Raw genomic sequence first — 55,457 nt, 5'->3', positions numbered from 1 at the left:
CCGGCCATTACTCGGACAATTGTAGGATCACACCAAAGCCGGTAATCCTCAGCATGATTCACCTGGACTATCACATAAAACGCAGTGCTGGTGACATTTCTGGAGTTAGATATGTCATTGCGACCTGAACCGGACGTCGGCGCATGGCATTTCGATGTAGCCCCCCGGTTGTTCCGGCCGTATTTCCGCTTGTCCAGGAGACACGCCATGCACATGCGATTTTCGCGCTCCGCTCGTTTATCCGATCCCGCCGCACCGCCGCATCCGGTCGATGAAGTCCCGCGGCCCCCACGACTGGTACTGCTCGGCCTGCAGCACCTGGCGATCATGTATGCGGGCGCGGTCGCGGTGCCGCTGCTCGTCGGCGGCGCACTGAAACTGCCCGCACACACCATCGGCGTCCTGATCAATGCCGACTTGCTGGTGTCAGGCATTGTCACGATCATTCAAGCCGTGGGTATCGGCCGCATTCTCGGTGTGCGACTGCCGGTGGTCGCCGGCGCCACCTTCACCGTGGTCTCCCCCATGATTCTGATCGCCGAGCAATTCGGCGGCGGCGAGGCCGGATTGCCGACGGTCTACGGTGCGATTCTGGTGTCCGGGGTATTCGGCTTGGCCATCGCCCGGTTCTTTGCCAAGGTGGTCCGGTTCTTCCCACCGCTGGTGTCCGGCTGCGTGATCTGTGTGATCGGACTGTCGCTCATCGGGGCCGATGCCGGGCTCATCGCCGGTAATGATCCGAAAGCGGCGGACTACGGCCAGATGTCACACATTGCGCTGGCCGGGCTGGTGATCGCCCTCATCGTGCTGATCCACAAGTTCGGGCGCGGGCTGCTGAGTCAGCTCGCGGTGCTGATCAGCGTCGCGCTCGGCACACTGGTCGCGGTGCCGATGGGCCTGGTCGATCTGTCGGGCGTCGGGCACGCGGGCTGGTTCGGCGTCTCGCAGCCGTTCACCTTCGGCGCACCGCAATTCCATGTCGCCGCGATCATTTCGATGTGCGTGGTCATGCTGGTGACCTTCACCGAATCGACCGCGGACATGGTCGCCGTGGCGGAGATGGTCGACAAGCCGCTGGAACCGGGAGATCTGGCGCGCGGCCTGGCCGCCGACGGGCTCTCCGCGGTACTGGCCGGGGTCATGAACTCGTTCCCCGACACCGCCTTCGCCGAAAATGTCGGCCTGGTCGGCCTGACCGGCGTCCGCAGCCGCTGGGTGGTGGCGGCCTGCGGCGGCATGCTGGTGGCGCTGGGCCTGATTCCGAAGGTCGGCAGTGTTGTTGCCGCACTGCCCGGTCCGGTGGTGGGCGGCGCGGCGACGGTCATGTTCGCCATGGTGACCGCGGTCGGGCTCCGAGTTCTGCACAAGGTTCAGTTCGAGGGCACCAACAATATGTTGATCATCGCGGTGACGCTGTCCGTCGCGCTGCTGCCGGCAGTCGCCCCGTCGATCTACACCCAGTTCCCGGTCAATTTCCAGATGATCGCCAGCAGCCCGATCACCTCCGCGGTCATCGTGGTGTTCCTGCTGAACCTGATGTTCAACCACTGGAATCCGCGCAAGCCCGCGCCGGAGAGCGTGAACCTGTCGAAGGCCGTGGACGCGCCGGAGAGCGAGGACAGCGCGGCGACAGCGGAGTGAAACACCGGAAGGCGGCACGATGCCCGCCTGCGCCAGCGCATTGACACATTGAACACATTGTCATAATTTGTTCAATACGTACTTCTGCGCACAGCGATCGATCCGGAAAGCACACAGGTGAATAGCGATGCCTCCCACAGTGACCGAATGCGAAGTAGCCGTCATCGGAGCCGGACCGGGAGGGATCGCCACCGCGCACTACCTGCTCGAGGCCGGGATCGACAATTTCGTGATCTTGGATCGCGCCGACGACTTCGGCGGATCATGGCGGGACAACACGTATCCCGGCCTCGAGGTGGATATCCCGTCACTGTGCTATCAGTTCACCTTCGCCAGAACCGGACGGTGGAGCAGGGTGTTCGCCGAGGGATCGGAGATCCATCGATACAATCTGGGCGTCGTGGACGACCTCGGTCTGCGCCCGTACTTCCGGGGAAACAGCGAGGTCGTCGCCGAGCGCTGGGATGCCGGCCGCGCGCAATGGGAACTCACCATCGCAGGCAAGGCACCGGTGCGCGCCCGCTATGTCATCAGCGCTGTCGGCGGGTACATCAATCCCAAGCCGGGTCCCGACATCGCCGGACTGGCCGACTTCACCGGAAAAGTATTGCGCCCCAACCACTGGGACCACTCGTATGACTATTCGGGCAAGCGGGTGGCAGTCATCGGCACCGGGTCGAGCGGGGCGCAGATCGCGCCCGCCGTGGCACAGAGTGCCGAGTCGGTCCACTCTTACCAGCGCACGCCCTCGTGGGTGATCCCCAAATCCAACCGGCAGCTGTCGGCACGCGCCCAGCGCTTCCTGGACAACCGGTTCGCGCTCACCGGGATCAATTCGATCATGGCCGGATTCATGAACGTCGCCTTGTTCATGCTGTTCCATGTCCTGCCGCTGCTGCCGGAATCGTTGCTGCGGAGGGTGATTCCCAAATATGACGTGCTGGCACGCCGCTGGTACCGAAAGCTCTTGCGCGACACGATCGCCGACGAGACGACACGCGAGCAGCTCATGCCGTCCTATGGTGTCCTGGCCCGCCGGCCGGTGATGTCGGACAACTTCCTGCAATCGATCGACTCCGGTGCGGTGACACTGGTGACCTCACCCATCACGCGCATCACCGAGACCGGAATCCAGACCGCGGACGGCACCCATCGCGAGGTCGATCTGCTGGTCACCGCTACCGGCTACGAACTGTTCACCGATCCGGAGTCCTACCGGGTGGGCGCGGTCGTCGGTCGCGACGGATTCGATCTGGGCACCTACTACCGAACCCATGAGATGCGCACCTACGGCGGCTGCGCACTGCCGGGCCTGCCCAATCGGTGGGTCCTGGTGGGGCCCGAGGGAAATCAGGGACAGTCCTGGCAGGTCTATGTGGAAGCCGTTGCCCGGCATGCGGTTCGCATCATCGCCGAATCACGGCGGCGGGGATATCCCGTGGCCGAGGTAACCGATGCCGCTTTTGCCGGGTGGGTCCGGCGAATGCAGCACCAGGGCAAGGTGGTTCGTCTCTACGCCACCGAATGCCAGCCCAAGATTCGCACCTACTTCGTCAACTCCAAGGGTGAGGCCCGGTACTACCGGCCGCAAACGGTCAGCCAGATGAATCGGTTTTCCCGGCGCTCACCGCTGTCGGACTACTCCTTCACCAGCGCTACCCGGCCGCTGTCGTCGGCTCCGATCCGGAAAAGCGAACTGGCACATGACCACACAGCGTGACGGCACCGACCCGGAAGCGGCCGGCCGAGTCGCACAGTTCACCGCCGCGGCCCGCCGCGTGCGCATCCCGAGCCGCTCCGACGTACGCACCGCGGTGCGCTGGGGTGTCCGGCAGGGCGTGCCCGGCGTCGCATTGAAACTCGGCGCCCGCACCGGCGATATGTTCGCCCGCCTGAACACCGACCCGGCACTGAAGGCCGATCCGTACGGGTATTACGACCTGGTGCGCACCGCCGCACCGGTGGTGCCGGGCCGGTACGTCATGGCGACCTCGCGCCACAGCGTGGCGATGCAGATCCTGCGCGGCGACGAATTCCGCTCCGGCATACCCGAAGAACTGATGCCGCGCCCGATGCAGGCCGTACTCGAGTGGTCGCGCGATGACGCCGCCGTCGGCGGGTTGACCGATCGGCCGTCGATGCTGATGAACAATGGCGCCGACCATCTGCGGCTGCGGCGGATCGCGAGCAAGGCGTTCACCCCCAAGGCGATCGAGGCACTGCGAACCCGGGTCGGGCAGATCGCGACCGAGTTGCTCGACGAGGTGGAGCGGCGGCAGCACGGCGGCGCTACCGTCGATATCGTGACCGAGTACGCCGGCACCCTGCCGGTGCTGGCGATCGCCGAGATCCTCGGCGTCCCACCGGAATTGCAGAGCACCTTCCTCGACTGGGGTGAGCGCATCCTGCCCGCCGCGGACTGGGGCGTCCCCCTCCGGACCTACCGCGATATCTCGGCGACGCTGCGGGAGATGAACGACTGGCTGCTGCAGCACTTCGACGCGCTGCGGCGCGACCCCGGCGACAATCTGCTCAGCCGCATCGTCTCGGCCTCCGATGCCGAAAAGGCCATCGACCCGGCCGGAGGGCTCAGCGAGGCCGAACTGGTGTCGGTCGCCGGGCTGCTGCTGTTCGCCGGATTCGAGACCACCGTGACCCTGATCGGCGCCGGCACCGTGCGGCTACTCGGCGACCGCGATCAACTCGAACTGCTGGGCGCCCAGCCCGAACGCTGGCGCAATGCGATCGAAGAGATCCTGCGCATCGACGCTCCGGTGCAGTTCACCGTTCGCTACCCCGCCCGCGACACCGAGGTCGCCGGGGTGCCGATCCCGCGTGGGCGGATGGTCGCGGTGCTGCTGGCCGGCGCGAGCCGCGATCCCGAGGTCTTCCCCGAACCGACCCGGTTCGACATCACCCGCGAAAATGCCAGGGACCACCTGGGATTCGGCTCGGGCGCGCACTTCTGCATCGGCGCCCCGCTGGCGCGTCTGGAGGGCGAGATCGGGCTGCGCAAGCTGTTCGACCGGTTCCCCGATATGACGCTCGCCGGGAGGCCGATACTCGGGCCGAACACGACATTCCGTGGCTACGCACACATCCCGACGCGGCTCAACGCCTGATGCACTGCCGGATCGGCAAAGCACATTCCTGGAAAGGTGAAAGACGATGTCTGACAAGGTAACCGACGGGGTGCGCGCATGACGTTCAGCACCGCACTGGAGGTCGTCGACGGTGTCGACCTCGCCGGCAAAACATGTGTGATCACCGGCGCGTCAGCGGGTATGGGGCGAGAATCGGCGCGGGCACTGGCCGCCGCCGGGGCCCATATCGTGCTCGCCGCCCGGGACGCCGAAGCCCTTGCCGCAACACAGGAGTGGATCGGCACGGAGGTGCCCGGCGCGCGGACCACCACGGTCGCACTGGATTTGACGTCGCTGGCAAACGTGCGGGTGGCCGCGGCCGCGATCGGCGATATCGCGCCGCGGATCCACGTGCTGATGAACAACGCCGGAGTGATGTTCACGCCGTTCGGCAGAACCGCCGACGGCTTCGAGATCCAGGCCGGCACCAACCATCTCGGCCACTTCGAACTCACCCGGCTGCTGGTCCCCCAGCTCTCCGCCGCCGAGGGCGCCCGGATCGTCATCCTGTCCTCCGACGGCCACTACATGAGTGACGTCGACCTGGGCGATATCAATTGGCACAAGCGCGAATACGACAAGTTCCTCGCCTACGGCGCCTCGAAGACCGCCAATATTCTGCACATGGTCGAGCTGGATCGGCGGCTGCGCGAACGCGGCGTGCGGGCGTACGCGGTGCATCCCGGCATGGTCGCGACGCAGCTCGCCCGGCATATGACCGCCGAGGATCTCACTACCCTGCGCGGGTACCTGCCCCGGCGCGCCAAGCGCTCAGAGAGCGACACCCGCCCCAAGACGAACTCCGGACCGAGGATCGCGATGCCCGATCAGGGCGCTGTCACCCAGGTGTGGGCGGCCGTGAGCCCCGAGCTCTCCGATACCGGTTCGGTGTACCTCGCGAACTGCGGTATCCGCAGCGATCCGGCGCCTTACACGCTCGACGAAGACCGTGCGGCAGCGCTGTGGGAGGTCTCCGAGAAGCTCTGCGGCGGCGAAGGCTGACTACGGGCTGTCGGCGAGGCCCGCAACGATGTACTCCGAGACGAATCGGCGTACCGCGCGCGGGTTGTCCAGATTCACCCGCATGGGTGGCAGTAGTTCGAAGCTGAGCAGCATCCGCACGATCCACTCGCCGGCTCCGGCCGGTTCCACACCGTCGCGGACGTCACCGCGCTGCTGGGCAGCGCGCACCAGCGGTTCCCACAGGGCGATGGATCGTTTCATCAGGTCGTCGCCGCTATTGCGCAGCAGCAACAGTAGGAGCGATTCGTTGATCCCGCCCGGGGCGATCTCGCCGGAGCGTTGCCGGTGCGCGCAGATCAGCACCGCCGCGGCGGCGACCTGATCTGCGAGCGCCTCGTGCCTGCGCACCTCGGCGGCCATCATGTCGATGAACGCCGATGCCGCGTAGTCCAGCGCTGTCTTGATCGCGGCGTCCCGATTGCCCAGCGCGTTGTACACGGTGCCGCGTGACACACCGGCCGCTTCGGCCACCGCGGTGAGGCTGAACTGCCTGGGCCCCAACCGTTGCAGCGTCACCGTGGTGGCGCTCAACAGCGCGGGTGACACCGTTCGATTCGACTGCTCCACCACCTCGCGCATTTGGACAACTTTATCGATATTGGTTCCCTCGGGCCAACTCGTCGCAGGGTGCAGGGATGAGCGGCTGCAAATAGTGTGCTACCACTATCTGGCCTCGACAGTGCGGCGTGCACCATCCGGCCGACCGATATGGTACGGATACAAGGGTGGTCGAAATCCTCTTCACCAGCTAGTTCGCCGTTCCAGGAGTGATGCGCCGTGACTGTCCAGCAGACTGCTGAGCACGAATATCCGCCGCAGCCACCTACCCTCGGACAATTGCTGCGCCAACTCCGGGACGCGCGGCAGATATCGCGGGAAAGACTGGCGTTCGCCGCCGGTGTGAGCGCCAGCTACCTCACGCACCTGGAACAGGGTCAGCGGGACCGTCCGACCCACTCGGTGGTGAAAGCGCTGGTGCAGCAACTGGATACGGTCATCGAACTGTCGGACACCGAGCATCGGCACCTGCACGATCTGGCGGGTCTGGCCGAGACCTCGGTGCCCACCGTGGCACAACTGCAGGCCGAGATCACCCCGGAAATGCACCACGGCCTGACCCTGCACTCCCCCAATCCGGCCGCGTACTTCGACGTCCGCCTCAACCTGCTGGCCTGCAATAACGCCTACGACACCGCGCTTCCGGGGCTGACCGGCGAGGGCAACTGGGTCCGCTGGATGTTCGGCAACGAGCTGTCGAAACAGGTCATGGTCGATTGGGAGCAGGAGGCCTGGCTCGCGGTATCCCGACTGCGCGGCATTCTCGGCGGATCCGGCAGCCCGGACTGGTTCGCCGAGCTCATCACCGAATACGGTGTCTACCCGCACTTTCGCCGCCTGTGGGCACACAACGCCGCATCCTTCGGCCGGGCGCAGACCCCGGTGCGCCTGCGTGATCCGGCAACCGGCGAGTGCACTCGTTACTACAGCCAATCCTTCGGAGCGCTCTCGATCCGCTACCCCGGCTGGATCGGTTTCGTCTCCTGCCTCCGAATTCCCTGATCCGGCTCCGGCCAGGGCCCGCCGCGCACGGATTTGTCTGCGAGCACGCGTTTCTCGTTGTCCCGGAACCGCGGCTCATAGTGCGTGAAGAAGACCTTGCCGACCAGATCGCGCCGACTGTGCACGCCCGTCTTGTCGAAGATGCTCTTCAGATGCTGCTGGACCGTATATGCGGAGACTTTCAGCGATGCGGAGATATCCGTCGTCGACCCACCCTGCAATACCAGCCGGACGACCTCCTTCTCCCGTTCGGTCAGCCCGTACGCCGACATCAACAGCGGGTAGATGCGACTCGGGTGCGCCGGTTCCACGATCACCGCGATGCGTCGTTCCCGCGCCGATGTCAGGCAGGCGCCGTGCAGCACCACCCACGTCCCGGACCGGGACAACACCCGCGATACGGCCACCTCACCGGCCCGCCCACGCTCCTCCGCATCGCGCAGTGTCCGGCCGGCCAGGGTGGTGACGGCGGCGGGTAACCGGCCCTGCTCCCAGTCCCCGTCGGGCAGCTCGTCCATCCAGCGCGCGACACCGGGCGTCGCGGACTCGATCTCCCAATTCTCTTTCAGCACAAGCAGTCCGGGCGAATCCGCGTACTCCGGCTCCTCCGCCTGGCCGAACAGCAGTGCGCGGCGCGCACCATCGGCGAGACTCGGCGCGACCTCGGTGACAAATGACTTCTCGAGCGCGGAGAACATCGACTCCCCCGATACCCGATACAGCGCCAGCGCACCCCAGACCTCGCCGGAGCGGGTACGCAACCGCGCGATCAGCTCCTGGTCACTGCCCATGATCTGGTTCCGCTGCCAGCGCGGACTGTGCGACGGATCGCCACCACTCGCCTCGTGCAGCGTGGAAATCCCCGCGGCGGAACGCATTACGCCGACAACGCTGTGCACGTCGTCTTCGTAATATTCGGCCGCCAGCCATTCGTTGGGAAACTCATCCAGGCCCAGGTGAAAATGGCTTGTCATCAGCAGCGATGCCGGATCGAGCGTGTACCAGCAGGGCGTCCAGTAGTGCGGGATGACGCCGGCCACCACCTCGCTGACCTCGGTCCACAGCGTGGCGATATCGCGCGGCTCAGCGCACAACCGCGCGATCTTGTCGGCGGCGCGCTGCATCGAATCTGCGCTCACCGAATAAGCGTAGGCGCGTATTACGACCAGCGGAAATACCAGATTTGTGGAATGTCACCCGGCCGGGCGCGCTCGTAGCGTCACCGGTATGACCTCGACCCTCCCGTCCACGCGGCGGACGCTACGCAGCCCGCATCTGGACCACCGAACCGCAATGCGGCTCGCCGCAACCGAATACGACCGTTTCGCCGCGGTGATCTCATCGCTCACCGCGGAACAGTGGACGGCGCCGACGGAGTGCCCCGACTGGGATGTGCGGCAACTCGCCTGCCATGTGCTCGGCATGGCCGCATACGCGGCGTCCATTCGCGAGGGCCGGCGGCAAGCGGCGCAGGCGCACAGTCGCGGCGGGGTGTATATCGACGCCCTGACCTGCATACAGGTGCAGGAGCGCGCGGACTACACGCCCGAACGAATCGTGCACGAGTACGGGCAGACCGCACCACGCGCCGCGCGTGGTCGCCGATGGACGCCGCCGTTCATCCGGGCCCGGCAACTGCCCCATCCGCAGGAGATCGACGGTATCGACGAATGGTGGACGATCGGCTTCGTCACCGAGGTGATCCTCACCCGCGACGTATGGATGCACCGGGTCGACCTGTGCCGCGCGACCGGCCAGCTGATGCGACTCACTCCCGAGCACGACGGCGTGCTGGTCGAGGATGTGGTCACGGAATGGGCTGCGCGCCATGGCAAGCCGTACACCTTGCATCTCACCGGGCGAGCGGGCGGCACCTGGTCGACCGGGTCCGCCGGCGAGACCCACGAACTCGACGCCGTCGAATTCTGCCGCACGATCTCCGGACGCGGCACCGGAACCGGCCTGCTCAGCACCTTCGTACCGTTCTAGGAGATGTCATGCGTATCAATCGAATCGGGCGCGATATCACGGTTCTCGCCGATGAACTCGAGGTGCCCGGCATCGGTCACCTGCCGGTGAACGCGTTCGTACTGCACGCGGCCGAGCCGATTGTGGTCGACACCGGTCTCAGCCTCCCGGGGCGCGGTTTCATGGACGCGCTCGCCTCGGTGCTGGATCCCGTTGACGTGGAATGGATCTGGCTGACCCATCCCGACCGCGACCACACCGGATCATTGTTCGACCTACTCGACGCGGCCCCGAACGCCCGCCTGGTCACGACCTTCGCCGCCGTCGGCATCATGTCGTGCGAGCGGCCGCTGCCGATGGATCGCGTGTACCTGCTCAATCCGGGACAGTCCCTCGACGTGGGCGATCGGCGGCTCACAGCCTTCCGCCCGCCGCTGTTCGACAATCCGAGCACCACCGGGTTCTACGACGATCGCAGCAATGCCTGCTTCGCCTCCGACTGCTTCGGCGCCCCGATGCCGACCGCCGAACTCGCCACCGCGGACAACGTCGGCTACGCGCCCGCTGATGCCGTGCGCGCCGCACAGCACCTCTGGGCAGCCGTCGACAGCCCGTGGGTGCACGTGGTCGACGAAGCGAAATACCTCGCCACAGTCTCAGTACTGCGCAAATTCGCCCCCCAGCGCATTCTCAGCACCCACCTACCCCCAGCTGACGGACGCACCCCGGAGTTCCTGGACATGCTCGCCCTCGCCCCACACGCCGACCCGTTCACCGGCCCCGACCAAGCCGCACTCGAAAAGCTACTGGCAACCTTCGAGCCCGCCCCCTGACACCATCGGCAACATGCCGTCAACACTGTAGGTCTACACTGGACCCGGCGGCTCATACGAGCCGGCTAGGAGGACCGGATGACCCAGAAGGCGTTCCACGATCACACCGGGGATACCGATCGGCCGCTCATGTGGCCGGATCCCAGCCCGCTGAGCAGCTGGTGGGACACCGTCATGGAGTTGCCGCGACGGGATACCGTGCCGAAACCACGGATCACGGGCGCGCACGAGCTCTGAAATCGGGCGGGCGGCACAATGTCGAGATGGACGTCGACGAATGAGCATTCGCCGGGTAGTGCCCGACATTACGACCGCAGATCTGGCTGAGAGCCGGAAGTTCTACGGCCTCATCGGGTTCGAGGAAGTCATGGACCTCGGTTGGGTGGTAACCATGGCTTCACCCTCGAACCCGACTGCTCAGGTCACGCTGGTCGAGCCGGGTGCGGGCCCCGAGCAGCCGGACTTCAGCGTCGAGGTTGCCGACGTGGACGCGGTCCACGAAACCCTCACTGCCGCAGGGGCCGACATCGTGTACGCCCTGCGGGACGAACCCTGGGGCGTACGCAGGTTCTTCGTTCGCGACCCGAGCGGGCGCATCGTCAATGTTGTGAGCCACCGGGACTGAGCCGGGCAGCCGATCGAACAGCCGCAACGGACGCTGTCGGTCAGGCGTCGAGGATCTTGCCCGGGTTCAGCAATCCGTGTGGGTCCAGGGCCCGTTTGATGGTGGTCATGATGTCCACTGCGGGGCCGTGTTCGGCGCGCAGGTACTTCTTCTTGGTCAGACCTATGCCGTGCTCTCCGGAGGCGGTGCCGCCCACCGCGAGGGCGTGCCGCACCACCTCGTCGGAGAATCGCAGGGCGGTCGGCAGTGTCGTGTCGGTGTAGGGCACCACTACGTGTACGTTGCCGTCGCCGATATGGCCCGCGACGCTGATATCCACACCGAGTTCGGCGCCGAGCCGGGTGGCCGTGCCGACCGCATCGGGGATGCGGGAGTAGGGGACGGCGGTGTCGGTTATCAGGAAACGGTGCCCTGGGCTGCGGGCTTTGAGGGCGAAGAACAGGTGGTGGCGGTCTTCCCACAGGGCGTGACGCTCGGTATGGGTGCGGGCCACTTCGATACCGTCCGCGTGATACGTGCGGCAGACCCGCTGGATCTCCCACTCGTCCGCGTCCGCCGCCGCGGACGAAGCCGCCTCCAGATCGATGAACAAGGCCGGTGATTCGGCATAGCCGGTGCCGCGAAATGCGTTGATGGCGGCCATACTCGCGGCGTCGACGAACTCGAGCCGGCTCACCGGCACCGCAAGCCCCAGTAGTTCGACCGCGGCGGCCACTGCTTCCCCAACTGTCGGAAACGAAATCCGCAGCGACCGCAGCCATTCCGGAATCGGATGCAACCGCACGGTGAGCTCGGTGATAATTGCCAGGGTGCCCGCCGAGCCGATCACCAGATCTTTCAGGTCATAGCCGCTCGAGCTCTTGCGCACCGCCCGGCCCAGCCGCACCGCCGAGCCGTCGGCGAACACTGCTTGCAGCGCAGGAACATTGGCGCGCATGCCGCCGTACCGCACGCTGGTCGTGCCACTGGCATTGGTCGCGGCCATCCCGCCCAGCGAGGCGTCCGCGCCGGGATCCACGGTGAACTGCAGGCCGAATTCGGCCGCTGCCGCATTGAGCTGCGTGCGGGTGACACCCGGCTGCACGGTGGCGGTGAAGTCGGCGGGCGCGAGATCCAGAATCGAATTCGCCTGCGACAGATCGAGTATCAACTCATCACCGCGGGCCAGCAGATGCCCCTCCAGGCTGGTGCCCGCACCACGAGCGATAAGTGGCGTGCGGGTGTCACGTGCCCAGCCGACGACCGCCAGCACGTCGTCGAGACCGGCCGCGTAGGCGATGCCACGCGGGCGATGGCCGAGGCGGCCGGTCTCGTCGGCGGTGAACTGCTCGAGCACCGAGGGTCGGGTATCGATGCCGAAGGGCGTGCCGTCGAATCCGGTTGTCACCCGCGTTCCAGGATGGTGGTGACCAGCATGGTGTGGTCCTCCATCCGCCGCGTCACCGACCAGCCGAGCTCCGCGAACGCGCGCTCGTACTCGTGCTGCGTCCACAGCCGCACGCCGGTGATGGTGTGGTAGATCTCGTAAGTCGGTGAGAACCACGGCTGTTGGGTCCAGTGCTCGGCCTCGAGCAGATAGCCGTCGCCGATGACGAGGCGGCGCATGTTCGGGAACCACTCCATCCAGCCGCGCAGCACCGCCGCGATACCCTCGCCATCGCTGGCGAGTTGATGCAGCAGGAAGAACGACATGGCGGTCGTGACGCTGTCCCGGTCGACACTGCCGAGCCAAGCCGGCAGCTGAGACTCCGGCTGCACCGAACCCGCCAGCAGCGTGATCCGATCGGCGAGGCCGAGTGCCGTGACTTCGCCGGTGGCGGCATCGATCACCTCGTCCTCGATATCGACGCCGAGGAATCGCTCCCGCGGCGCGAGCCCGGCCAGCGCCTGGACCCGTCCGGCGTCGGCGCAGCCGAGATCGATGGTGCAGCCCGGGATGTCGGCGGCGATGGAGGCGCCGATGGTCGCGAATATCTCCGGCCGCCGCCGCGCGATATCGGTGCACGCGCGGGCCACCTCCCCGGGTTCGGTTGCGGCGGGGATGTATTCGTCGTCTGCGGCGGCGGAGAGCTGCCGGAAGGTGGGTTCCCAGCCGCGCACCGCGCACCGGACGAACCCGCGGTTCTTGCCGACATCGTGGCCGGTGTGGGTGAGGTGGTAGCGGTGGCCGCGCCGGGCCAGGAAGCCGGCGCGCACCAGGCCGAGGGCGACGGTCTGCTGAATGCCGGTACTGGGCTCAATGGTGTCGCCGCCCAAAAGGGTTGTCCACCAACCCCAGTCGTCGGCCGCGACAATGAGCTGACCGGCGGTCTGGCCCTCGATGACGTCGCGAATGGTGAAGTCGCCGATGGCGGCGTGGGCATGCACGAGCGGTGTCACTGTGGTCATGATGATCTTCCTCGAGCTGCGGCGACGATAATCGCCTGGATTTCGATGAGCAGCCCCTCAATGGGCAGGGTGGTGACGGTCGTGGTCCGCGCCGGTGCGGCTGACGTGAAATATTTGCTGAAGGCGGCATTCCAGGCCGGAAACCATTGGCGGTCGGCCAGATAGCACTCGAGTTCGAGTACCTCCTCGCGCGAGCTTCCGGTTTCGGTCAGTACCGTGTCGAGCTGGTCGAATACCGCGGCGGCCTGCTCGTCGAAGGTGGTTGCGGACACGGTCATGGTGGCGGGGTCGATCGCGGCCAGGCCGGAGGTGAACACCAGGCCGCCACCGCTGCGGAACGACGGGAACGGTGCGGCGCTCACGAGACGGCCCTCGCGAGGCGGGTGATGCCGATATCGCCGATCGTCGCGGCGCCGGAAAGGATCATCAGCGTCCGCAATTCTTCGGTGAGCAATTCCAGTACCCGATCGACCCCGGCCTCACCGGCCGCCGCGAGCCCGTAGATGGCCGAGCGGCCGATGATCACCGCATCCGCGCCCAGCGCCAGTGCCAGATAAACGTCGCTGCCGGTGCGAATGCCGCTGTCCAGCAGGATCGGCAGCTCGGCCCCGACCGCTGCTCGAATACCCGGCAGCATCTCCAGGCTGGCAGGCGCCGGATCCAGCTGGCGGCCGCCGTGATTCGACACCACCAGCGCCGAAGCACCTGCGGCGAGGGCACGTTCGGCCGCCGCGGGCGTGAGAATGCCCTTGGCGATCCACGGCAGCCCGAAATCGGCCGCCGCATCCGTCAACTGGTCCCAATTCCACACGGACCCGCCCTGTTTGAGCAGCTGCCCGAATACCTCGGCAACTCCGGGAGCGCCGTTCTCGCCGGTGAGATTGCCCGCGAAGAGGCGCTGGTCCGGATCGAAGCGATTGCCCATATTGCGGGTGCGGAAGCCGCCGACCGGGCAGTCCACCGTGACGCAGAGTGCCTCGAAACCTGCCCGCCGCACCCGGTCCGCCACCGTAGCCGCATGCGCGAACGGATGCAGCTGGGCAATGCGCGCGGCACGCGGGGCAACCGTGTGCACCTGTTCGTAGGAGAAGCTCCCGGCCTCGGGAACGATCGACAGCGCACCCCGATGCTGAGCAGCCCGGGCGACAGCGAGGTGGCCGTCGGGATGGAACAGGGCGTCACCGCCGAAAGGTGCGGTAATTATGGGGGTTTCGAGGGATATCCCGAGCAGTTCGGTGCGGGTCGACGGTGCGGCGACCCCACTCATCGGTTCGGGCAGAATCCGCCAGCGGCCGAACGCGGCCAGATTGGCGCGCAGCGTGATCTCCTTGCCCGCACCGCCTTCGACGAAGTCGAATACATCGGAGTCCAGAGCCGCCGCGGCGGCACGATGGATCTCGTCGAGGGTGCCGAAGGTGACCTGGGTCGGATAGAAACTGTCCAGCTGTGCGGTCACGCGGCACCTCCCGCGGCGACCACGGAGTGCCGGCGGCCGTAGGTGAGGTAGAGCACTCCGCCGACGGCACTCCAGATCACGAATCGCAGCCAGGTCAACGTCTCGAATGTTGTTGCCAGCCAGATGCATCCGGCGATCGCGACGATCGGCACCAGCGGCATGAGCGGAGTCCGGAACGGTCGCGGCCGGTCGGGATCGGTGCGGCGCAGGATCATCACGCCCACGGCCACGATGAGGAAGGCGAACAGCGCGCCGATATTCACCAGTTCGGCGACGGTGTCGATGGGCGTCAGCCCGGCCACCACGGCGATCACCGTGCCCAGCAGCACGCTCAGCCGCACGGGCGCCCCACGGGAGCTGGTGCGGCACAATGCCTTCGGCACCAGCCCGTCGCGGCTCATGGCGAACAGCAGGCGGGTCTGCCCGTAGAACACCATCAGCAGGCCCTTGGTCAGGGCGATCACCGAGGCCACCAGGATCACCTTGCCGATCCACCCGGCGCCGATCGCGGCCAGCGCGGTCGCCACCGGAGCGGAGTTGTTCAGGCTGGAATACGGTGCGACACCGGTCAATACGGCACTCACGGCGATGTACAGGATGGTCGCGATGACCACCGAGCCGATAATGCCCCACGGCATATCCCGGCGCGGATTACGGGTCTCCTCGGCCGAGGTCGCGACCACATCGAAGCCGAGATAGGCGAAGAAGGCCATGGCCGCCCCCGCCGCGATGCCATTGACACCGAAGGGCATGAACGGCGACCAATTGGCGACGTGCACATGGGGCGCACCGACCGCGATCACCACAATGAGTACGGCAACTGTCAGCGCCACCAGCGTTTTCACTACAGCGGCGGCAATCTTCACCTCGAAAACCAGCACGGCGACGATGAGTCCGACGATGACAACCGCCGGGAGATTGATTACTCCGCCATCACTGGGCCCCGCCGCTATTGCCTTCGGAAGGGTGACACCGAAAAGCGAGGTCAGTGCGGCGCCGAATAATCCGGACCAGCCGATGGCAATTGCCGCCGCGGCCACCGCATATTCGAGCAGCAGATTCCATCCGACAAGGAAGGCCGGCACCTCACCCATGGTCGAATAAGTGTAGGTATAGGCGCTGCCGGATACCGGTGTCATTGCGGCCAGCTCGCTGTAGCACAGCGCCACGAGCACACAGATCACCCCTGCCAGCAGGAATGACAGGACAATCGAGGGGCCTGCCTTGGTTGCCGCAGCAATGCCGGTGGTGACGAATATGCCTGCGCCGACAATGGTGCCGACCCCCATGGCGATCAGATCGGTGCGCCCGAGAGTGCGTTTCAGGGCCCCGTCGGTGGTTGTCGCCGAGGCGATCGAGGCGTCGGTATTGCGTACGCGGAATGCGGTCGGCCGCTGCGTGGCGGAGGGCCCGACCCGAGTGGGTGCTGCCATGACTGGAATCCATTCGCTGGGAATGTATTTGGTTCTTGTGTATTCAGTGAACCAACCGAAGTTTGTGTACCGATGAACGCATGTAACGAACCCGTTTCAGAATTTCAGCGAAATGTGTTGCAGCACAACACCTTTCAGACATGCCTGAGCCGCACGCCGATAATTGCGTGCGGAACGTGGCGCCCGGGTTATGCGATTGTCGAAGTCTGCAGAACGAGGTGGGAGTCCGCGGCGCGCGCCATTGCGCGCCGACGGACGAGCGAGGTGGTCGCGGCGACCACGATCAGCACAGCGGCCGCGGCCAATACCGCGTCGCGCATCGACGCGACGGTGGCGACAATGCCGAGCCCGATGGTGCCGACCGCCGCGCAGAGATAGGCGACGGCCGCGAACCGTGCGGAGATCCGGGCATGCTGGGCGGGTGCTGTTGCCGCACTGACGATCCGGAGTCCGGTGCGATACGCGATGCCCTGACCGCAACCCGCGATCACGCCGCCGCAGAGCAATAGCGGCAGGCTCGGCACCCACGACACCGCGGCCGCGACCGCCACACCCGTGATGATGATCAGCTGCGCGGTGACCGGCTCGGCGGGAAGGGTATTCGGCGCCAGGACTCGCTGGGCGACCCAGGCGCTGACCAGGTACAGGGTCACCGGCAGCGCCAGCAGCGTGAGATTCTTCGTGCCCAGCAGCTCCGCGCCGTAACTCGGCAGCAGTGCGACCACCAGACCGGCGGACACCCACGCGGCGATTCCGGTGAGATACCCCGCGAGCGGAGCTTCGCTCTCGACATATGGGGCGTGCGCACCGCGCGGTGCGGCGGCGGGCCGCGCGACGCGATCGGAAAGTACCGCCAGCGCAACAGCTCCGAGCAGCACCGCATGTACGAGGTAGACGGTGACGCCCGGCGCGGGGAGATACTGCGCCAGCCCCGCCGCCGCGAACGTACCCAGCGCAGAACCGAATACGGTCGCGCTCGCCATTGCGGTGCGACCACGCTCGCCCCGGCGCTCCAGGATCAATCCGGCCAGCGATCCGGTCACCAGGCCGACCGAGAGTCCGGCGCAGATCCGCGCCACACAGGCCGGCCACGCCGAATGCGCCACTGCCATAGCGAGATCCGCCGCCATGCCGAAGGCGCTGCCGACTCCGATCCGCCACCACCAACCACTGCGCGAGGACGGTGTCCCGAGTATCGACAGTGTCGGCGTGAGCGCGAACAGGTAGGCCGCGAAGATCACGGTGATGAGCAGCGGCGCCAGCGACCAGGCGTGCCGGTAGTACGGCATCATGCCCGTGGCCATATTGGGCTGCGCCATGATCAGCACCAGGAGCGCGCCCGGAACCGCTGCCCTCATCAACCCTCCCAAGTGAGGAGATCTTCTCGGTTAGAGAATAGACAATTGAGAAGAACTTCTCTACTCGAAGTCGGATGATGGTCTACGACAACGAGCGGCGCGGCTCGCCCGTTGCGCCGATTTCGACCCACTTGCCCCGGCGCCGCACGTGTTTGTGCAGGATGGAAGCGTGCCCGTGAACACCCGCAGCGATGCCCAGCGCAGCCGAGTGCTGCTGGTCGATGCGGTCCGCGCCCTACTGCAGGCCGGTCGGGTCGGCTTTTCGATCCCCGAACTCGCCGCCGAGGCGGGCGTCGGAGTAGCCACGGCATACCGGCACTTCCCCACGCCGCAGGACGCGATGCAGGCCTTCCATCGCCGCGCCATCGAACAACTCCTCGAAGCCTTCGCCGAGATCGATGCCGCCGCCGATGCGGATCTCGACCCGGTCGAGCGCTTCCACCGTTTCTGCCGCACCTGGGTCGAGCAGGCGATGCAGTGGGGCCCGGCGGTGCGCTACATCCGCAGCAGCAGTGGATTCATCGAACGCCTCGCGGACGGTGACGAGGCCATCACCGCCATGCACGACAGACTCGCCGATGTGCTGAAAGCGCTAGCGCGCGAAGGGAAGACGACCGAATTCGATGTCACCTACGCGGTACTGCTGTGGATCACGATCTTCGACGAACGCGTCGTCTACGACCTGGCGGAGCACCGGCGCTGGCAGCCTGCCGAGATCACCGATCACCTCACCCGCGCCGTCGCGGGGGCGCTCGGCGTCAAGGTGTGAGTTCCAGGATCAGCGCGGCGGACGGACTGTCGTCAGGGTGGGCTTCTTGTCGTCTTCCCAGGCAATGCGTTTCGGATCACCATGACATTCGACCAGTGCGGCGTGATCGCGATCCATGTAATCCCAGGCCCACGACATGAATGCATCGACCTTGCTGTGCGCGCCGCTGAGCAATGCGGCATGCACACCCAGCCATGCGGCACACGCCACCGGGCCCTGGATGTGATGGCGATGCTCGCCGACCTCGGCGATGGCGGCCCCGCGACCGATCATGGCCATGATGCCTTTGTCCTTGTAGTGGAACGGCTTCCGATCCTTGTCCGTGATCTCCCGGATAATGTTCTCGGCCGCCCACACCCCGGACTGCTGCGCCACCGAACCGAGTTGCGGAAGCGTCTTGCCCTCTCCGTCACGAATATTCGCGACGTCTCCGATCGCGTAGACGCCCCAATACCCGTCAACCGTGAGATCTGCGGTCACATCGATGCGCCCGCCATGTCCCGGCGCGACACCGCATTCGTGCGCGACCGGCGAGGCCGATTCCCCGCCGGCCCATACCGTGGTCTGCGTCGCCAGCACCGTCCCGTCGCTGAGTTGCACGCTCGCGGCGTCGATCTTGCTCACGCCCACACCGAGTTTCACCCGCACACCGTGTTCGGTGAGCTTGTCGAAGGCGTATTTGTGTGACCGCTCGCTGAACGGCGCCAGCAGCGCGTCACCATGGTTGACGAGGTAGACCTGAGCCGAGGCAGCCCCGTGCTCCATCGTCCGCAGCGCGGCGAACAGTTCGGCGAAGGCTCCGGCGGTCTCGACGCCGGTCGGCCCGCCGCCGGTAACAACCACATCGAGCGGCCCCGAACGTGTTTCGAGCATGGACCGCACATGCAGCCGCAGGCGCTCGGCATCGACGATCGAGTACAGCGGGAACGAATGTTCCGCCGCGCCCGGCGTTCCGAAGAAGTTCGCGCACGCGCCCGCGGCCAACACCAGATAGTGGCCCGTGACAGTCTCGCCCTCGCCGGTCGTCAACGACCGAGAGCGGAAATCGATATCCATGATCTCGGACTGGATCAACTGCACGTTCGGATGCTTGGCGAAGATCGCCGCCAAGGGCCGCGCGACGTCCTCTGCGGGTAGCTGTGATGTCGCAACCTGATACAGCAGCGGCTGAAACTGGTGATAGTCATTGCGGTCGATCAAAACGACATCGACGCCCGCCGAAGCCAGCTTATGGGCGCACGCAACACCGGCAAGCCCGGCTCCGGCTATCACTACAGACGTCATGCACCCACCTTGCCAGCTGAACCTGAGCCAACGGATAGAAGAGCCGAACTTTCACGCCGGGTGCACAGGTTCGTCACACGGCATTACGAAGTGACGTCCGCGCACAGAATCGGGGCGAACAGCAGGGTGGGGTTACCGGCGGCATCGAGGATCTGGCTCATCGCGCCCATGTGCACGTTCACGTACCACCCGGTTGCCGGAGGTGCGGTAGCGACATTGTCGACAGTTGCCGTCAGCGACGCGTCGCCGGCATCGTTCGCTTGCAGGTCGGGGAGTGGATAGAGGACAGCGCCCTGGGCCGCGCAGCTTCCGGAGTGGATATGGACGGCATGGGCACTGCCGGCGGGCAGCCCACTGGCGTTCAGGACCACCTGCAGACTGTGCTGAGCGCCGTCATAGGCGAGCTTGACCGTGCCTGCGGGTGCCGCACCATTCTTCTGTGGCGCAGCGACTTTCACCGTCACCGGCCCTGCCGCCGAGGTACCCGCGGGAATGTCCGCGCAGCCGATCGGGGTGAAGCTCACATCGGTGGATGCTCCGAGCTGTGCGCTGGGCGCCAGGTGAATGTTCAGATACGACCCGCCGGGGATGCCGCCGGGCACCGGCTCGCTGACCACGCTCTGCCGGACCGCACCGGTGGTATCGGCGGTGATGTCCGGGAAGGGCACCGACGGCGGCTGGGTCTGATCGGCACAACTGCCCGGATGAATATGCATGGCATGGCTGCTGCTCGGGGTGAAGCCCTGCATGTCGATCGCCGCGGTGACAAGCGTCGTGGTCGGATCCCAGCTCAACACCGCCGTCCCGGTGGGCGTGCCTTCGAGCTGCACGGCCGATGGAGAACTATTCGAAGCGGACGTCACCGGCGGGCTGGTCGATGTTGCGGTAGACGATGTCGAAGAAGACGAACAGGCGGCCGCCGCGAGCACACCTACCGCCGCACTGCACATGATCGCGCCACGAAGCATAGGAATCATCCCTTTAATTGGGTGAAATCGGTGGCTGAAAACCCCCACGCTACGCTCCACCGAACGGCACACCACGAGCAGAGGAGAGGTCGATCGACGCGGTACTGGATCCCGACGGAACCCCGCTCGCGTACTTCGACCGCGACGAACACGACGGGCAGCCGTGGGCGGACGAACTGTCTTGTGCGACAGGCATTGTCCTCGACACGGCAGCCGCAGCCGTCGTCCGATCCCTCGCGGGTTGGGGCGCTACCGCAGAAGGCGCGTTCGGGGCCGCTCTCGTCGCCGCGGGCGCACAGCGACTTCGCACCTTTCACACGTACACGCTGGCGCTACCTTCGCCACAGCCCGAGCCGGAGCTGCCACCCGGACTTCAGCTCCTTCCGGCGAGCGAAGTTCCGCCCACCGCTTTGCACAAGGCGATACTGGCCGCCTATCCCCCGGGCCATCCGGACCATGACGACGATTCGCCGGCAGCTCTCGCACAGCTCTACGCCGGCACCATGCTAGGTCCGCTGCACCCGTGCAGCACCGTCGCGTGGGACGGCCATCGGGCGGTCGCCGCGGTACTGGTTCAGGACGCCGAGGGCGAGCCACCACTCGAAGGCCCCTGGATATCCGAGGCGTTCCGGGACCCCGCACCCGGCTATGCCGGACTGGGCGCACTATTGCTGCGGTACGTGATCGCCCGCGCGGGCGAGGCGGGGCTGACGGCCCTGGGCCTGTCGGTGACCGCTACCAATCCGGCACAGGCCCTGTACGAACGACTCGGATTCACCCGCACCGCGAGCTGGACAAATCTGGAGTTCCCCGGGGTCCACGGCACAACCGACTGAACCGGTTTGGGCTCATAAGCAATTCACAGTTACAGACGTGATCTGAAATGAGCTCGCCTCGGTTAGAGTACGCGCACGGCGACCCCTCGGTCGGCGCGCGCAAAGAGGAGAAGCACTATGCCAGCGTCCCGCACCGGGAGATTGCTCGCCGAAGGCATCGCGGTAGCGAGCCTTTGCTTCGCGGGCGGGGCTGTAGTCGCCGCCGGGGACGCGGCAGCGGAGCCCGTGACGCTGGTGTCCAGCGACGCCGGGTCGTCGCTGTCACCGACCGGGTTCGCGGCGGGGTCCGCCGAGGGCGGGAAGCATTTCTGCGATGCGGGCGGCATCGCTGTCAGCCTCAGCGGGAACTCCAGCGTGACCTGCAAGGGGATTACCAGCGGTAGCGGCGCGTCCTAGCGGTCGTAGTGGCTGTGCGTCAAGCCGCGCAGATCGCGGTATCGAACACGTGCTGCTGCGCGGCCGCGGTGGCCGCATCGGAAGCGCGCAGATTTGCCAGCACGGTCACCGCACGGCCGTCCGCGGTCACCCCGTCGTAAGTCCGGAAACCGGGGATGGAACCGCCGTGACCCCATACCTGCTTGCCACACGGCACCGATAGCCGTGCCAGGCCGAGGCCGTAGTCGATGCCCTCGCGATTGGTCAGCGGCTTGGGATCGCGCTGCATTTCCGCCAATTGTGCTGGCTGTACCAGCTTTCCGGTCAGGAGAGCGGTGAAGAAGCGGTTCACCTCACTGCCCGTGGAGACCATCGCTCCGGCCGAGCCCGCCCAGGAGGTCTCCAATCGGGTGAGGTCGGTGCGCTGACCGTCGACGATCTCGTATCCCAGCGGGTGCGGATCGCGCAGCTCGATCTCACCCGGTGCGGGAATGTAGGTGGCTTTCAGCCCGAGCGGTTCGATGATCCGGTGGGTGATCTCCTCCGCGAAGGGCTTGCCGGTGAGCCGCTCGACCAGCATGCCGACGATCAGATAGTTGGTATTGCTGTACTCGGCCTTCTCCCCCGGTGGGAAGTGCGCGGGCATGGTGCTCAGCGCACTGCGCACCAGCGCGGCGGAGTCGAAGTGCTGCTTCAGCATCGCCGCGTAATCCCCGTCCAGCTCCGGCAGTTCCAGATACTCGGGCAGTCCGCTGGTGTGCTGCATGAGATTTCGCACGGTGATCCGGTTGCCGTCGATACCGTCGCCCTGCACCACGCCGGGGAGATATCGCTCGATCGGAGCATCCAGGTCCACGGTGCCCGCGGCCACCAACTGCATCATCACCGTAGCGACAAAAGCCTTGGTATTGCTGCCGATCCGGATCCGGGCAGCGGCGGGAAAGCCCGCTCCGGTCGCGATATCGCCCACTCCCGAGGTGGCGGTCCACTCCTTCCCCTGCTCGGTGACGACCACCTGTACCCCCGGCGTGCCCGCCCCGACCGCCGCATCGAGCGCTCGCTGCAGGTCGGCTCGTCCGGCATCGGAAAGTGGTTGCCGCGCACCCGAATCCGCCCCGGTGGTGCAGGCGGTCAGCGCACCTGCCATCACCAATCCGGCCACCACGAGCCGCCGCATCTTCCGCATCGAAGTCATACCAGCAGGCTGACACGGAGCAGTCGGCCCGCACATCGCCCAAAGGTCCCACGCACACCCTGAGATTCCCCGAACCAGGACACCCCTGGTGGATGCGCCTACCACCGTTTCGCTACACATGGACCATGGACCTGCGTCAGCTGCACTACTTCATCGCCGTTGTCGAGGCCGGCACCTTCACCAGTGCCGCACAGCGGGTACATGTGGCCCAGTCCGGTGTCAGCGCCCAGATCAAGGCCCTGGAACATGAGCTGGGCCAACAGCTTTTCGAACGTCGTCCGCGAGCGGTGATCCTCACCGCCGCGGGCGAGGCGCTCCTGCCGCACGCACGCGCCGCGCTGGCGGCTCTCGAAGCGGGGCGGGCGTCGATCGATGCGCTGACCGGACTGCTGCGCGGCCATGTGGCCGTCGGCAGCATCAGCTCGATCGCACCACGCAGCGTCGATCTGCCCGAAATACTCGCCTCCTTTCATCGTGCGCATCCCGGTGTCGACATCTCATTGATCGAAGACAGTGCGGCGGGACTTGTTCGACGTCTGCGCGACGGCGTCCTCGACGTCGCGTTCACCAGCCTCATCGACGAGACCGTGACGGGGATGCACACCCGGGAATTGCATCGGGAGCGTGTGGTGGCGGTCCTGCTCCCGACCGATCCGCTCGCGCTCGAGGCGACACTGCCATTGACCATGCTGAGTGAGCGGCCACTGATCGCCCTCCCCGAAGGTTCGGGGCTGCGCTGGCAGCTGGATCGGGCGCTGACCAAGGCCGGTGTTCGCGCGCGGATTGCCTTCGAGGCGGGCAACCCCGACATTCTCGTCATGATGGTGGAGAAGGGTCTCGGAATGGCCCTGGTCCCGGAATCGGCTCTCGCACACACTGATCGGGTGGTGGGCGTGCCCGTCCCGGACCTGCCGGCGGGGCGGCTCGGAATCATCTGGCTCGAGGCCGTCGCGGCCAGACCCGCCGCCCGGGCATTCATCGAGCACACCGCCACGCCGGGATCGAAGCCACCGGGCGCGCGTTCCTGACGGGCCGCATCCAGCCCGTACCACCGCTGGGCCTACTCTCCCTTCCGGACGGCCCGGGCGGCTTCCAACCGGTCGAATATCGCGGCGCTGCGTGCCCAGTTCTCTTGCTCGACAAGGTCGGCTGTGGTTCGAAATGTCAATGGCTGCATGGTGATACCGATGTCGTCGCGCTTGTGCTCGGCAAGCGCGAACTCGCAGCCGAGGACATTGTCGACAACGATCGAGGTCACCAGTTTCAGCTTGATGTGGTGACACACCGTGCCGTCCACGGCAAGCAGCGCCGCGGTACCCGAGCGCAGCAGGTTCGCCCGGGTACGGCTGCTCGCTACCGCGGCCAGCAGCGTATCGCCACCGGCTGCGGGCTCGAGTTCCGATCGCGACAGCAAGGCACTGTGCGGGAACCCGTCCGCATCGACCGAGAGAAACGGAAAGGCCTGCTCGCAGGCTCCGATCTCGGGGACGCCACGTAGAAGCGCAGAAACTTCGTCGGGGATCGTCATAACTCCACTCTGCGAGCGAGGGCGCCCTCTGTCCAATAGCCGGATCTACTACCTGCCATCTGGGTTCAATATGGCGAGAACCTCCCCGCGGATACCGTCGCGGGTTATTAAGCTGATGAATGCCCAGGGTCCCGATCGCGCAGGTTGACCGAGAGGATCTATCGATGAGCGCTGGTCCCGCAACTTCGAATTCCGCATTCACCGGTGATCTGACCGGAATTATCGGCAAGCATGTGATCTACGTTTATGAGAACGGCTGGAAATACGAGCTCTACGTGCGCAATGCGGAGACGATCGAATCCCGGTGCCTGATGGGCCCGATGTTCGGCCGGTGGTCCAAGAACCAGGCTGCGAAGATCATCCAACTGAGCGGCGACCTGTACAAACTGGCCTGGGTGGAGCCGACGGGCACGACCACGGTTGTCATCGTGTATCTGACCGACCGCCAAGTGCATACGACCATCTCCTACCCGCAGTGGATGCTCGACTACCCCGAGATCACCCTCACCCGCTACGAGGACAATCTGGACGAGATCATCGCCGCGCGCGACCTCGGACCGACCTATCCGCTGACCCTCGTCTCCTCCGCCGGGCGCATCACCTATCTGGAAACCCGCGATTCGGAAGACGACACCGTCATCGACCGCCCACCCGGCAAACTGCCACTCGGGTATGCCGACCGCGCCAACTGACCGTCGACAACTCACCTCGAACCGCCCGGCTGTCTGTATGTCCCATCGCGACACGATCTGCGCGCGAGCGCGGAGAACAAGACAGGTCGCGTCGCGGACGCTAGCCTGAGCGCCACAGTAGCGGTGAACTTGCTGAAACTAAGGCGGTTTCGATGACCAAGGCTGTTTCACAACCGGTGGCATTGGGCGACGAGGCCGCACGGGTCCTTGCGAATGCGACCAAGACCGTCCCGCAGATGGAGTCGATCACCCCGCGGTGGCTGGTCCACCTGCTCAATTGGGTGCCGGTCGAGGCGGGCATCTACCGCCGCAACCTGGTGACACACGAGAACACCGTGGATATCCAGTGCGACAACTATGACGAGTCGCCGCTGCCGGAGACCTTTATAGACTACGACAAGTCGCCGCGGGAGTACCGGCTCAAGGCCGTGCACACCATCCTCGACGTGCACACCCGGGTCTCGGATCTGTATTCGAGCCCACACGACCAGATAGCCCAGCAGTTGCGACTTACCATCGAAGCGATCAAAGAGCACCAAGAGGGCGAGCTGATCAACAGCCCCGACTACGGGCTGATCGCGAATACCGCAGCGAAGCAGACGATCTCGACGATCGCAGGACCGCCCACACCGGACGATCTGGACAATCTGCTGGCACGCGCATGGAAAGAACCGGGCTTCTTCCTTACCCATCCGCAGGGCATCGCCGCATTCGGCCGGGAATGCACCCGGCGCGGAGTGCCGCCGCCGACGGTCAGCCTCTTCGGGTCACAATTCCTGACCTGGCGCGGGATTCCGATCATCCCGTCGGACAAGGTCCCGGTGGAGAAGGGCAAGACGAAGTTCCTGCTCATCCGGAGCGGCGAATCCCGGCAGGGCGTGGTCGGGCTGTACCAACCCGGCCTGGCCGGTGAGCAGGGCCCGGGACTTTCGGTGAAGTTCATGGGTATCGACCGCAGCGCGATCGCCTCCTATCTGGTGTCGCTGTACTGCTCGCTGGCGATTCTGACCGATGACGCGGTGGCGCTGCTCGAGGGAGCCGAGGTGGACAAGTTCCATGACTACGCACCGACCTACCGAAAGTGATGTCGCGACTCCCGTGAACCCGGCGGATCCGATGTCCGACCATTCGGCGGATTCGAACTGGATGCTGCCCGACGAGGCAACGCTGAATCGGCTGGCCGGAGAGTTCTTCTCGGCCCTGCCGTCGGCATCTTTGGGGGTCACGGCGCTAGGAGTACCGGCGACCGGGCCATCGCCAGCACGCGCGCCACAGGGCGGCGGGCCGCGACAAGCCGGCGCAACGCCGCCGAGTGGCGCAGTGCCGCCGGGTGGACCGACGCCGGATGTCTCCGTTCCGAACTGGGCATCGGAGGCGCCCACCTCCACCCCCGCCGGTCCGCCGCCGACCTCGTCGGCGCGCAATGCCGACGTGCACGGCGACCCGTTCCTGGTCTCGGTGCCGTCGTTGGAGGATCTGCTGTCACCGCCCCGCGTTCCGGCGGCCGCGCCGGCCGCGGGAGCCCCGAGCTTCTACTTCCTCGAACGGCCGGAAGCTCCTGCCGCGCCGTCGAATTCGCAGTTCTATTTCCTGGAGTCCGCGAATCACCGCCAGCCCGACCGGCATCCGCCCTTCGACGTGTACGCCGTACGCAATGACTTCCCGATCCTGCGGGAGCGGGTCAACGGCCACCCCCTGGTGTGGTTCGACAATGCCGCGACGACGCAGAAGCCGCGATCGGTCATCGACCGCATCACGCACTTCTACGAGCACGAGAACTCCAATATCCACCGGGCCGCACACGAATTGGCCGCGCGCTCGACCGATGCCTACGAACGCGCCCGCGATACGGTGGCGCGCTTCCTCGGCGCCTCGTCGGCGGAGGAGATCATCTTCGTCCGCGGCGCCACCGAGGGCATCAATCTGATCGCACAAACCTGGGGCCGCAAGAACATTCGCGAGGGCGACGAGATCCTCATCTCCCATCTCGAACACCATGCGAATATCGTGCCCTGGCAGCTGCTCGCCGCCGAGACGGGCGCACACCTGAAGGTCATCCCGGTCGACGACAGCGGTCAGCTGCTGATGGACGAGTACACCCGATTGCTCTCGGACCGTACGAAACTCGTCTCCGTGACCCATGTCGCCAATGCGCTCGGCACCATCACGCCGGTGCACGAGATCGTCGCCCAGGCGCACCGCGCCGGCGCGGTCGCGCTCATCGACGGCGCACAGTCGGTGCCGCACACCGAGATCGACGTCCAATCGATCGGCGCGGAATTCTTCGTCTTCTCCGGCCATAAACTGTTCGGCCCCACCGGAATCGGTGCGGTCTTCGGCAAGGCCGAGGTGCTGCGCGATATGCCGCCGTGGCAGGGCGGCGGCAATATGATCGCCGATGTCACGCTGGAACGGTCGATATTCCAGCCGCCGCCCGGACGCTTCGAAGCGGGTACCGGCAACATTGCCGATGCGGCCGGATTGAGCAGCGCGATCGAGTACGTCGAACGCCTCGGCATGGACAATATCGCCCGCTACGAACACGGGCTGCTGGAATACGCCACACCCCGCCTGGCCGCGATCCCCGGAGTCCGCCTGGTGGGAACCGCAGCCGAAAAAGCGAGTGTGCTCTCGTTCGTCATGGACGGCTACGAACCGCCCGAGGTCGGAAAGGCCTTGAACGAGAAGGGAATCGCGGTGCGCGCCGGCCACCACTGCGCCCAGCCGATCCTGCGCCGGCTCGGCCTCGAGGCGACCGTGCGACCGTCCTTCGCGTTCTACAACACCTGCGACGAGATCGACCGAATGATCGCCGTGCTCACGGATCTGGCTCGCGCCCGGCGCTGAGGCCGCTGCCTCAGTTCCGGGTCGCGAGATAGATCGTGTTCGAGGATCGACCCCTGGTCAGCGGGTTGTCGAAGAACACCTGCCGGGCCTCGATATCCGCGAAAACGGTGTCGAGGATCGCGCAGAACTCGTCGTCCGGCGGATCATCGGACCACAGTGCGAAGGTGCCACCCGGGGCGAGATACGCGGACAGGGCCTGCAATCCCGCCCGGGTGTAGAACGCGGCGTGCGGTTGATGCAGGACGTGCCGCGGCGAGTGATCGATATCCAGTAGCACCGCGTCGTAGGTCCGGCCGGGCAGTGCCGGATCGAACCCCACCGCGCCCACGGCCGCCGCGAAGAAGTCCGCGCACACCAGCGCCACCCGCTGATCACCGGCCAGACCGGCGGTATCGGGCAGCAAATCCCGTTCATGCCAATCGATGACCGCGTCCGAGTACTCGATAACGCTCAGCGTCCGAACCCGGGGATCCGCCAAAGCTGTTCGCGCGGTATATCCCAGCCCGAGACCCCCGACAATCACGTCCAGCTTCTCGCCCGGCGTCCGGGCCAGCCCGAGCCGCGCCAATTCCTCTTCGGCAACGGTGAACAGGCTCGACATGAGGTACTCGTCCCCGAGCTTGACCTCGTACACATCCGCCCGCACCCCCGGATCGAACCGCCGCCGCAAACTGATCTCGCCCATCGGCGTCAGCCGCCAGCCCAACTCCTCGAACCGTGCGCTCATCGCATGACGATAGACCAGGCATTACCCGCGGACGGAGAGGTGCACAGGCGTCTTCGAATTCCAGGGGTGACCGCCGGAACATCTGGGTGGCCGCGTTGCGGTGGCACCCCTCGGCTTCCGTTCCTCCTGCGACCTGTGCGACCGGGACCGGTGCCGCATCGGTGGACGCTTCCTCGGGTGGTGCGGTAAGCATCGCCAAAGCTTGCGAAATGCTCGGTCGCGCAGCGGGATCCTTGTCCAGCAGCCTGGTGATCAAGGTGGCGATACGCCCGGCATACTTCGGTTCCGGAGCGGAATCGAACACAACTGCCGCCAATGTCGCGGGCAAAGCCGAACGGAGAAAAGGGGATCGGCCTTCGACCGCGTGATAGAGCGTGACCCCCAGGGAGAACAGGTCACCGGCGCCACCGTAGGCCGCGCCGCGAATGCGTTCGGGAGCCATGTACTCGATCGACCCGGTGACGGTGCCGCGCTCGGCGAACGTATCGTCGGACAGGTGCGCCGCCGTGCCGAAATCGGCGAGCAGCACCTCACCGGTCTCGGTGCGCAATACATTGGCGGGCTTGAGGTCTCGATGCACCACACCCGCATCGTGCGCGGCGCCGAGCGCGTGCAGCAAGGCCATCGCGACGGCGGCGGTTTCCTCCACGGTGAGGCGGCCCTGTTCCGCGATGCGCTGCTGCAGCGACTGCCCGCGGACCAGGCGCATCACAATCCACGGCAGGTGATCCTCGACCACAACATCGTGGACCGTCACGATATTCGGATGATCACGCAACCGGGCCGCGGTGCGCGCCTCACGCTCGGCCAGGGCCAGCCGTTCGGCTCTTTCGGCATGCGAAGCCGTCGGCGGCAGGCAGACTTCTTTGACGGCCACGTCCACACCCAGCAGAGCGTCACGCGCTTTCCATACCCGGCCGAATCCGCCGACCCCCAGAAGTTCGACCAGTCGGTATCGTCCCGCCAGCACCGAGCCCGGGCGGTTCTCCGCGCGCACAGCTTCCCCCTCGGACGCGGCGATCGAGCCGCGCGAGATCGTGTTCCTCACGAGGTCCTCCCAACTCCCTCGGGCCTACTTGGAGACACCTCCCATCCTTCCGGTGCCGACACCCGCATGAAACCTACTTGTCCCGATTTGCGCAGTTCATCCCCGCTATATGTCAATTCCTGACCGGAAGAAACGGACAACATTTCGGACCACACCGGACCGGAACCCGCAGCAGCAGACCGCTTACCGATCGAGCGATCGGCGGGCGTCGAGTCGTGCGCGGTCGGCGGCCGCTCGGCCGGCGTCCCAGCCTTCGGCGCTGCGAATGGAGATGCCGCGGCTGCGGGCTTGCGGAAACAGGGTGTCGAATGCGGCGTCGACCGCGATTTGATGCGAGGCCAGGACCGGCAACAGCCGTTCCGGCTCAACCGATTCCGCGATGGTGGCCGCGGTGGCCGCTTCCAATCGCTCGCCGATGCGGCTGGCGTAGGCGACCAGGAACGATTTCCGGAAGCTGCGGCTGCGCGCTTCGTCGCTGCGCGCCTGCTTGTTGCCGCTGGCGATCATTGCCCTGGTGGCCTGCACCAGCAGTGAGGTGGACAGCAGCTCGACCGCGTCCAGGTCTCCGTCGTCGCCGACGATGGTCATGAAACCCCACTCCGAGGCGAAGATCGCGCGGCAGCGATTGGCCTTGGCGACCACATCGATCAGCAGCGCCTTCGCGTCCACGTAGGGGGTTTCGAGCCAAATGCGCCGCGCCCCAGGCAGATCGGGCGCGGAGGCGTCGGCGTCGACCAGCACTCGATCGAGTGCGTACTTGGTCATCAACTCCTGCGCCTTGGCCGAAAGTGCCTCGGCCTCTTCCGGAAAGGAGGTCGATTCGGCCTTGGCGAGCAGCCCGCGGACGCGGCCGAGCACCTTCTCATCGACGTGCTGCGGCAGGTCGGCGTGCGGGCGTGCGGTGCCGGGCAACTGCCGGATGAGTTCCAGCTTCGGCAGCAGAATGAGCAGGGCGAGGGATTCGACGACGGTGGTGAGCGCCTCGGCGGCGGTCAGCATGTGCTTGGCCGCCCATTGGGCGAGATGCGAGGTCGAATCCGACCACCAGCGGTCCGCCGCGAGTTCGCGGAGCTGGTCGAGCCAGGTCTCGTCGACGGTGGCGGGCGCGAAGGGGCGAATATAGGCGGCCATCACGTCGATCAGGAAACTGATCGCGAAGGTGTCGACCCGGCGTTGCGCGGCCTGGTGGATATCGGCGGGCAGCCAGCCGTGCTGGAAGGCCCTGGTGATGATGTGCTGACCTGCCAGGTGCGCGCCCAGTTCCACGTCGTGAACCGGCAGATCGCTACTCGCGAGCCGGACGGCGAAGCGCTTGGCGAGCACCGAATCGCCCTTCGGCGATTTGCTGCGCGCACTACTCTGAGCCGACTCGAAGGCGATGGTCATGATCGCGTCGGCTATCGCGGCCGCGGTGACTTCCCCCGAGTTGTGTGCCGTCCAGAAGTCGGACCCACCCTGCTGCGCCTGCTGCTTGGCCGTCCGGTGCTTGCGATTCGGCTTACCCACGACCACCGACCATATTTCACCGAGGCCTTTCGGCCTCGGCGGGGGCGTCCGGCGCTGTTGTCAGCGCACTTTCTCGGGGATCGTGTCGAGCGCGTGCAATACCTGCACCGCGAGGTCGGTCGCGGTTTTGTCGTCGAGCGCGGAGTGCTTCCGCACGGTGTCGCGGACCCGCTCGACCCGAATCTCATAAGGCGATTTAGTTGTCATTCGCGTGCTTTCCTATCGCCGGTAGTAGGTCTTTTCGTGCTCGGCCGGGAGGACGCAGACGCAGCCTCTGTCCAGCCCGCTCGTCGCGGTTGCGGAGCAGAACCGGATTCCGACGCCGGCATGGGCTTCCCGGTCGTGCGGGCATGCCGCACAAGAGAATTCGAGCGGCGCAACGTCGATGGGGGTGACCTGTTCGTTTGACGACAACTGCCTCACCTCTTTGGTAGGTCTACGCCGTAGACATACGGTGCAGACACCTCCAAGCTACACCTATTGCCGAGGGCTCCGGAGCTTGCCCCGTTCGACAGCGGGCGGCCGTGCTGTGATTCTGGAAGCTCGGTGCTCGAGGAGAACCTGGCACGGCGGCTTCGAGCAGAAACCGGGATGTCATGGACCGTGACGGTTTGGCGGTAGTACCTGAAGCCGCTCCGGGCGAACATCTTCGGCGGCCGGCCGGACGAATGCTTTCCGAGCCTTGCGATCACAACCTTTCCGGTGGTACTTCGCCGGGCAGATCGCCTCGGCCAGTGGCACTTTCGTACAGATGACCGCAGTCGGCTGGCTGGTACTGCGGCTGACCGGTTCACCGGCCTCGCTGGGCCTGGTGCCGGCCGCGGGCGGGCTGCCGCCCTTGCTGCTGGGGCCCTGGGGCGGCGTCGTCGCCGACCGAGTGGATCTGCGTCGACTGCTGATCGGCACCCACATCGCCTCCGCGCTGCTCGCAGTGGCGCTGTGGGCGGCCGCGGTCGCCGGGCACGCCACCGTGCCTTGATCCAGTTGCCGGCCAGCACCTCGGGACGCGCGTTGTCAGGTCGGATTCGGGACGAAGGCGGGTAGCGCGGCGAGGCTGTGACGTACGGCCTCGGCGCCGTACGCGAACATCTGCCGCTCGTAGTCATCGACCGCGCCGAGGAGGTCCTGGCGGCCCTCGGCGGCCTCGATCAGGCAGCGGCGCAACAGGTCCGCATCGCGTAGGGCAGTGTTCGCGCCGTTGCCACCGGTCGGGGAGGTGGCGTGGATGGCGTCGCCGAGCAGCGTGACCGGACCGGGCGCCCAGCGCTCCCGGGGCTCGACCACCCGGATGGACAGCAGGGTGCTGTTGTCCGGGTCGGACTGCTCGATGAGCGCCTGCAGGTCCGGATGCCAGCCCGCCATCCTCGACAGCGCCGCCTCCTGCGGAGTCGAAGCGCCGAGCGAGCCGTTCGGCGGCAGGATCATGGCCCAGCGCACGTAGTCACGGACATCGGGCAGAGTCACCTCGGGCGCAAGTTGCTCGGCCGCTTCCTTCGGCGGAGTGCGGAAACGCATCGCTCCGAGCAGCAGGCTCACCCCGTCCCCGGTGATCTTCGAGCCGAAAGCCCGTTCCAGTCCGGCGAACTGCTCGGTCAGCGGCGTGCGGCCGATAACGAACCGGACACCGGTGTCGGTCGGGGTGGTCAGCGGCGACAACGCCGCACGGACCGCGGAGCCGACCCCGTCCGCCCCGACGAGCAGGTCGGCGACGGCCGGGTCGCCGTGCGCGAACCGGGCCTCGACCTTGCCATCGGCCAGCACGTCGTAGCCGGTCAGTGCGGCCCCGGTGTGCACGGTGAGTCCGGTCAGCAGCAGGTGCCGGAGCACGTCCCGGTCGACCACGATCCCGGACTTGGCGGGGCCGAGCTCGCCGATCTGATTCAGCTGCGAGTCCAGGATCAGCGGCTGGACATGGGCGTTATCGACGATCTCGTCCAGCAGCGGGTACCAGCGTGGCGGCAGGCAGCCGCGCAGTGCTTCGAACCCCACCGGGTTCAGCACGAGCCGGTAGCCCTGGAACCGTGCGGTGATCGCCGGGTCCCGCTCGTACACGGCGGCCTCGATCCCGGCGCCACGCAGGCCCTGCGCCAGGCACAGACCTCCCAGACCGGCTCCGACAACGGAAACTCGCATCACGCCTCCTGAACAGATTTTCCGGACGCCGCCCAGATCCCCTGAGCGGTGTACACATGAACCAAGCAGGTACGAACTTAGTTCGTGCTTATGAACATAGTTCTACATGGCGAACTTAGTTCGTGTCAAGCTAGAGTGATCGCTATGCCGTCCGATCCCCGACAACGCCGAGCAACTCGCCACGCGCAATCCACTGAGGACCCCGCAGCGTCGTCACCACGCAAGAAGCCCATCACGGTCGACCGGATAACCGACGCCGCCCTGCAGGTCGTGGCCGCCGAGGGCTACGAAGCGCTGACCATCCGGCGAGTCGCCGCGGTACTCGGCACCGGGCCGTCGTCGCTGTATGCGCACATCGTCAATAAAGATGACATCGACGATCTGCTCATCGGCTGGCTCTGCTCCCAGATCGTGCTGCCCGAACCGGACCCGGCCATCTGGCGGAAGCAGATCCTCGACGTGTACGCGCAAATTCGCGACCAGTACCTGAAATATCCCGGAATCTCCCGTGCCGCGCTGGCCATAGTCCCCACCAATCTCGACGCGCTGCGGGTGGGCGAAGGGCTCTTCGCGATCCTGCTCGCCGGCGAAATCGAGCCCCAGACCGCCGCCTGGGTGCTCGACGCCATGTCCCTCTACGTCAGCGCCTACGCCCTGGAGCAGTCACTGGTCCAGCAACGGCGGAAACACCCGGACCAGGAATGGGTCCTCGGCCGCGAGGAGCTGCTGCACCGGTTCACCGCGCTGCCGGACGACACGTTTCCGCAGACCCGGCGCTATGCCGCTGAGCTGACCTCCGGCACGGGACACGACCGGTTCGAGTTCACCCTCGGCTTGATCATGGACAACCTCACCCAGCACCGGTCGACATCGGCATCCGACACCGCTGGGTGAATATCGCACCGGGTGCGGTGCAGAGGGTCAGAAAGCTTGTCCCTCAGTTCATTTGGACCGATCGGGTGGAATTGCCCATGATCATGCGGTCGATCGTGCTGATGGCGCTGCCGGGATCGCTCGCGGCGCCGACCGCGGCCAGCAGGGGCACATAGTGGTCGGCCGTCGGGTGGGCGACCGAGGCGCCGGGCGCCTTGCGCCGGTAGTCGGTGAGGGCATCGACATCGCCCCGCTCGAGCGCGTCGGCGGCCCACTCATCGAAGGCTTCGGTGTATGCGGCCAGGTCCGGACGTCGGAAGACCGCGAAGCTGTGGGTCATGAAGCCCGAGCCGATGATCAGGATGCCTTCGTCACGCAGGGGTCGCAGACGTGCCCCGAACTCGAGCAAGGCAGCGGGCTCGAGACTGGGCATCGACAGCTGGACGACCGGAACGTCGGCCGCGGGATACATGGCCATGAGCGGGATGAAAGCCCCGTGGTCGAGACCTCTGTCCGGGTGCTCATGCACCGCGCTTGCCGGACCGAGCGTGGCCACGAGCCGACGTGCGAGGTCGGTCGCGTCCGGGGTCGCGTAGGGCAGCGTCTTGTAGCGAGGGTGGAAGCCGCTGAAGTCGTAGTAGAGCGGGGTGCCCGCCGCAGCGCTCGAAATCGCGGCGGGCGCGTCCTCCCAGTGCGCTGAAATGATCACGATGGCTTTCGGTTTGGGCAGGGACTGCGCCCACGTGAACAGGTCGCCGAGCCATTGCGGGTCGTCGAGGGTGAAGGGCGCTCCGTGGCTGACGAACAGGCTGGGCAACGTCCCATCGGCCGGGGCCCAGAGCCGCTGTTCGCGGGCCCGAGGGAGAACCCGGGCGAGGTGATCGTCGTAGGCCCCGGCCGGGATGTTCGGGTTGGACATGGCGTTTCGTTCCTTACGGAGGGGAAGTCGTCGTCGGCAGTGGCGGTCAGCCGAAGATGGGGCTCTCGGTGGTGTAGAGGAAGCGGGTCTTCGAGCGGTCGATGAACTTCTCCTCGTCCGCGGCGATGGTCGTGGTGTAGGTGTCGGAGGTGAACCAGCGGGCGGCGTCGGCGATGTCGTCGACCCACACCTCGGCGACACCGTCGTAGACAGCGGTGTTGATGCCGGGGATCTCGTCGTCGGTGGGCAGGAGCTGGACGTAGCGCCGGACCGGGACTTCGCCGCCGGGCAGGCTCGCGATCAGCGGGGTGTGCTGCTGCGTCCAGTAGTCCACGAACTCCGTGTGGGTGAGGTCTGCGCGCCGGGTCAGGAAGATGCTGAGCTTGATCACTGAGTAGTCCTCGAGGTCGGGATTGACTTGCCTGAGCAACTCAAAGGTAGACCACTTTCACTTGCCTAGGCAATAGATATTTGTTGCCCGGGCAAGTAAAGTGGACCGCATGGACGAACCGACGCTGTGGCTCGACGCCGAGCAGCAGGAACTCTGGCAGGACCTTCTCACCGTCGTAATCGCCCTGCCCGCGGCCCTGGACCGGCAGTTGCAGCACGACGCGGGCATCTCGAATTTCGAGTACAGCGTGCTCGCCCGGTTGTCGATGACCGATCAGGCCACCATGCGGCTCAGCGAGCTGGCCCGGGGCTGTGACAGCACGCTCCCCCGGCTGTCGAAGCTGATGGACCGCTTCGAGGCGCGGGGGTGGATTGTTCGCCGCATCGACCCGAGCGACGGCCGCTATACCCTGGCCACGCTGACCGATAGTGGCCGGCAGAAAGTGGTCGACAGCGCGCCGGGGCATGTCGCGCAAGTGCGCCGACTCGTATTCGATCCGCTGACCACCATTCAGCGCCGCCACCTCGGCACGGCACTTTCCGGCATTGCCGAGACCGTGCGACGGGAGGCCGCGGGTGGTCCCACCGGGTGAGATCGCGGCGATGCACTCCTCGTACCGAGTTTCAGATTCAAGATCATCTTCGGTAACCGCGACTCGGTAGGGTGCCGGGGTGGCGAAGATAGCGTTTCTTGGTGTGGGCCGTATGGGGCTGGGGATGGCCGCGCGGATGGTGGCTGCCGGACATGAGGTGACCGTGTTCAATCGGTCGCCGGAGAAGGCGGCGGAACTCGTTGCGGCAGGGGCCATCCTGGCAACGACACCGCGTCTTGCGGCCGCGCAGGCCGAGGCGATATTCACGATGGTGGCCGATGACGATGCCTCACGCGCGGTCTGGCTCGGGGAAGACGGCGCTTTGGCCGGGAACCCGGTGCCGGGCGCGTTCGCGATCGAATGCTCGACGATCTCCCGGCCGTGGGTGCTGGAATTGGCGAAACATGCCGCAGCGCAGGGTCTCCGGTACCTCGACTCACCGGTGACGGGGCTCCCGGAGGCCGCCGCGGCCGGCGAATTGACGTTGTTCGTCGGTGCCTCCCCGGCCGATCTCGAAGCCGTTCGCCCACTGTTGAACCCCTTGTGCACCAATATTGTTCACTTCGGCGAGGTCGGTGCCGGTACCGCGTACAAGCTCGTGCAGAACCTGCTCGGCTCCGTCCAGATCGCCGCGACCGCCGAAGCCCTGCGTATCGCCGAGCGAGCCGGGCTGGACCTGACCACCGTCGTGGACACCCTCGCCACAAGTGGCGCCGCCAGTCCCACCGTGGTGCGCGTCAGCCGTCTCATGCTCGACGGCGTCCATGACCGCGATATCGCCTTCACCGCCGCCCTGCGCCTGAAGGACACCCGTATCGGCGTCGAACTGGCCGACACCCTGAATGCCCCGGCCGCCCTCGGCCACACCGCGTTCGGCATCTTCACCCGCCTCGTCGACGCCGGCCACGGCGACCTCAACGAAACCAAGGTCATCGACCTGCTGCGGGAGCGCGGTCTCGCCTGATCGACATATCGCCCATGACGGGTGCGATCTCATTGCGTGTTCGGGCACGCGCGGGGGCTCGGTTCGCTTAGCGTGAGCAGGTTGATGCCGAGAGGGGTTCGTGATGCGTACCGGGATGCTCAGTGTTGCGGAATTGGTGAAGCAGGTTGAGGCGGGGACGCTGGATACCGTCCTGGTCGCCATGACCGATATGCAGGGGCGGCTACAGGGGAAGCGTTGTTCGGCAAGGTATTTCGTCGAAGAGGTGCTCGATCAGGCGACCGAGGCCTGCGACTATCTGCTGGCGGTGGACGTCGAGATGACGACGGTCGAGGGGTACGCGATGTCCTCATGGGACACCGGGTACGGAGACTTCGTGCTGCGGCCCGACCTCAGCACGCTCAGGCTGGTGCCGTGGTTGCCGGGGACCGCGCTGGTGCTGTGCGATGTGGAGCAGGTGGATCCGGCGGGTGAGCCCGTGGTGGCCTCACCGCGGCAGGTGCTGCGCGCCCAGCTGGACCGGCTGGCCGCGCACGGATTGCAGGCCTATGTCGGGACGGAACTCGAATTCCTGGTCTTCGACGACAGTTACGAGGCGGCGTTCCGCGGCGGATACCGCGAACTGACGCCCGCCAACCAGTACAACGTCGACTATTCGATGCTCGGCACGGCCCGCATCGAACCGCTGCTGCGGCGCATTCGCAATGAGATGACCGGTGCGGGAATGTATGTCGAGTCGGCTAAGGGCGAATGCAATCCGGGGCAGCACGAGATCGCGTTCCGCTACGACGAGGCGCTGGTGACGTGCGATAACCACAGCATCTACAAGACCGGGGCCAAGGAGATCGCGGCACAGGAGGGGCGCAGCATCACCTTCATGGCGAAATACAATGAGCGTGAAGGCAATTCGTGCCACATCCACCTCAGCCTGCGCAATGAGGCGGGTGAGCCGGTCTTCGCCGACAGCACGGGCGACCAGTCCACGCTGATGCGGCATTTCCTTGCCGGGCAGCTGGACTGCCTGCGCGAACTGAGCTACATGCTCGCTCCGAACATCAACTCCTACAAGCGGTTCCAGGCGGGTAGCTTCGCACCGACGGCGCTCGCATGGGGTCGGGACAATCGGACCTGCGCATTGCGGGTGGTCGGTCACGGCCCGTCGCTGCGGTTCGAGAACCGGGTGCCCGGCGGGGATGTGAATCCGTATCTCGCCGTGGCCGCCACGATCGCCGCCGGATTGCACGGTATCGAGCATCGGCTGCCGCTGGAGCCGGAGTTCCACGGCAATGCCTATCGCTCGCACCGCCCCCGGGTGCCACACACGCTGCGCGACGCCGCCCAGTTGTTCGGCGACAGTAAGATCGCGCAGGCGGCCTTCGGTGAAGATGTGGTGCGGCACTACCGGAATGCCGCACAGGTCGAACTCGACGCCTACGACGCCGCGGTGACCGATTGGGAGCGCGTGCGTGGATTCGAACGACTCTGAGGTGGTGCGGCGGCCCATTATCGGGCTGCCCACGTATTCCGAACGAACGCGGTTCGGCACGTGGGATGTCGACAGCGCGGTGCTGCCGCGCACCTATGTCGACATGACGGCACGTGCCGGTGGGGTGCCGGTATTGCTCCCGCCCACCGAAACTCCAGGCGCTGAATTGGTGGATCGGCTGGACGGACTGGTGCTGACCGGCGGCGCCGATCTCGAGCCGGCACGCTACGGCAGCCCGCCGCATTCCGAAACGCGCGCAACCCGGCCGGACCGCGACGAATCCGAATTCGCGCTCTTCGAGCTGGCCCGGGCCGCGGGCATTCCGGTGCTGGCGATCTGCCGCGGACTGCAATTGGTGAATGTCGCGCTGGGCGGCACACTGCTGCAACACCTTCCGGACGTGCTCGGGCACACCGAACATAGCGGCGGCCCGGGTGTCTTCTCGGTCACCACCATCCGGACCGTCGCGGGCAGCCAGGTGGCGGCCATCGTCGGAGCCGAGGTGCAGGCGCACTGCCATCACCACCAAGCCATCGACACGCTGGCATCCGGTCTCACGGCGACGGCGCACGCCGCGGACGGCACCATCGAAGCAGCGGAGACCGGCAGCGGACCATTTCTGGTCGGCGTGCAATGGCATCCGGAAGCGAATGCGACCGACCACCGGCTCATGCGGGCTCTGGTGGAGCAGGCGGCACTGTACGGAAAGGAGCGCAGCCGGTGACAACAACCCAGGTCGTCAACCCCGCGACCGAAAAGGTCGTGGCGACAGTGGAATTGGCCGATGAGGCCGCGACGGATGCCGCCATAGCGCGGGCACAGCGCGCCGCGCCGGGCTGGCGGGATGTCGCACCGGGAGATCGGGCGCGGCTGCTGCGCCGATTCGCCGACGCCGTCGATGCCGATCTCGAGAACCTGGCGCAGCTCGAGGTGAAGAATTCGGGACACACCATCGGCAATGCGCGCTGGGAGGCGGGCAATGTTCGCGATGTGCTGCACTACAGCGCGGGGCTGCCGGAACGATTGCTGGGCAATCAGATTCCGGTCGCCGGTGGTGTCGACATCACCTTCCACGAGCCGCTCGGGGTTGTCGGGATCATCGTGCCGTGGAACTTTCCGATGCCGATCGCGGCGTGGGGCTTCGGGCCCGCGCTTGCCGCCGGCAACACGGTGGTGTTGAAACCGGCTGATCTCACGCCGCTTACCGCCATCAGGCTTGGTGAGCTGGCTCTGCAAGCGGGACTGCCGGAGCATGTTTTTCAGGTGATACCGGGCAAGGGGTCCGTCGTCGGCGCGCGGTTCGTCACCCATCCCGCGGTGCGCAAGGTGGTGTTCACCGGTTCCACCGAAGTGGGCCGCCAGATCATGGCGGGCTGCGCCGAGCAGGTGAAGCGAGTGACGCTCGAATTGGGCGGCAAGAGCGCCAATATCGTGTTCGCCGACTCGGATCTGGAGAAGGCCGCTGCGACCGCGCCCTACGGCGTATTCGACAATGCCGGGCAGGACTGCTGTGCGCGCTCACGGATACTGGTGCAGCGCAGTGTTTTCGACCGATTCCTCGAACTGCTGGAACCAGCGGTGCAGGGCGTGAAGGTCGGCGATCCCGCCGATGAGGCCACCGAGATGGGCCCGCTGATCTCAGCGGCGCACCGCGAACGGGTCGCCGAATTCCTGGAGCCGTCGACGAAGGTAGCGTTCACCGGAACCCGGCCGGACGGACCCGGATTCTGGTTCCCGCCAACGGTTGTGCTGCCCTCCGGGGCTGACGACCGGGTCCTGACCGAAGAAGTGTTCGGGCCGGTGGTGGCGGTGCTGCCGTTCGACGATGAGGCCGACGCCCTGCGTATCGCGAATGACACCGAATACGGTCTGTCCGGCTCCATTTGGACCTCCGATGTCGGCCGGGCGCTGCGTGTCGCCCGGGGCGTCGAGGCCGGGAACCTGTCGGTGAATTCGCATTCCTCCGTGCGGTATTGGACTCCGTTCGGCGGCTACAAACAATCCGGACTGGGCCGCGAACTCGGGCCCGATGCTGCCCGCGCCTTTACCGAGACCAAGAACGTCTTCATCGCCACCGAGTAGTACCACCACTGCCATCCGATCAGAGGAGATATGTTGCAGCGCTTACAGGATCGAGTAGCAGTCGTCACCGGCGGCGGCAGCGGCATCGGCCTCGCCACCGCCAAGCGTTTCGCCCAGGAGGGCGCGAAAGTTGTTGTCGCCGATATCGATGCCGCCTCCGGTGAGGCCGCCGCGGCGGCAGTCGGCGGGCGGTATGTGAAGGTCGACGTCACCGACGAAACTCAGGTCCAGGCGCTCTTCCAGACGGCGGTCGACACCTACGGCGGCCTGGATATCGCCTTCAATAATGCGGGAATCTCACCGCCCGACGATGATTCGATCCTCACCACCGGAATCGATGCCTGGCGGCGCGTGCAGGAGGTGAATCTGACCTCGGTCTACCTGTGCAGCAAGTACGCCATCGGGCACATGCTCGAGCGCGGTAAGGGGTCGGTCATCAATACCGCGTCCTTCGTGGCGGTCATGGGCGCGGCCACCTCGCAGATCTCCTACACCGCATCCAAGGGCGGTGTGCTGGCCATGAGCCGCGAGCTGGGCGTGCAGTTCGCGCGCCAGGGAATCCGCGTCAATGCGCTGTGCCCCGGGCCGGTGAACACCCCGCTGCTGCAGGAATTGTTCGCCAAGGATCCGGAGCGCGCCGCTCGCCGGCTGGTCCATATCCCCACCGGGCGCTTTGCCGAACCGGAGGAAATCGCCGCTGCCGTAGCGTTTCTCGCCAGCGACGACTCCTCCTTCATTACCGCATCGCAGTTCCTCGTGGACGGCGGAATCTCCGGCGCGTATGTGACCCCGCTGTAGACCTCGTTCAGGCGCCGACGGGGGCTTCGGCCTCCGGCGGTTCCGCGACATTGCGTTTGGGCCCGGTGAACCGCTTCCGGGCCGAGACGAACCACCAGATGGCAATGGCTCCGACGACGCCGACCAGCGTGATGGGTGCGTAATTGACTGCGTTCCAAGTGAATCCGTCGACCCACGGATAGCCGTGGTCATCCGTGGGCAGAATGAACAGCAGGCTGATGAACACGATCCAGATGATCGCGATAATGCCGATCGGGCGATACCAGCGGCCGAGTTGCCAAGGGCCGGTGTGGAATCGGTTGCCGTGTAGTTGACGCAGCAGGATCGGGATGCCGTAGGCGATATAGAGGCCGATGGTGGCGACGGAGGTGGCCGCGGCATACGCCGTCGGGGCATTGACCGCGGGCACCAGCATCGACGGAATCAGCAGTATGAATGCGAACACCGAGATGAACAGGACCGCGTTCACCGGCACCCGGCGCGCCGAAAGCTTGGACCAGAGCGCCGATCCCGGCACCGCACCGTCGCGGGCGAAGGCGAACAGCATCCGGGACGCCGAGGTGACCGAGGCGTATCCGCAGAACAGCTGCGCAGCGGCGGCGATGATCATCAGCAGACCGGACCAGAACGAGTTCAGCGAGTTCTGCAGGATGTAGATGACCGGGTAGCCGCTGTTCTTCGTCGGGTCGAGCGAGTCGTCGAGATTCGGAATCGCGAACGTCACCGCCATGATCAGCAGATAGCCGGCGACCGCCGAGACGACGATGGTATTGATGATCCCCTTCGCCGCGGTCCGGGAGGCGTCGTGCGTCTCCTCCGACATATGCGCGGACGCGTCGTACCCGGTGAAGGTGTACTGCGCGTGCAGCAGTCCCAGCAGGAAGCTGAAGGCGACGCCGCCGAATCCGACCGCACTGTTGTCGACGGTCTTGGTGAACACGAACCCGATGCTCTGATGGTGCTGCGCGCCGATCCCGAGCACCAGCACGAAGACCGCGACACCACCCACGTGCCACCAGGCGGAGACATTGTTGATCACCGCGGACAGATGCGGGCCGATGGCGTTCAGCACCGCGTGCAGTACCAGGATGGCCGCGAAGACCAAAAAGATTGCGGTGCGGTCGGTTCCGATGTCGAGACCGATGACATTGAGCACCACGGTGGTGAAAATGGCTGCGCCGTAATCGATTGCGGCGGTCACCGCGATCTGCCCGATGAGGTTGAACCAGCCGGTGAACCAGCCCCAGATCGGTCCGCCCAGCTCCGAGGCCCACCAGTAGAGGCCGCCGGAGGTCGGGTACGCCGAGGCCAATTCGGCCATGGCCAAGCCCACGAACAGCACCATCACCGATACCAGGGGCCAGCCCCAGGCCATGGTGATGGGTCCGCCGTTGGCCAGTCCGATGCCGTAGCTGGCGAGCCCGCCGGTCAGGATGGAGACAACGGTGAAACTGATGGCGAAATTGGAGAATCCGGACCAGGACCGGGCCAATTCCTGTTTATAGCCGAGCTCGGCAAGTCTGCGTTCGTCGTCGGATCGGTGCTGAATTTCGGTCATGCGCACTCCCGCGTGAAAAACGCCGCCCTCACAGCGTTTACCAGGAGCTCAGTGTGCGGTAAACCCGGGTAGACCGCAGCGCAACCTCGAAAACTCGGCCGATCAGTATGGTCAGCGCAGGATGTTCGCCGCCCGCGCGGCGCGCATCCAGTCGGGGAATTCGTTGAGCAACTGGGCGTACAGCTCGGCGTCGGTCATGCGGTCGATATCACCGATGGCGAAGAAGCCCGCATTGTCGACCATGCGCCCGTCGAGAGTGTCGAGCTCGTGCAGTATTCCGAATCCGCTGTGCCCGAGGCCGATGAACTGCCAGAACACCGGGTACCTCGACGCCTCGCGCATCAGGGCGGCGATCTGCGTCCGCTTGGAGAAGCCGCCGTCGGTGAAGAACAGCACCAAAGTCGGTGCGTCGCCGGGGCGCAGCGACTTCATGACCGCTTCCATGATCGGCAGCTCGTCATTGACGCCACCGATCTTGCTGTAATTGATTCCGCCGTGCTTGCCGGACATATGGATAAAGGTCTCGCACCAGGCGTCGGCGTCGGCAACGGTCACATTCGGCAGTTTTGCGAAGCTCTTGCCGTACAGGTAGGGCTCGAGCTGGCCGTCGTCATCGAGCTGGGTCGCAACCGGAACCATGCGTTCCACCACCCGGTGCACCACACCCGATGCGTACTCCCGCGACATACTGCCGGTCTTGTCGATGACCAGCACAACGCGCGCGCGAATACCGTTGGCGCCCTTGGTGAGCAGTACCTTCGCGACCTCTTGCTTACGCATGTTCAGCGTCTGCCGCTTCTCCAGCGACAACTTCTCCTCACCCGCCACCGACCGCACCGGCGGCTGTTGCGACGGGGGCGGGAACGGCGGGGGCGGCGACTGGAACTGTTGGGGCGGCGGCGCAGGCCGAAACTGTTGGGGCGCGGGCTGAAACTGCTGCGGCGGTGGCGACTGGAACTGCCGAGGCGGTGGCGGTGGGGATTGAAACTGCTGCGGCGGTGGCGGCGGCTGGAACTGCGGTTGCGGCGCGGGCGTCACCTCGTCATCGACCCGCACCCCGTGATCGGTGACCAGCGCGGCGAATCCACCCGCGTATCCCTGGCCGACCGCACGCACCTTCCAGTCGCCCATCCGCCGATACAGTTCCAGCGCAATAACAATGGATTCACTGGACAGCCCGTCGATCCGGTACCCGTACAACGGATTTCCCGCTACGTCGGAGACATACGCGATCGGCGCCGGAATAGCGCCGAAACTGCTGCCGGGACCATCGAGGGTGACAACGGCTCGGATCTGCGCGATCTCAGCGGGGACCGCGGCCAGCGATACCCGCAGCGAGGCAAGCTGCCCGGGTGCGCCCGGCTGCAAAGTCACTCCAGGACCGCTGGGCTGGTTGAAGAAGACGAAATCCGCATCGGATCGCACCTTCCCGCTCTCGGTGACCAGCAGCGCGGAAAGATCAGCAGGCGCGGCGATCTGGACCCAGATCACCACATCGCCGACCGTCACCGGCCCGTTCTGGCCCTTCATCAGGTTCGTAATCGCCGTCATCATGACCCATTTCGCTTCGCCCGGCCGGGCTCAACCGTACGACACCGCACCAGCGCTCGCCAGGTCTAGTCGTGGAGGGCGCCGGGTTTGTGGCCGCGCGCCAAGCGCGTAAACGCGGTGCGCAGCTGGATGATCCGCACTCCCCCGGCGATGGCCATGACCAGCAGTCCCACGACTGCGGCGACCAGGATCGTGACCCCGACCGGCAGCGCGAAATGCCACCCGAGGAATCCGATCCGCGTGCTGGTCGTGTTCTGCACGACGAATATCAGCAGCACCACCAGAAATACGCCGCCGACGCTCAAGCTCGCCCACACACTCCCGGCTCGCGTCCGATTGATCCGAGCAGGCGGCGTTGTTTCGATCGGAGGTTCGATAGGGGGCGCTGATTCGATCGCCGGCTCCATCGGAATGGGTTCGGGCACACTCTGTACGTACGACTCGTCATGGCCTGCAGGGTTCACGATGACCTCCTCAGATCTCCCGACGCCAGAATTGCGCTGTGCCGCCCCGAGTCCGCAGCTTCGGGACAGGCGTCTGTGGTCGGATTGCCCCCGAAATCGACAATGAACCGTATTTATGCCGGATCGATAAGCCGCCCGTCGACAATCAGCCCACCTGACTGTTTGACCATGCGGGCGAGTGGCACAACCTCCATCGACACAATGGCGTCGAGCGTCCCGTTGTCTCCGGTCATGAACTCGTAGAGGTGGGCGAGGTCGCGGCAGGCCACCGACGCCATCAGATTGTGCCGTCCCGACATCGCGGCGACGAACCCCACTTCCGGCAGCCGGGCCAGCGCCTCGCCGACCTCGTGCAAGCGTGCCGGAGCGACGGCGAAATAGATCTGAGCCCCGACGGTGACGCCGAAGACCTCGTGCGCCAGATCAAGATCGATGACGAGTGTCCGACTCCGGATCAGCACAGCCAGACGCCGCGCCGCCCGCCCCTCGCTGATCCCGGCGGCCTCCGCCAGCTGGGCGGTGGTGGCGCGACCGTCAACCGCCAGCACGTCGAAGAGCGCGGAGTCGTACGGCTCGAACGGAATTGGAGCCAGTTCGGCCCCGGGCACCTCGTCACCGGTGAGCTGCGCGAGCTCCTCCGAGGTGAGCATCCCGTCGAGTTCAGACCAGCCCGTCTACAACTGTGCTCACTTCGGACACCAGGAGCGTCATCGTGAACCTCATCCCCACCGAGAACCCGGGCCTGTTCGTACTCATCGTGCTCACCGTCCGACCCGAGAACCAGCAGACGCTGATCGATACCATCCGATCGGCGGGCGACCAGGCAACAGTGCCGGGACTTCGCTCGATCAATCTGCTGCGCAGCCTCGACGGCACCCAGGTGATCAACCACATGCATTGGGCCGGCAAGGAAGAATTCGAGCAGGCCCGCGCACACCTTCCCTTGATCGAAAACACCAGAGCCGCAGTGCAACAGCTCGTCGAGCACGCCACCACGAACATCTACGAGGTAGCCGGCTGATAAACACTCGCAACCCGTATAGGCATCGAAGCTCGCCGGGATCAGGTCGCCATACTCGAAAGGCTTGCGCCGCAAGGCAGTACGAGGAGCTCGTCCTACCCCGTTCGGTACGCCGGGCAACCTCATCGAACCGAAGCACGTGACGGGTCGTTCTAGTGGGTATGGCTCTCACGTTTCCCGCACGCTTCAACGGACCGCCCGGCACCGCCAACGGCGGCTACGCATCCGGCGTGCTGGCGCAGCTCGCGCCGAGCGAAACGGTCGAGGTGACGCTGCGCCGTCCACCGCCGCTGGAGGTGCCGCTCCGGACCGAATCCGCGGACGACCGGTACACGCTGACCGATCAGGAGGGCCGCACGGTCGCCGTCGCCGAGCCCGCCGCGAATGACTTCGACGATCTGGAGCCCGTCGTGGTCGGATTCGATTTCGATGAGCCGCCAATCTTCGCCGGCCGTGGACACCCGTTCCGCACGTGTTTCACCTGCGGACCCGATCGCGCACCCGGTGACGGTCTGCGGATCTTTACCCAGCGGGTGCCCGGCCGCGATGTGCTCGCCGATCATTGGACGCCGGACGGGTCCCTGACCGGCGACGACGGCCTCGTGCGGCCCGAGTTCGTCTGGGCTGCGCTCGATTGCCCGAGCGGGTGGGCGGCGTTCGATCGGCTACCGCAAGGTGGTGTGGCAGTGCTCGGCCGAATGACGGCAGCGGTCTATCGGCAGCCGATCGCGAACGAGTTCTGCCAAGTGGTGGGTTGGGCCCGCGAGCGCGACGGCCGCAAGATCAAGGCCGGTGCCGCCCTGTACGCGGCCGATGGCGAGCTCATGGCCGCCGCACGCGCCGTGTGGATTTCACTGTGAGCGCGCACCGCCTCGGCGTCGCGTTCACGCCGATGGAGACCCGTCGAGACGTCATTGTCGCGACCGCATTGCGGGCCGAGGAGCTCGGATACGAAGTCTTCTCGCTCGCCGAAGGCTGGGCCTACGACGCCACTTTGCTGCTGGCAACGCGGGTGGTCGCCGAGCACGCCGACGGTTGGTACCCGCTGTTTCTCACCCAGGAACGGCTGCGCGAGCGAGCCGGCGAGATACAGCGCCTGCGTTCGGGCCGTGCCCCGGTCACCGTCGCCACCGGACCGTTCACGGTCGCCGACGCCGACCCGCAGATAGCCCGGAACATCGCCGCCAGCTGCCTCGCCTGGTACATCTGCGCCATGGGCGACGGCTACGCAGAGCTCATCGCGGACCAGGGATACGGAGAAGCCGTGCAGGCCATTCGAACGGCCAACCCGCGACCCAGTCCGACACGATCCGTCGTACCACCCGAGGCGGAACCTGCGCTGGACGCGTTGACAGCGCACGGAACGCCCACCCAGTTGCGCGACAAACTCGACGCCTGGGCATCCGATGTCGATATCCAGATGATCGTCCTGCCCGCCGGAATCCCTTGGGAAACAATAGAAACAACCCTCGAAGCCGCCGCCGGATATCAGGTGGGTGACAATATCGCGGCTGGAACCTCGGTAGGCTGCCTGGAATCTCGGTAGTCTCAGGGGCGTGCGAACATTCGTTTGGCAGGGAGTCGACGAGCCGCGTATGGAGATCGTTCAGGTGGAGAGCCTGGATCGTGCTCGCGGGACTCAGATCGGTTTGGTCTACGAATTGCGGTGGGAGCTCGACGGTTCAGAGCTGATCGTCGATATCGGTGACGGGGCTGTGCATCATCGCCTCGACGGGGCCGACTTCTTCGATCTGCAGCATTCAGTGTTCTTCAACTCGCTGCCCGTGCTGCGCCACGGGCTTTTGCTGCCGGATGCCGCCCCGCACGACTACACCATGCGTTATGTCAGTGTCCCGCAACTGACTGCCCGCCTCGCCGCCCAGCGCTATCTCCCACGCGGCGAGGGCGTGGTCGGCTACAGCTCCGACGACTTCAGCGCCGATATCGAATTCGACCAGGACGGCTTCGCGACGGTCTATGAGAACTACATGCGGCGGCTGCACCCGTAAGCGCGCGAGCGCGCCGATACGGTTCTTCGTCGTCAGAAATTCCTACTTGTCGACAGCAGCCTCCCGGCGCGCGAAAGCAGCTGCGTGGTCGAGGCTGAAGGTGGAGACCAGACGAACTGTGTGGTCGACGATTTCGGAGGCGGTGCAGTCGAGTAGGCCGGATTGCCAGGCCGTGATGAGTTCCACGAAGCCACCCACACCGATGATGGCGTCCATGTGGAGTGCGCGTTCGTCGGCGGCGGGGCCGAGGACGCGGAGGGCGCCGGCTACTACGAGACCGGCGGTGAGGCGCATGGCGCTCACTCGGCACGCTTCGAGGGCAGGGCTCCCGGCGTGGTGCAGGAGCAGGATTCTGCTGTAGGCGGGGTCAGCGGACATACGATCGGTGACGACTGTGGCTGCGATGCGGACGATTTCGTGCAGCGGGCGGTCGAGGTTGTCTTCGAAGGCGGTGGCGAGGGCTTCGAGCATATCGTCGCGGACCGATTCCCATGCCGCCCCGAGCAGTTCGTCGCGGTCGGTGAAGGTCTCGTAGAAGTAGCGGTCGTTCAGCGAGGTGCGGGCGCACACCGCGCGAATTGTGACTGCGGGCCAGCCGTTTTCGCGCCAGATCTCCAGGGCGGCGGTGATCAGGCGCTGCCTGCGCTCGGTACGGCGCTCTACGGCGCTACGCCCGCCCCACGTCTTCGGTGTCGACACTGTTCCATCTTGACAAGGTCGGGGGCCGCTCACAAACTGGTGACATGCGCAGTCATTGGTGACAGTCGTCACCAGTTGAGCGCGAGCGACACGATGCGGTGTCGACCCAAGGAGGGTCCGGTATGTCTACGCTCATGCCCGAAGCTGCTGAGCAGCACTATCGTTCGACACGTCCGAGCAAACGCACCCGCACTTCGACGGCGACGATAGAGGCCTTGACCGTCGGACTGGATATCCGAGCCGGGATCTTCGGCGGGGTCAAAGACACCGATCTGCTGCGATTCCGGGCGGGGACACGGCGGTATGCGGTACTGAACCATCCCGATTACGTCGATCACATATTGCACGCGGGTCGCCTCAAGTACGAGAAGGCATTCGAATACGAGATGCTGCGCGCGATCCTCGGCATCAGCCTCTTCACCGATGAGGGCGAATCCTGGCAGCGACATCGCACCATGCTCAACCCGATGTTCGCCAGACGACATCTGAACGGATTGATCGATCTGATGGTCGAGCCCATCGCGGAGAGTGTCGCAGCGCTCGGCACCGGACCCGCCCGCGCCGAGATCGACATGGTCGGCGAGATGGTGCAGCTGACCCTGAACGTCGTCGGTAGCGCACTGTTCGGACAGCAGTTCGGCCATATCGCGCAACGGATGTCGGGCCTGGTCACCGGCGGACTGCGCTTCGCCGAGCGGCTGGAGCGGCTGTTCGTGGTCGCCGCGCCACCGAAGTCATTGTGGCGGGCCACAGCTCGGGTCGCGTTCACGCCGATTCCCCTGCCGCCCCCGCTGCGCAAGATCCAGCGCATCGTGCGCACCCTCGACGCCGAGGTATGGCGCGTGGTGACCGAGCGCTACGAAAACCCCACCGACAGTCCGGATCTGCTGAATCACCTACTCACCGCCGCCGATGCGGAAGGGACACTGCCACTCAAGCGCGTCCGGGACGAGGCGCTCACCTTCATGCTCGCCGGCCACGAAACCACCGCCAATGCGCTGTCATGGATGTGGTACCTGCTGGCGCTCAATAGCGAAGCCCGTGACCGCATGCTGGCGGAGGTCGACACCGTCCTGCAGGGCCGCACCCCGACCGTCGAGGACCTGCCGAAACTACTGTGGACCTCGGCCTGCCTACAGGAGGCAATGCGGTACTTCTCCCCCGCGTGGACAATTCCGCGGGTCGCCATCGCGGACGATGTCATCGACGGCCATCACATTCGCCGCGGCACCACGGTCATCGTGCCCTCGCACTTCATCCACCACGACGAGCGATGGTGGCCGGAACCGGAGCAGTTCGACCCGGCCCGCTTCCTGCCCGGCGCGGGCAAGGGCCGCCCACGTTCGGCGTACCTGCCGTTCGGCGGCGGCCGGAGGATCTGCATCGGCTCGAGTTTCGCACTCATGGAGGCCGTGCTGATCACCGCAATGTGGAGTCAGCACTATGTTTTCGATCTGGTGCCCGGATTCCCGGTCGAACCGGAGGCTACTTTGACCCTGCGGCCCAAGCATGGGTTGCGGATGGTGGCGCGCCGTCGCGAGGTGATTCGATGAAACTCGACGGCAGCGGATCGGTGGTCGTGGTCACCGGCCCAGCTCGCCAACCAGGCGCTCCGCCTGCTCCCGAGCCCACTCCACGACCTGGTGGCACGGGTTTGCGAGCTGGTGCGCTCAGTCGGCGGTCGGGAGCACCAGAATCGGCTTGATGGTCGCGCCGATCTCGGCGTCGTGCATTGCCGTATTGATTTCGGAGAACGGGTACTGCCGGGAGATCTTCTCGATCGGGAACTTGCCCGCGCGATGCCATTCGATCAGCTGCGGGATGAATTCCTGTGGGTCGCAACTACCTTCGATGCAACCGCGGACGGCCTTACCATTGCCGGTGAGGTGACCGATCTCGAATTCCATGGCGGCCTCGCCGAGGCCGACCAGGACCAGCGTTCCACGCGGCGCGAGGGCAAGCAGTGCGTTGGCGATCACCGGGTTTGCCGCGGTGGTGTCCAGCGCGAAGGTCGCGCCACCACCGGTGGCGGCCTGTACCTGGGCGACAACGTCTTCGGCCGCACCGTCGATCACCGTCGACGCGCCCAGTTCCTTTGCCACAGCCAGCCTTTCGGCCGACAGGTCCACGGCGACCACATTCTCGACGCCGAGCGCACGTGCGGCCAGCAGCGCCGACATGCCGACACCACCGGCGCCGAAGATCACGATGGACTCGTGCGGGGCCGGGCGCATCACATTGGCGACCGCGCCGGCCCCGGTCTGCACACCGCAGCCGAACGGGGCGCAGGCGACCAGATCCACGTCGTCGTCCACCACCACCACATTGCGGCGGCCGACCAGCACGTGGGTGGCGAAGCTGGACTGGCCGAAGAACGCACCCATGACCCGCTCGCCACCGATGCTCAGCGGCGAGGTGAAGTCGGTGCGGCCGCCCGAGGTGTTCAGCATGACGAACTGCTCGCAGTACGAGGGCGCGCCGGTGCTGCACTGGGTGCACGTGCCACAGCTGCCGTAGGTCAGCAGTACGTGATCGCCGACCTTCACATCGGTCACCGCCGAGCCGATCTGCTCGACAATGCCCGAGCCTTCGTGGCCCAGGACAATCGGCAGCTCGGCCGGGAAGACGCTCTTGGTCACCAGGTCGGTGTGGCATACACCCGTGGCGACAATGCGCACCACGACCTCATCCGCCCGAGGCTCCTCGAGGGTGATGGTTTCGAACGCGAGCGGCACTTGCGCTCCACGCGCGACCGCGGCAGTGATGTCCATCCGGACACTCCTTCCCAAAAGACGGCGAAGTGACTTCTCACGCCGATCACCTGCACCATAGGGCGGGGAACCACATCAGATATAGAACACGTTCCACTCACCGGGGCGATACGTTGCCACATTCGGGCCGCCCGCGTAACCCCGCCCCCGCATACTCGTGACCATCACCCGCCTTCGCGACCATCCGAAGGAGTCCCGATGGATCTCACCGCAGCCATATGCGTCGTAGGCGCCGGACAGAGCGGCATCCTCGCGGCCGCGAAACTACGCGACCTCGGCTATCGGAACATCGACATCCTCGAAGCCGGCGCGCAGCTCGGCGGCTACTGCGAAACCGTTGAAGTGGAAGGTGAAATCTATGATTTCCAAGCGCATCTCATCATTCAGCAGGACTTCGGCGAGGATGCGACAGGAACCGCCATCGATGAGTTGATGAGAAAGCATCCCACGGAGACGCAGGTCGAAGCATTGCACTTCGTTGCCGAAACCGATTCCGGCAAACCGGGATTGACCGTGCCGCCACACTTCGTGCCGCTGTTCCGGACCCTGACACCCGAGCAGGCGGCCGATCAGCTGGCCGAAGCATGGAACATTATCGAGGGAGCAGTCCGGGACAGGCGGGGACCCGGACTCAGCGGATTGGCCTTCGATCGGATCCCCGGCGAGACCTGGGAGACGTACCGGGCGCGCCACAGTCCACTGGCCGGTGAGATCCTGCAGGGCCTGACGCTGTACGCGAATATGCGCCGACCGCGACAGCCCGCCGAAACCATCATCAATATCAATGCGCATATCTCCGGCCATGTTTCGCAGTTGGCGAAGATGATGCTGTCGCTCTATCCGGCGCAGCGGCAGTCGTTGCTGGAGCGAATGCCGCAGTCGCTGCGCGCGCAGATGAGCTCACGCAGGCCGGTGACCGTGGGCTTCCGGCGCGGATTCATCAGCTTCATGCGGCAGGTTGTCGACGATTGCCGACTCGAAGTCAGCGTCGGCAGCAGAGTGACCTCGATCGAACCTGTTCCGACAGAGGGCGTTCGGGTCACCTACACGGCAGGCGGCAAGTACCACCGCACGATGTATTCATCCGTGGTGGTGACAGCCCGTCCCGCACAGATTCGGAACATCTTCCCCGCCGGGGATATTCACGAACTCTTCGCCGAGCGAAACTGCCCCCGCACCTGGACCCGCAGCTACCTGATCAAGGCCCGGGAGGAGATCATCACCTTCCCACGGCGGCCCAATTCCGCCGAACCCCTGGGGTTCTGGCTGCTCGAGCCCTATGGCAGCTACACCGACTCCGATCCGGAACAGGCCATGCATCGCATCACCGCCGCCAACAAGCAACACCCCGGGCCGTACTGGATCTGCTTCAGCAATTCCGACACCTCGATATCGGACGCCAAGGCCTGGACTCTCGCGAAGGAGAGCCTGTTCCTGTTCGACGACCCGGAGCTCATCTCCGAAACCATCGCCGACTGGCCCGCCTACCCCAGCGTCGCCGCGATCCGCGAAGGCTGGTTCGAGCGGATATCGGAGATCCAGGGCCGGGGCGGAATCTACTTCGTCGGCGAAATCCTCTCCGGCCCGACCGTCGAGTGCATCAGTTCCTTTGTCCGCGAGGTAATCCCGTGCTGGTTCGGCCCGGAACACCTCGCCACTTCGGCACCACCGAACCCGACTGCGGATCAACGTGCCCAGGGTGCGACAACCGGCGGCTGACCGGGAATGAGTCCCTGCCCGCCGACCGGCAGCACCACAATCGCCTCGAACGGCTCATCGCTCGGATTGGACATGGCGAACGACTCGTGTGCGGGCACGATGAGAGCGTCTCCCGCTGCCACCGTGAGGACTTCGCCACCCATGGTGACGGTCATCGTGCCGGACAGCGCAATGAAGATCTCCTCGCGGGTCAGGGCGTGCGGCGGCGCGTCCACGCCCGGTTTGATGGTGAGTCGCCATGCGCTGTTCTCGGTGGAACCACGACTGGGTGCGGCCAAGCCGACGGCGGTCATGCTCGGACAGGCGTATCAAGCCTTCGTCCGTGACCTGCACACCCACCTGGCCGAGCGCGACCACCGCGTCCCCGACGAGAATGCCCTCACCGCAAGCCAACTGGGAGAGCGCCTAGGCATCACCGCACAGGGCGCAGCCAAGATCGTCGACGAGATGGTGCGCCACGGCCACGTAGAGCGCCGCCCCGACCCCGCAGACAAACGCGCCAACCTCCTACACCTGTCCAACCACGGCCGCGACATGCTCGACGGGACTGCCCCCGGCGAAGTTGAACCCCGAGACGCCGAATCCAGCGGTCTCTCGGTTCTAGTCTTTGTCCTTTGGGGTTTTGTTCTCGAGAACGGCACCACAGCCGGTCGACCAAGCTGGAACCGCAGGTATTCCCTCCCAACCGCGGAAGGTAAATTGGGTACGGCTCCTGACGTGCCCAGCACGGCCATCTCGAGCTTTGCTCGCACCCTCTCGCAGACCAACCCTGCTTCGGATGCAAGAAACCCAGGTGCACCGACCGTTTCGGCATAGAAACCGTCGGGTTCCGGGGACGGAACAGCGGGTGTCTCGGCGGCACAACCGTTATCAGGTCTGTGCCGTGCGGACACAGGCTGTGCGGTCGAGGAGAAGGGCTGTGTGGTGCCCGTTTCGGGTGGTTTCTATGCCGAGGCAGGTCGGTGCACCTGGGTTTCTTGCGTCGAAAGAGGGTGTTGGGTTTCCGGGTGCGAGCAAGGCTCGAGATGGCCGTGCTGGTGGCGTCGGGTGTAGTACCCGATTTACCTCCCGCAGTACCGGAAGTAGCTGCGGTACCGGCCGGAGGACTGGCTGTGGTCCCGTTTCAGAGACTGTACAAAAACCCGAAGAACCAGGCCGGGCCACGGCCTGTAGCACCGACAGGATCAACCTGTCGGTGACACGGGGCGGGGAAACCTATTGTCGAGGTGGGGGTGTGGAGGTCCGGCGGGCGATCCGGTCCTGAACCGGTTGCGGGCGCACCGGATCACAGAAACTGCGGGGCCGCACCGATGGTGGGGCGGCGGTCAGCATCTCACCGGGGTGATGGAGGTGGTTGATCTGCGGAGCCCGGGTCGGGTCGACATGGGCCGGGGCGATCCAGGCGGTGCGGCCCGGGAAGTCCGACTCCTGACCCAATTTGATCGTCGTCCAGCCGCGCGGGCCGTCCTTGACCAAGGCATGGCAGTGATCACACGCCAAGGTCAGGTTCTCGATGTCGGTGCGGCCGCCCTTGCTGAACTCGGTCACATGATGCACCGCGCACATGCTCGACGGTGCCGTGCAGCCCGGGCGGGTGCAGCCGCGTTCGGTCGCGATCAACGCCAACCGTTGTGCCGGGTTCGCCAAACGGGCTTCCCCGATATGCAACGGCATCCCGTTCTTGTCCTTCACCAGCACGAACGTCTTCGACCGGCGAGCCGCCAGCGTCACCGCATCCTTGACCGGGACCTGGCCGCCGGTCGCCAGGGTCGCCACCCCGGCGGCACGTTCCACATCCTCGATGCTCATCGTCAGGATCGTCGCGACCGGCAACCCGCGATGGGAACCCAGCTTGGCGGGGTTGAAGTCCGGGTGCAGCACCGCCAGCAACGCGTCGTGCTGGCGTTGCACCTTCGTGCGCTCGTCCCGGGCCGCGCTCGCCTTCACCAGGTCCGGGGGCAACTGACCGTCGTCGACCCCCGGGCTTTCCTTATCAGCAGGGTTGCACATGCCGTGGCGGGCGAGCTTGGCCATGACGGCGTCGAACGCCGCCCGCGCGTCCGGGGTGAACTCGACCGTGAGGGTCGACATCAGGTCGTAGCGTTGCGGGCTCACACTCGCACGACGCAAACGTTGACGGTCGGCGTCCTCGGTGAGCGTCCCATCCGGGTCGAGAAATCCCAGGACCCTCTCCCCGATCCTCGGCAACTGCGTCGGATCCAGGGCCCGGGCCTGCTGAGCCAAT

General features: G+C 65.8%; 58 protein-coding genes and 2 pseudogenes. 32 read left to right on the top strand and 28 right to left on the bottom strand.

From position 1 onward, the window contains the following. The first annotated feature begins 207 nt into the window (after nt 1–207). The 4 genes from JWN03_RS08035 (at nt 208) to JWN03_RS08020 (ending at nt 5,786) form a co-directional block, all read left to right on the top strand. Complete coding sequence (locus JWN03_RS08035) at nt 208–1,641, top strand: nucleobase:cation symporter-2 family protein (RefSeq protein ID WP_297611988.1); 1,434 nt, start codon at nt 208–210, stop codon at nt 1,639–1,641. Nucleotides 1,642–1,768: 127 nt separating this feature from the next. Continuing rightward, entirely contained in the window at nt 1,769–3,361 is a 1,593-nt protein-coding gene (locus JWN03_RS08030) for a flavin-containing monooxygenase (protein ID WP_297611985.1), read from the top strand. Further along, complete coding sequence (locus tag JWN03_RS08025) at nt 3,345–4,763, top strand: cytochrome P450 (protein ID WP_297611983.1); 1,419 nt, start codon at nt 3,345–3,347, stop codon at nt 4,761–4,763. Before JWN03_RS08030 ends, JWN03_RS08025 begins: the two co-directional genes overlap by 17 nt. Nucleotides 4,764–4,841: 78 nt before the next feature. Continuing rightward, nucleotides 4,842–5,786: an SDR family NAD(P)-dependent oxidoreductase gene (locus JWN03_RS08020; RefSeq protein WP_297611980.1), complete on the top strand. Its 945-nt coding sequence runs from the start codon at nt 4,842–4,844 to the stop codon at nt 5,784–5,786. Here the strand turns inward: JWN03_RS08020 and JWN03_RS08015 are convergent, their stop codons facing one another. After that, on the bottom strand, nt 5,787–6,386 hold the full coding sequence (locus tag JWN03_RS08015; protein WP_297611977.1) for a TetR/AcrR family transcriptional regulator: 600 nt from the start codon (nt 6,384–6,386) through the stop codon (nt 5,787–5,789). 198 nt (nt 6,387–6,584) lie between these two features. On the opposite strand from JWN03_RS08015, the gene JWN03_RS08010 reads away from it, so the two are divergent. Then, entirely contained in the window at nt 6,585–7,367 is a 783-nt protein-coding gene (locus JWN03_RS08010) for a helix-turn-helix transcriptional regulator (protein WP_297611975.1), read from the top strand. On the opposite strand, the gene JWN03_RS08005 is transcribed toward JWN03_RS08010, so the two are convergent. Next, the gene (locus tag JWN03_RS08005) at nt 7,322–8,491 is read right to left on the bottom strand and encodes a helix-turn-helix transcriptional regulator (protein ID WP_297612039.1); all 1,170 of its coding nucleotides are present in this window, start codon (nt 8,489–8,491) and stop codon (nt 7,322–7,324) included. The genes JWN03_RS08010 and JWN03_RS08005 overlap by 46 nt on opposite strands. Nucleotides 8,492–8,594: 103 nt before the next feature. Here JWN03_RS08005 and JWN03_RS08000 point away from each other — a divergent pair, with 103 nt between their 5' ends. The 4 genes from JWN03_RS08000 to JWN03_RS07985 all read left to right on the top strand — a co-directional run bounded on the left by JWN03_RS08000 (nt 8,595) and on the right by JWN03_RS07985 (nt 10,793). Then, entirely contained in the window at nt 8,595–9,356 is a 762-nt protein-coding gene (locus JWN03_RS08000; protein ID WP_297611972.1) for a maleylpyruvate isomerase family mycothiol-dependent enzyme, read from the top strand. Nucleotides 9,357–9,364: 8 nt separating this feature from the next. Continuing rightward, on the top strand, nt 9,365–10,168 hold the full coding sequence (locus JWN03_RS07995) for an MBL fold metallo-hydrolase (protein ID WP_297611969.1): 804 nt from the start codon (nt 9,365–9,367) through the stop codon (nt 10,166–10,168). A 78-nt stretch (nt 10,169–10,246) separates the two neighbouring features. Continuing rightward, nucleotides 10,247–10,405, top strand: coding sequence for a hypothetical protein (locus JWN03_RS07990; RefSeq protein ID WP_297611966.1), 159 nt, complete (start codon nt 10,247–10,249; stop codon nt 10,403–10,405). 40 nt (nt 10,406–10,445) lie between these two features. Next, nucleotides 10,446–10,793: a VOC family protein gene (locus tag JWN03_RS07985; RefSeq protein ID WP_297611963.1), complete on the top strand. Its 348-nt coding sequence runs from the start codon at nt 10,446–10,448 to the stop codon at nt 10,791–10,793. 40 nt (nt 10,794–10,833) lie between these two features. On the opposite strand, the gene JWN03_RS07980 is transcribed toward JWN03_RS07985, so the two are convergent. The 6 genes from JWN03_RS07980 to JWN03_RS07955 all read right to left on the bottom strand — a co-directional run bounded on the left by JWN03_RS07980 (nt 10,834) and on the right by JWN03_RS07955 (nt 17,428). Then, on the bottom strand, nt 10,834–12,180 hold the full coding sequence (locus tag JWN03_RS07980) for an FAD-binding oxidoreductase (RefSeq protein WP_297611961.1): 1,347 nt from the start codon (nt 12,178–12,180) through the stop codon (nt 10,834–10,836). Continuing rightward, the gene (locus JWN03_RS07975; RefSeq protein ID WP_297611959.1) at nt 12,177–13,181 is read right to left on the bottom strand and encodes a class I SAM-dependent methyltransferase; all 1,005 of its coding nucleotides are present in this window, start codon (nt 13,179–13,181) and stop codon (nt 12,177–12,179) included. The genes JWN03_RS07980 and JWN03_RS07975 overlap by 4 nt, the downstream gene beginning before the upstream one ends. Then, complete coding sequence (locus JWN03_RS07970) at nt 13,178–13,543, bottom strand: RidA family protein (RefSeq protein WP_297611956.1); 366 nt, start codon at nt 13,541–13,543, stop codon at nt 13,178–13,180. Before JWN03_RS07970 ends, JWN03_RS07975 begins: the two co-directional genes overlap by 4 nt. Then, on the bottom strand, nt 13,540–14,637 hold the full coding sequence (locus tag JWN03_RS07965; RefSeq protein WP_297611955.1) for an alpha-hydroxy acid oxidase: 1,098 nt from the start codon (nt 14,635–14,637) through the stop codon (nt 13,540–13,542). Before JWN03_RS07965 ends, JWN03_RS07970 begins: the two co-directional genes overlap by 4 nt. After that, nucleotides 14,634–16,070, bottom strand: coding sequence for an amino acid permease (locus JWN03_RS07960; RefSeq protein ID WP_297611952.1), 1,437 nt, complete (start codon nt 16,068–16,070; stop codon nt 14,634–14,636). The genes JWN03_RS07965 and JWN03_RS07960 overlap by 4 nt, the downstream gene beginning before the upstream one ends. A gap of 188 nt (nt 16,071–16,258) precedes the next feature. Continuing rightward, nucleotides 16,259–17,428 carry a hypothetical protein gene (locus JWN03_RS07955; protein WP_297611949.1) on the bottom strand — a complete coding sequence of 390 codons (1,170 nt, stop codon included), beginning with the start codon at nt 17,426–17,428 and terminating at the stop codon, nt 16,259–16,261. Between the two features lie 169 nt (nt 17,429–17,597). On the opposite strand from JWN03_RS07955, the gene JWN03_RS07950 reads away from it, so the two are divergent. Next, nucleotides 17,598–18,197 carry a TetR/AcrR family transcriptional regulator gene (locus JWN03_RS07950; RefSeq protein WP_297611947.1) on the top strand — a complete coding sequence of 200 codons (600 nt, stop codon included), beginning with the start codon at nt 17,598–17,600 and terminating at the stop codon, nt 18,195–18,197. A 9-nt stretch (nt 18,198–18,206) separates the two neighbouring features. Here JWN03_RS07950 and JWN03_RS07945 read toward each other — a convergent pair whose 3' ends face one another. Both JWN03_RS07945 and JWN03_RS07940 read right to left on the bottom strand, forming a co-directional pair. Next, nucleotides 18,207–19,481: an NAD(P)/FAD-dependent oxidoreductase gene (locus JWN03_RS07945; RefSeq protein WP_297611944.1), complete on the bottom strand. Its 1,275-nt coding sequence runs from the start codon at nt 19,479–19,481 to the stop codon at nt 18,207–18,209. 83 nt (nt 19,482–19,564) lie between these two features. After that, nucleotides 19,565–20,197, bottom strand: coding sequence for a CHRD domain-containing protein (locus JWN03_RS07940; protein WP_297611942.1), 633 nt, complete (start codon nt 20,195–20,197; stop codon nt 19,565–19,567). Here JWN03_RS07940 and JWN03_RS07935 point away from each other — a divergent pair. The 3 genes from JWN03_RS07935 to JWN03_RS07925 all read left to right on the top strand — a co-directional run bounded on the left by JWN03_RS07935 (nt 20,196) and on the right by JWN03_RS07925 (nt 21,681). Continuing rightward, nucleotides 20,196–20,474: a hypothetical protein gene (locus JWN03_RS07935; RefSeq protein ID WP_297611939.1), complete on the top strand. Its 279-nt coding sequence runs from the start codon at nt 20,196–20,198 to the stop codon at nt 20,472–20,474. The two genes, JWN03_RS07940 and JWN03_RS07935, sit on opposite strands and share 2 nt — an antisense overlap. A 385-nt stretch (nt 20,475–20,859) precedes the next feature. Then, nucleotides 20,860–21,285 (top strand): GNAT family N-acetyltransferase, encoded by a 426-nt coding sequence (locus tag JWN03_RS07930; RefSeq protein WP_297611936.1) that lies wholly within the window; start codon nt 20,860–20,862, stop codon nt 21,283–21,285. A 117-nt stretch (nt 21,286–21,402) separates the two neighbouring features. Continuing rightward, on the top strand, nt 21,403–21,681 hold the full coding sequence (locus tag JWN03_RS07925; protein ID WP_297611933.1) for a hypothetical protein: 279 nt from the start codon (nt 21,403–21,405) through the stop codon (nt 21,679–21,681). A 19-nt stretch (nt 21,682–21,700) separates the two neighbouring features. Here the strand turns inward: JWN03_RS07925 and JWN03_RS07920 are convergent, their stop codons facing one another. After that, complete coding sequence (locus tag JWN03_RS07920) at nt 21,701–22,855, bottom strand: serine hydrolase domain-containing protein (protein WP_297611930.1); 1,155 nt, start codon at nt 22,853–22,855, stop codon at nt 21,701–21,703. Nucleotides 22,856–22,980: 125 nt separating this feature from the next. On the opposite strand from JWN03_RS07920, the gene JWN03_RS07915 reads away from it, so the two are divergent. After that, entirely contained in the window at nt 22,981–23,883 is a 903-nt protein-coding gene (locus tag JWN03_RS07915) for a LysR family transcriptional regulator (RefSeq protein ID WP_297611927.1), read from the top strand. Nucleotides 23,884–23,915: 32 nt separating this feature from the next. On the opposite strand, the gene JWN03_RS07910 is transcribed toward JWN03_RS07915, so the two are convergent. Continuing rightward, nucleotides 23,916–24,383 (bottom strand): hypothetical protein, encoded by a 468-nt coding sequence (locus tag JWN03_RS07910; protein ID WP_297611924.1) that lies wholly within the window; start codon nt 24,381–24,383, stop codon nt 23,916–23,918. Between the two features lie 164 nt (nt 24,384–24,547). Between JWN03_RS07910 and JWN03_RS07905 the strand changes: the two genes are divergently transcribed. The 3 genes from JWN03_RS07905 to JWN03_RS07895 all read left to right on the top strand — a co-directional run bounded on the left by JWN03_RS07905 (nt 24,548) and on the right by JWN03_RS07895 (nt 27,922). Continuing rightward, on the top strand, nt 24,548–25,075 hold the full coding sequence (locus JWN03_RS07905) for a phenolic acid decarboxylase (protein WP_297611921.1): 528 nt from the start codon (nt 24,548–24,550) through the stop codon (nt 25,073–25,075). A 152-nt stretch (nt 25,076–25,227) separates the two neighbouring features. Beyond that, nucleotides 25,228–26,160 carry a family 2A encapsulin nanocompartment shell protein gene (locus tag JWN03_RS07900; RefSeq protein WP_297611918.1) on the top strand — a complete coding sequence of 311 codons (933 nt, stop codon included), beginning with the start codon at nt 25,228–25,230 and terminating at the stop codon, nt 26,158–26,160. Between the two features lie 61 nt (nt 26,161–26,221). Further along, nucleotides 26,222–27,922 carry a family 2A encapsulin nanocompartment cargo protein cysteine desulfurase gene (locus JWN03_RS07895; RefSeq protein WP_441342953.1) on the top strand — a complete coding sequence of 567 codons (1,701 nt, stop codon included), beginning with the start codon at nt 26,222–26,224 and terminating at the stop codon, nt 27,920–27,922. Between the two features lie 10 nt (nt 27,923–27,932). On the opposite strand, the gene JWN03_RS07890 is transcribed toward JWN03_RS07895, so the two are convergent. From JWN03_RS07890 to JWN03_RS45435, 5 genes and pseudogenes are all read right to left on the bottom strand, one after another. Next, on the bottom strand, nt 27,933–28,649 hold the full coding sequence (locus tag JWN03_RS07890; protein ID WP_297611912.1) for a spermidine synthase: 717 nt from the start codon (nt 28,647–28,649) through the stop codon (nt 27,933–27,935). A gap of 253 nt (nt 28,650–28,902) precedes the next feature. After that, nucleotides 28,903–29,619, bottom strand: a pseudogene (locus tag JWN03_RS45440) (serine/threonine-protein kinase); the annotation flags it as partial. Between the two features lie 261 nt (nt 29,620–29,880). Next, entirely contained in the window at nt 29,881–31,203 is a 1,323-nt protein-coding gene (locus tag JWN03_RS07880; protein ID WP_297611906.1) for a DUF2786 domain-containing protein, read from the bottom strand. A gap of 60 nt (nt 31,204–31,263) precedes the next feature. Further along, nucleotides 31,264–31,410, bottom strand: coding sequence for a DUF6307 family protein (locus JWN03_RS07875; protein ID WP_297611903.1), 147 nt, complete (start codon nt 31,408–31,410; stop codon nt 31,264–31,266). A gap of 12 nt (nt 31,411–31,422) precedes the next feature. Beyond that, the gene (locus JWN03_RS45435) at nt 31,423–31,626 is read right to left on the bottom strand and encodes an RGCVC family protein (protein WP_366914374.1); all 204 of its coding nucleotides are present in this window, start codon (nt 31,624–31,626) and stop codon (nt 31,423–31,425) included. 256 nt (nt 31,627–31,882) lie between these two features. Here JWN03_RS45435 and JWN03_RS07870 point away from each other — a divergent pair. Then, nucleotides 31,883–32,182: pseudogene (locus JWN03_RS07870) on the top strand (MFS transporter); the annotation flags it as partial. A 35-nt stretch (nt 32,183–32,217) separates the two neighbouring features. Here the strand turns inward: JWN03_RS07870 and JWN03_RS07865 are convergent. After that, a complete protein-coding gene (locus JWN03_RS07865) occupies nt 32,218–33,336 on the bottom strand; it encodes an FAD-dependent oxidoreductase (RefSeq protein ID WP_297611900.1) in 1,119 nt (372 codons plus the stop codon). A 144-nt stretch (nt 33,337–33,480) separates the two neighbouring features. On the opposite strand from JWN03_RS07865, the gene JWN03_RS07860 reads away from it, so the two are divergent. Beyond that, entirely contained in the window at nt 33,481–34,230 is a 750-nt protein-coding gene (locus tag JWN03_RS07860; RefSeq protein WP_297611897.1) for a TetR/AcrR family transcriptional regulator, read from the top strand. A 43-nt stretch (nt 34,231–34,273) separates the two neighbouring features. Here the strand turns inward: JWN03_RS07860 and JWN03_RS07855 are convergent, their stop codons facing one another. After that, nucleotides 34,274–35,128 carry a DODA-type extradiol aromatic ring-opening family dioxygenase gene (locus JWN03_RS07855; protein ID WP_297611894.1) on the bottom strand — a complete coding sequence of 285 codons (855 nt, stop codon included), beginning with the start codon at nt 35,126–35,128 and terminating at the stop codon, nt 34,274–34,276. Nucleotides 35,129–35,174: 46 nt separating this feature from the next. Then, the gene (locus JWN03_RS07850) at nt 35,175–35,519 is read right to left on the bottom strand and encodes an EthD domain-containing protein (RefSeq protein ID WP_297611891.1); all 345 of its coding nucleotides are present in this window, start codon (nt 35,517–35,519) and stop codon (nt 35,175–35,177) included. A 109-nt stretch (nt 35,520–35,628) separates the two neighbouring features. On the opposite strand from JWN03_RS07850, the gene JWN03_RS07845 reads away from it, so the two are divergent. The 6 genes from JWN03_RS07845 (at nt 35,629) to JWN03_RS07820 (ending at nt 41,420) form a co-directional block, all read left to right on the top strand. Beyond that, the gene (locus tag JWN03_RS07845; protein ID WP_297611888.1) at nt 35,629–36,111 is read left to right on the top strand and encodes a MarR family winged helix-turn-helix transcriptional regulator; all 483 of its coding nucleotides are present in this window, start codon (nt 35,629–35,631) and stop codon (nt 36,109–36,111) included. Between the two features lie 79 nt (nt 36,112–36,190). Beyond that, entirely contained in the window at nt 36,191–37,075 is an 885-nt protein-coding gene (locus tag JWN03_RS07840; RefSeq protein WP_297611885.1) for an NAD(P)-dependent oxidoreductase, read from the top strand. Nucleotides 37,076–37,178: 103 nt separating this feature from the next. Next, nucleotides 37,179–38,540, top strand: coding sequence for a glutamine synthetase family protein (locus tag JWN03_RS07835; RefSeq protein ID WP_297611882.1), 1,362 nt, complete (start codon nt 37,179–37,181; stop codon nt 38,538–38,540). Continuing rightward, nucleotides 38,521–39,264 (top strand): gamma-glutamyl-gamma-aminobutyrate hydrolase family protein, encoded by a 744-nt coding sequence (locus tag JWN03_RS07830; RefSeq protein WP_297611879.1) that lies wholly within the window; start codon nt 38,521–38,523, stop codon nt 39,262–39,264. The genes JWN03_RS07835 and JWN03_RS07830 overlap by 20 nt, the downstream gene beginning before the upstream one ends. Then, nucleotides 39,261–40,622, top strand: coding sequence for an aldehyde dehydrogenase family protein (locus JWN03_RS07825; protein ID WP_297611876.1), 1,362 nt, complete (start codon nt 39,261–39,263; stop codon nt 40,620–40,622). The genes JWN03_RS07830 and JWN03_RS07825 overlap by 4 nt, the downstream gene beginning before the upstream one ends. Nucleotides 40,623–40,652: 30 nt before the next feature. Continuing rightward, nucleotides 40,653–41,420: a 3-oxoacyl-ACP reductase gene (locus tag JWN03_RS07820; RefSeq protein WP_297611872.1), complete on the top strand. Its 768-nt coding sequence runs from the start codon at nt 40,653–40,655 to the stop codon at nt 41,418–41,420. Between the two features lie 7 nt (nt 41,421–41,427). On the opposite strand, the gene JWN03_RS07815 is transcribed toward JWN03_RS07820, so the two are convergent. The 4 genes from JWN03_RS07815 to JWN03_RS07800 all read right to left on the bottom strand — a co-directional run bounded on the left by JWN03_RS07815 (nt 41,428) and on the right by JWN03_RS07800 (nt 45,643). After that, entirely contained in the window at nt 41,428–42,978 is a 1,551-nt protein-coding gene (locus JWN03_RS07815; protein WP_297611869.1) for an amino acid permease, read from the bottom strand. 111 nt (nt 42,979–43,089) lie between these two features. After that, complete coding sequence (locus tag JWN03_RS07810) at nt 43,090–44,529, bottom strand: vWA domain-containing protein (RefSeq protein ID WP_297611866.1); 1,440 nt, start codon at nt 44,527–44,529, stop codon at nt 43,090–43,092. Between the two features lie 65 nt (nt 44,530–44,594). Beyond that, nucleotides 44,595–44,993 (bottom strand): LapA family protein, encoded by a 399-nt coding sequence (locus tag JWN03_RS07805; RefSeq protein ID WP_297611862.1) that lies wholly within the window; start codon nt 44,991–44,993, stop codon nt 44,595–44,597. Between the two features lie 113 nt (nt 44,994–45,106). Further along, a complete protein-coding gene (locus tag JWN03_RS07800; RefSeq protein ID WP_297611860.1) occupies nt 45,107–45,643 on the bottom strand; it encodes an Lrp/AsnC family transcriptional regulator in 537 nt (178 codons plus the stop codon). A 62-nt stretch (nt 45,644–45,705) separates the two neighbouring features. Here JWN03_RS07800 and JWN03_RS07795 point away from each other — a divergent pair, with 62 nt between their 5' ends. From JWN03_RS07795 to JWN03_RS07780, 4 genes are all read left to right on the top strand, one after another. Beyond that, nucleotides 45,706–46,014 carry an antibiotic biosynthesis monooxygenase family protein gene (locus JWN03_RS07795; protein ID WP_297611857.1) on the top strand — a complete coding sequence of 103 codons (309 nt, stop codon included), beginning with the start codon at nt 45,706–45,708 and terminating at the stop codon, nt 46,012–46,014. Between the two features lie 161 nt (nt 46,015–46,175). Next, nucleotides 46,176–46,874: a hypothetical protein gene (locus tag JWN03_RS07790; RefSeq protein ID WP_297611854.1), complete on the top strand. Its 699-nt coding sequence runs from the start codon at nt 46,176–46,178 to the stop codon at nt 46,872–46,874. Continuing rightward, entirely contained in the window at nt 46,871–47,560 is a 690-nt protein-coding gene (locus JWN03_RS07785) for an LLM class flavin-dependent oxidoreductase (protein WP_297611850.1), read from the top strand. Before JWN03_RS07790 ends, JWN03_RS07785 begins: the two co-directional genes overlap by 4 nt. Nucleotides 47,561–47,570: 10 nt before the next feature. Further along, nucleotides 47,571–48,023 (top strand): putative glycolipid-binding domain-containing protein, encoded by a 453-nt coding sequence (locus JWN03_RS07780; RefSeq protein WP_297611847.1) that lies wholly within the window; start codon nt 47,571–47,573, stop codon nt 48,021–48,023. Nucleotides 48,024–48,065: 42 nt separating this feature from the next. Here the strand turns inward: JWN03_RS07780 and JWN03_RS07775 are convergent, their stop codons facing one another. Continuing rightward, on the bottom strand, nt 48,066–48,722 hold the full coding sequence (locus tag JWN03_RS07775; RefSeq protein ID WP_297611844.1) for a TetR/AcrR family transcriptional regulator: 657 nt from the start codon (nt 48,720–48,722) through the stop codon (nt 48,066–48,068). A gap of 122 nt (nt 48,723–48,844) precedes the next feature. On the opposite strand from JWN03_RS07775, the gene JWN03_RS07770 reads away from it, so the two are divergent. Next, complete coding sequence (locus JWN03_RS07770) at nt 48,845–50,275, top strand: cytochrome P450 (protein WP_297611841.1); 1,431 nt, start codon at nt 48,845–48,847, stop codon at nt 50,273–50,275. Nucleotides 50,276–50,392: 117 nt separating this feature from the next. Here the strand turns inward: JWN03_RS07770 and JWN03_RS07765 are convergent, their stop codons facing one another. Then, the gene (locus JWN03_RS07765; protein ID WP_297611838.1) at nt 50,393–51,493 is read right to left on the bottom strand and encodes an NAD(P)-dependent alcohol dehydrogenase; all 1,101 of its coding nucleotides are present in this window, start codon (nt 51,491–51,493) and stop codon (nt 50,393–50,395) included. A 198-nt stretch (nt 51,494–51,691) separates the two neighbouring features. Between JWN03_RS07765 and JWN03_RS07760 the strand changes: the two genes are divergently transcribed. Next, a complete protein-coding gene (locus JWN03_RS07760) occupies nt 51,692–53,212 on the top strand; it encodes an NAD(P)/FAD-dependent oxidoreductase (protein ID WP_297611836.1) in 1,521 nt (506 codons plus the stop codon). Here JWN03_RS07760 and JWN03_RS07755 read toward each other — a convergent pair. Next, on the bottom strand, nt 53,179–53,505 hold the full coding sequence (locus JWN03_RS07755) for a cupin domain-containing protein (RefSeq protein ID WP_297611833.1): 327 nt from the start codon (nt 53,503–53,505) through the stop codon (nt 53,179–53,181). The two genes, JWN03_RS07760 and JWN03_RS07755, sit on opposite strands and share 34 nt — an antisense overlap. Between JWN03_RS07755 and JWN03_RS07750 the strand changes: the two genes are divergently transcribed. Continuing rightward, nucleotides 53,504–54,028: a MarR family winged helix-turn-helix transcriptional regulator gene (locus JWN03_RS07750; protein WP_297611830.1), complete on the top strand. Its 525-nt coding sequence runs from the start codon at nt 53,504–53,506 to the stop codon at nt 54,026–54,028. The genes JWN03_RS07755 and JWN03_RS07750 overlap by 2 nt on opposite strands. A 399-nt stretch (nt 54,029–54,427) precedes the next feature. Here the strand turns inward: JWN03_RS07750 and JWN03_RS07745 are convergent. Further along, nucleotides 54,428–55,457 (bottom strand): HNH endonuclease signature motif containing protein (locus JWN03_RS07745; RefSeq protein WP_297611827.1); only part of this gene is annotated, 1,030 nt, incomplete at its 5' end.

The organism is Nocardia sp. (genome assembly GCF_025465275.1).
Lineage (GTDB): Bacteria > Actinomycetota > Actinomycetes > Mycobacteriales > Mycobacteriaceae > Nocardia.
This window is presented reverse-complemented; position numbering and strand designations above follow the sequence as displayed.

Excerpts from the sequence above, each read along its gene's own strand:
- JWN03_RS07875 (WP_297611903.1), bottom strand. The coding sequence starts at position 31,410 with ATGACAACTAAATCGCCTTATGAGATTCGGGTCGAGCGGGTCCGCGAC.
- JWN03_RS07790 (WP_297611854.1), top strand. The coding sequence starts at position 46,176 with ATGGCTCTCACGTTTCCCGCACGCTTCAACGGACCGCCCGGCACCGCC.
- JWN03_RS07820 (WP_297611872.1), top strand. The coding sequence starts at position 40,653 with ATGTTGCAGCGCTTACAGGATCGAGTAGCAGTCGTCACCGGCGGCGGC.
- JWN03_RS07920 (WP_297611930.1), bottom strand. The coding sequence starts at position 22,855 with ATGACTTCGATGCGGAAGATGCGGCGGCTCGTGGTGGCCGGATTGGTG.
- JWN03_RS07860 (WP_297611897.1), top strand. The coding sequence starts at position 33,481 with ATGCCGTCCGATCCCCGACAACGCCGAGCAACTCGCCACGCGCAATCC.
- JWN03_RS08035 (WP_297611988.1), top strand. The coding sequence starts at position 208 with ATGCACATGCGATTTTCGCGCTCCGCTCGTTTATCCGATCCCGCCGCA.
- JWN03_RS07900 (WP_297611918.1), top strand. The coding sequence starts at position 25,228 with ATGACCAAGGCTGTTTCACAACCGGTGGCATTGGGCGACGAGGCCGCA.
- JWN03_RS07915 (WP_297611927.1), top strand. The coding sequence starts at position 22,981 with ATGGACCTGCGTCAGCTGCACTACTTCATCGCCGTTGTCGAGGCCGGC.
- JWN03_RS07895 (WP_441342953.1), top strand. The coding sequence starts at position 26,222 with ATGCTGCCCGACGAGGCAACGCTGAATCGGCTGGCCGGAGAGTTCTTC.
- JWN03_RS07960 (WP_297611952.1), bottom strand. The coding sequence starts at position 16,070 with ATGGCAGCACCCACTCGGGTCGGGCCCTCCGCCACGCAGCGGCCGACC.
- JWN03_RS07940 (WP_297611942.1), bottom strand. The coding sequence starts at position 20,197 with ATGCATATTCATCCGGGCAGTTGTGCCGATCAGACCCAGCCGCCGTCG.
- JWN03_RS07810 (WP_297611866.1), bottom strand. The coding sequence starts at position 44,529 with ATGACGGCGATTACGAACCTGATGAAGGGCCAGAACGGGCCGGTGACG.
- JWN03_RS07865 (WP_297611900.1), bottom strand. The coding sequence starts at position 33,336 with ATGCGAGTTTCCGTTGTCGGAGCCGGTCTGGGAGGTCTGTGCCTGGCG.
- JWN03_RS07750 (WP_297611830.1), top strand. The coding sequence starts at position 53,504 with ATGCTCGGACAGGCGTATCAAGCCTTCGTCCGTGACCTGCACACCCAC.
- JWN03_RS07770 (WP_297611841.1), top strand. The coding sequence starts at position 48,845 with ATGTCTACGCTCATGCCCGAAGCTGCTGAGCAGCACTATCGTTCGACA.
- JWN03_RS07910 (WP_297611924.1), bottom strand. The coding sequence starts at position 24,383 with ATGACGATCCCCGACGAAGTTTCTGCGCTTCTACGTGGCGTCCCCGAG.
- JWN03_RS07800 (WP_297611860.1), bottom strand. The coding sequence starts at position 45,643 with ATGCTCACCTCGGAGGAGCTCGCGCAGCTCACCGGTGACGAGGTGCCC.
- JWN03_RS07945 (WP_297611944.1), bottom strand. The coding sequence starts at position 19,481 with ATGACGTCTGTAGTGATAGCCGGAGCCGGGCTTGCCGGTGTTGCGTGC.
- JWN03_RS07990 (WP_297611966.1), top strand. The coding sequence starts at position 10,247 with ATGACCCAGAAGGCGTTCCACGATCACACCGGGGATACCGATCGGCCG.
- JWN03_RS07985 (WP_297611963.1), top strand. The coding sequence starts at position 10,446 with ATGAGCATTCGCCGGGTAGTGCCCGACATTACGACCGCAGATCTGGCT.
- JWN03_RS08000 (WP_297611972.1), top strand. The coding sequence starts at position 8,595 with ATGACCTCGACCCTCCCGTCCACGCGGCGGACGCTACGCAGCCCGCAT.
- JWN03_RS07815 (WP_297611869.1), bottom strand. The coding sequence starts at position 42,978 with ATGACCGAAATTCAGCACCGATCCGACGACGAACGCAGACTTGCCGAG.
- JWN03_RS08005 (WP_297612039.1), bottom strand. The coding sequence starts at position 8,491 with ATGCAGCGCGCCGCCGACAAGATCGCGCGGTTGTGCGCTGAGCCGCGC.
- JWN03_RS08030 (WP_297611985.1), top strand. The coding sequence starts at position 1,769 with ATGCCTCCCACAGTGACCGAATGCGAAGTAGCCGTCATCGGAGCCGGA.
- JWN03_RS07925 (WP_297611933.1), top strand. The coding sequence starts at position 21,403 with ATGCCAGCGTCCCGCACCGGGAGATTGCTCGCCGAAGGCATCGCGGTA.
- JWN03_RS07855 (WP_297611894.1), bottom strand. The coding sequence starts at position 35,128 with ATGTCCAACCCGAACATCCCGGCCGGGGCCTACGACGATCACCTCGCC.
- JWN03_RS07890 (WP_297611912.1), bottom strand. The coding sequence starts at position 28,649 with ATGAGCGCACGGTTCGAGGAGTTGGGCTGGCGGCTGACGCCGATGGGC.
- JWN03_RS07755 (WP_297611833.1), bottom strand. The coding sequence starts at position 53,505 with ATGACCGCCGTCGGCTTGGCCGCACCCAGTCGTGGTTCCACCGAGAAC.
- JWN03_RS07760 (WP_297611836.1), top strand. The coding sequence starts at position 51,692 with ATGGATCTCACCGCAGCCATATGCGTCGTAGGCGCCGGACAGAGCGGC.
- JWN03_RS07995 (WP_297611969.1), top strand. The coding sequence starts at position 9,365 with ATGCGTATCAATCGAATCGGGCGCGATATCACGGTTCTCGCCGATGAA.
- JWN03_RS07845 (WP_297611888.1), top strand. The coding sequence starts at position 35,629 with ATGGACGAACCGACGCTGTGGCTCGACGCCGAGCAGCAGGAACTCTGG.
- JWN03_RS08015 (WP_297611977.1), bottom strand. The coding sequence starts at position 6,386 with ATGCGCGAGGTGGTGGAGCAGTCGAATCGAACGGTGTCACCCGCGCTG.
- JWN03_RS07765 (WP_297611838.1), bottom strand. The coding sequence starts at position 51,493 with ATGGACATCACTGCCGCGGTCGCGCGTGGAGCGCAAGTGCCGCTCGCG.
- JWN03_RS08025 (WP_297611983.1), top strand. The coding sequence starts at position 3,345 with ATGACCACACAGCGTGACGGCACCGACCCGGAAGCGGCCGGCCGAGTC.
- JWN03_RS07835 (WP_297611882.1), top strand. The coding sequence starts at position 37,179 with ATGCGTACCGGGATGCTCAGTGTTGCGGAATTGGTGAAGCAGGTTGAG.
- JWN03_RS08020 (WP_297611980.1), top strand. The coding sequence starts at position 4,842 with ATGACGTTCAGCACCGCACTGGAGGTCGTCGACGGTGTCGACCTCGCC.
- JWN03_RS07935 (WP_297611939.1), top strand. The coding sequence starts at position 20,196 with ATGGCATGGCTGCTGCTCGGGGTGAAGCCCTGCATGTCGATCGCCGCG.
- JWN03_RS07905 (WP_297611921.1), top strand. The coding sequence starts at position 24,548 with ATGAGCGCTGGTCCCGCAACTTCGAATTCCGCATTCACCGGTGATCTG.
- JWN03_RS07955 (WP_297611949.1), bottom strand. The coding sequence starts at position 17,428 with ATGAGGGCAGCGGTTCCGGGCGCGCTCCTGGTGCTGATCATGGCGCAG.
- JWN03_RS07975 (WP_297611959.1), bottom strand. The coding sequence starts at position 13,181 with ATGACCACAGTGACACCGCTCGTGCATGCCCACGCCGCCATCGGCGAC.